Here is a 41,964-nt window from a genome sequence, read left to right as displayed (position 1 = left end):
GCCCCCCCCCCGGTGGGGCCGGGCCCGGGGGCCGGCCCGGGGGGCCGCCCCGGCGCCGCCGGGCCGGACCTCCGTACCGTGGGGGCGTGCCCGAGTACGTCCTGCTCCTGTCCTGCCCCGACCGGCCAGGCATCGTCGCGGCGGTGTCCTCGGTGCTCTTCGAGCACGGCGCCAACATCGAGGAGAGCCAGCAGTACGACGACGTCCGCACCGACCAGTTCTTCATGCGGATCCGGTTCTCCGCGACCGACGGAGGCCCGGGGCGCGACGGCTGGAGCGACCTCCTCGCCCCCGTCGCCGAGCGGTTCGGGATGCAGTGGTCACTGCGCGAGGCCGCGGAGCCGTTCCGAGCCCTCATGATGGTCAGCCGCTTCGGCCACTGCCTCAACGACCTCCTCTTCCGCTGGCGCAGCGGGCAGCTCAACCTCGAGATCCCCGCGGTCGTCTCGAACCACCGCGACCTGGAGCCGCTCGTCACCTCGTACGGCACCCGGTTCGTCCACCTGCCGGTGACGGCCGACACCAAGTCGGAGGCGGAGGCCCGGCTGCGCGAGGTCGTGGCCGAGCACGACGTCGACCTCGTCGTCCTCGCGCGCTACATGCAGGTGCTGTCGGACTCCCTGGCGCGCGACCTCGAGGGGCGCGTCATCAACATCCACCACTCGTTCCTGCCCTCGTTCAAGGGCGCGAAGCCCTACCACCAGGCGCACGAGCGCGGGGTCAAGCTCGTCGGGGCGACGGCCCACTACGCGACGCCCGACCTCGACGAGGGGCCGATCATCGAGCAGGACGTCGTGCGCGCCGACCACCGGATGACGCCCGAGGACCTCGTGCGGGCCGGCGAGGAGGTCGAGTCGCGGGTGCTCGCCCGGGCGGTCCGCTGGCACTGCGAGTCGCGGATCCTCCTCAACGGCACTCGGACCGTCGTCTTCGACTGAGGCTCAGGGGGTCCGGTGGCCCGACACCCGGACCCGGGGCGGCTGCGGCACCTCCGGAACCTGCGGCCGGGGGATGCGGGGCAGGTGGAGCTGCCGGGGGGTGTGCTCGCGGCGGGCGAGCTGCTCGGTGGTCCAGTCGGACGGCGTGACGGAGCGGGCCAGGCCGGGGGTCATCATCCTCATGCACCGGAGGAGGCCGGGTGCCGGCTCCTGATACGTGCTCGGCGTCGGCCTCGCGTCCGGTCCTGCCCGTCGGTACAACTGGCGCATGAGCTTCCGCGACGACTTCCCCGGGCCTGATCTCGACCGTTCGGTCTGGCTGCCGCACTACCTGCCCGCCTGGAGCACGCGCGGGGCGACGGCCGCGTCGTACCGCATCGGCCGAGACGGGCTCGTCCTCGACGTGCCGGTGGACCACCCGGTGTGGATGCCGGGTGAGCACGACCCGCCGCTTAGGGTGTCGGGCATCCAGTCGGGCAGCTGGTCGGGTCCGGCCGGCAGCACCCTCGGGCAGCAGCGCTTCCGCGACGGGCTCGTCGTGCGCTCCGAGGAGCCGCGTTTCGAGGGCTGGCTGCCGTCCTCGGGGCGCGTCGAGATCCGCTGCCGCATGGCGTTGTCCCCCAGGTCGATGGCGGCCCTCTGGCTCTCCGGGTTCGAGGACGACCCCGCCCAGGAGCGGTGCGGCGAGCTGTGCGTCGTCGAGATCTTCGGCGGGTCGGTGCGGGACGGGTCGTGCGAGGTCGGGGTCGGCATCAAGGCCTTTCGCGACCCCGCCCTCACCCAGGACTTCGACGCCCCTCGGCTGCCCGTCGACCCCGCCGACCCGCACACGTACGCGGTCGACTGGGACGCCGACGAGGCGGTGTTCACCGTCGACGGCCAGGTCGTGCGCCGGTGCCCGAACCCGCCGACCTATCCGATGCAGCTGATGGTCGCCGTGTTCGACTTCCCGCGGTGGTCGGTCGGCGGCGACGACGACCTCGTGCCCGAGCTCGTCGTCGAGCACGTCGCGGGCTAGCCGCGGGCGGAGTCCTCGGGGGTCGCGGCGTGGCCGGGGCGGCCCGCGGTGCGGCGGTCCTCCTTCATCTCCGCCTCGAAGACGTGCCGGCGGCCCTCCATCAGCTCCTCGCGGGCGCGCCGCTCGTGCTCGCGGAAGCTCGCGTAGTAGCCGTCGTCGTACTCCTCGACGACCTGGAAGGACCAGCGCCCGGCGAGGACGTTGCGCCCGACGAGGTCGGTCTCGAGGCGGTCGGCGAGGTCGCCGTGCCCGGCGTCGCGCAGGGCCTCGACCGCCTCGCCGAGGGTGAGGTCGGCCGTGCCGCAGCGACGGTGGAAGGCGTAGAGGTGGCCGCGGGCCTCCTCGACCACCTCGAGCGCCTCGGAGAGCTTGCCGAGCGCCGCGACGGTGGCGTCGCTCGTGCCGCGGGGGCGGGAGTGGGCGTCGTCGACGGAGTCCGTGGCCATGGGGCCGACGCTACGGGGGCGGGGCTGTGGAAAAGCCTGCGGCGGTCCGGCCGGTTTGCGCCACCCTCACGCCATGAGCTTCGAGGACCTGCCCCAGCCCTGGGACCACCTGCCCCTCACCGACCCGCTCCTCGCCGCGGACGTCGTCGACCTCTTCGTGTCGCACGCCGACCGGGTCGCCGGGTGTGCGGCCTTCCTCCTCCTCGACGAGGACCTGCGGCTCGCCCAGCCCTGCGTCATGGGGGAGGTCCTCCGGACGGCGACCCGTGGGAGCTGCGGCACTCCCTGGTCGAGGTGTTCGGGCAGCTGCCCTTCGCCGGGATGCTGTTCGCCCGCGGGCGCGACGGGTCGGTCCTCGTCACCGATGCCGACCGCCGGTGGCACGAGGTCGTGCTCGACGTCTGCCGGCGGGCGGAGCTGCGGCTCGTCGGCGCGTTCCTCGCGACGCCGGCCACCGTGCGCTCCTTCCCGCCACCGCTCACCGCGGTCGACGGTCTCGCGTCCTGAGCCGGTGGGCCGCCGCCTTGACCCGGTTCTGGCAGCGGGTCGAGCAGAACCGGCGGTGGGTGTTGCGGCTGCGGTCCACCCACACCCGGTCGCACCCCGGCGCCCCGCACACCCCGAGCCGGCTGCCGAGGTCCCCGCCGATGGCCATCGCGAGCCCGGCGGCGATGCCCGCGGCCCACCCGCGCGCGAACGTCGTGTCGGGCCCGTGGAAGTGGATGGCCCAGCGGCCGTCGTCGTCGCGGTCGAGCTCGGGGTGGGCGTCGGTCCGGCGCAGCATCGCGTTGACGAGCCCCGCGGCCGCGTCCTCGTCCTCGCGGTCGAGGGCCTCGAGCACGCGGCGGGCCTCGTGCACCTCGGCCACGAGGGCCGTCACCTCCGGCCCGGACGGGGTGGGCTCGTACCCGTCGTACCGCACGGCCCCCACGACCGCCGCCCGCAGGGCCGTCCCGGTGGGCGCGGGGTGGGGCCGGCCGCCGTCCGTGCCGGGCGTGACGGCGTTGACGAGCGCGACCGTGGCGTCGAGCACCGCGTCGACGTGACTGTTGAAACGCATGTCTGAGGTTACCTAGGCTCGGGAGAGTGTCACTGCTCACCAAGCCTACGTCAGTCACGGGTGTCCTCGTCGCCGCACGGGTCGTCAACCGCCTCGGGGGCGCCGGGATGGCCTTCCTCGGGGTGCGGATGACCCGCGACCTCGGGATGCCCCTCGAGGCGACCACCCTCGTCCTCGCCGCCTTCGGCCTGGCCACCATCCCCTCCCGAGTGCTCGGGGGAGTGCTCACGACGCGGTGGGGACCGCGGCCGGCGCTCGTCGCGGGCCTCGCCGCCGCCGGGGTGGCCCAGGCCGTCGTCGCGGCCGGGAGCACGGTGGCCGTCGTCGTCGCCGGGGTGGTCCTCCTCGGGCTCGCCTACGAGGTGATCGAGCCCGCGACCCAGACGGCGGTCGTGGCCGGCGTCGACCCGGCCCGCCGGGCGTCGCGGTTCTCGCTGCTCTGGGCGAGCCTCTCCGTGGCCGGGGTGCTCGCGGGCGTCCTCGCGGCCTTCGTCACGCAGTGGGGCGTCGGCGCGCTCTTCGCCGTCGACGCGGCGACCAGCCTCGCGGCGGCCGCCCTCGTCGCCCTGCTCCTGCCACGCCTCCCGGTCCACCGCGTGCACCGCGCCTGGCGGGCGGCCCTGCGGCCGCGGGTGCTCGGGTGGAGCGCCCTGTGCACCGTCTCGGCGACGGTCGTCATGGTCGTCGTCCTGCTGCTGCCCGTCGTCGTCGATCGGGCCGGGCACCCGCCGACGCTCACCGCGTGGCTGCTCGTCGCCGGGGCCGCGAGCGCGCTCGGCACCCAGCGACTGCTCGCCCGGGTCGAGGCGCGGGCCCCCACCCACCACGTCCTCGCCGCGGGGTTCCTCCTGTTCGCCGGGGCCCTCGCGCTCTGGTCGGTCGGTGGGGTGCGGGCGCTCGTCGCGGGCGCGGTGCTCGAGGGGGCGGCGGGCTGCCTCGTCGTCGGCCCCCAGATGGCGGTCGCCTCCCGCCTCGCGGTGCCGGGCTCGGAGGCCGCCGTCATGACCGTGCAGGGCCTGTCGTGGGGGGTCGCCTCGGTGCTGGCGCCGCTCGTCGGCGGCGCGCTCCTCGGCGAGGGCGAGCGCACCCTCTGGCTGGCCTGCGCCGCGGTGGCCGTCGTGCTGGCCACCGGGCACGCGTCGTGGCCGGCCCGCCCGGACCTCAGCCGCTCGTCGTCGGCTCGGCCATCCGCAGGAACTCGAGGTGTCGTTCGTAGTGGTCGAGGCAGTCGTGGATGACCTGCGCCGCCGACCAGCCCATGACGTCGTACCCCTGCCCGCCGTCCGCGAGGTGCACCTCGAGCCGGGCGTAGGTGTCGCGGCTCTGGATCATCCGGCCGCCGTAGGTCGGCACCGGGGCGATCTCGACCTCCACCCGGTAGACGAAGGGCGGCTCGGCGGCCGGGGTGCGGAGGGTCACCGAGGGCGCCTCGCCGTCGGCCCCGACCTCGCAGGTCGCCTCGACCTCGTGCCGGCAGAGCTCCTCGGCGACCTCGGCCAGGGCGGGGGCCACCGTGGTGTGCAGGTGCCCGACGGCGTCGTCGCGGTCGACGAAGTTCGTCGCGCGCGCCAGCCGGGCGCGCCACGAGGTGGCCCGGTCCTCCCGCCGAGCGGTCGCCGCCCGTGCCGACAGCAGGCCGTACATGCTCTGCGCCCGGCTGTCCGCGCGACGGCCCTCGACCCGCAGGGCCCGGACGAGCCCCACCATGACGAGGACGAGGACGGCGGCGAACGGCAGCCCGAAGATGATCGTCGCGTACTGCAGCGCCGTGATGCCGCCGACGAGGAGCATCGCGATGGTCAGCAGCCCGGTCGCCGCGGCCCAGGTGATGCGCAGCCAGCCGGCGGCGTCCTCGGTGAGGTCGCCGAGCCGGCTCGTGAGGTTGGCCATGACGAGCGCGCCGGAGTCGGCCGAGGTGACGTAGAAGAGCAGCCCGACGAAGAACGCGAGGCCGATGACGACCTTGCCGGCCGGGTACTGCGAGAGCAGGTCGTAGAACCCGATGCCCGTGAAGTCCTGCGCCGCCTCCGCGAAGCCGGTGTCGCCGCCGCGGATCCGTTCGATCGCGGCGTTCCCGAAGATCGAGATCCACATGACGATGTACGCGAACGGGATGACGAGGGTGCCGAGCACGAACTGCCGGATGGTCCGCCCGCGCGAGATGCGGGCGAGGAACAGCCCGACGAACGAGGCCCAGGCGACCCACCAGGCCCAGAAGAAGAGCGTCCACGTGCTCATCCACGTGGCGTTGTCGACGAACGGGAAGGTCTCCATCGTCTTGGCCGGGAAGGTGCGGAGGAAGTCGCCGACGTTGGCGACGGCCCCGTTGAGCAGCAGCGCGGTGTTGCCGGTGACGAGCACCCACGCCGCGAGCCCCAGCGCCAGGAGGACGTTGAGCTGGGACAGGAACCGGATGCCACGGTCGACGCCGGTGGTCGCGGAGACGGCCGCCATGACCACCGCGAGGGCGGCCAGCGCGATCTGGGCGCCGGTGCCGACGCCGACCCCGAAGAGCACGTTGAGCCCGACGTTGAGGAAGACGACGCCGATGCCGAGCGACGTCGCCACGCCGAAGATCGTCCCGAGCACGGCGGCGGTGTCGACGGCGTGCCCGAGCGGTCCGTCGATGCGTCGGCCGAGCACCGGGGCGAGGGCCGAGCGGACGGCGAGCGGCAGCCCCTTGCGGTAGCAGAAGTAGCCGAGCGCCAGGCCCATCAGCGCGTACATGCCCCAGCCGGTGACGCCGTAGTGGAAGAGCGTCCAGACCGTCGCGTCCCGGGCCGCCTCGATGCTCTCGGGGGCGGGGCCGCCCTCCGGCGGGGCCACGTACTGCGTGGCCGGCTCGACGACGGAGTAGAACATCACGTCCGTGCCGATGCCGGCGGCGAAGAGCATCGAGGCCCAGGCGAAAATCGAGAACTCCGGGCGCGAGTGGTCGGGGCCCAGACGGACGTCGCCGTAGCGGGACAGGCCGAGCCAGACGACGAAGCCGAGCACCGCCGTCGCGAGGAGCACGTAGAACCAGCCGAACCACTCGGTGGCCCACGTCGTCACGGCGCCGAGAGCACTCTCGGCCGACGACGGTGCGAGGAGCCCCCAGAGCGCCACCACGAGGACGCCGACGAGCGAGGCCGCGAACACCGGCATCCGCACCGGTGGCCCGCCGAGCACTCCCGTCGTCCCGGAGCCCACCGGCGGCGGCCCCTCCGGCGAGACGTCGGTCGGCGGGCTGTCGGTGGCGGCGCTCATCGGGTCCTCCTGGGTGGGGCGGTCAGGGCGTGGGCGGGTCGAGCGGGCTGCCGGCGCGCACGTCGTACCAGGGCGCGTCCGAGGGCGGCAGCGGGGTGGCGCCGCTGATGAGGTCGGCGGCCTTCTCGGCGAGCATGACGACCGGCGCGTAGATGTTGCCGTTCGTCACGTACGGCATCGCGCTGGCGTCGACGACGCGCAGGCCCTCGGTGCCGTGCACGCGCATCGACGTCGGGTCGAGCACCGAGAGGTCGTCGGTGCCCATCCGGGCCGTGCAGCTCGGGTGGAGGGCGGTCTCGGCGTCGGCGCGGACCCAGTCGAGGATCTCCTCGTCGGTCTCGACCGTCGCCCCGGGAGAGATCTCGCCGCCGTCGTAGGGCGCGAGGGCGGGCTGGGACAGGATGTCGCGCGAGACCCGGATCGCCTCGATCCACTCGCGCCGGTCCTGGTCGGTCGAGAGGTAGTTGAACTGCATCGCCGGCTTCATCCGGGGGTCGGTGCTGCGGATGCGCAGCCAGCCCCGGGCGTCGGAGTACATCGGCCCGATGTGCACCTGGTAGCCGTGGCCCTCGACCGGGCTCGAGCCGTCGTAGCGGATCGCGATCGGCAGGAAGTGGAACATGAGGTTCGGGTAGTCGACGTCGTCGTTGCTGCGGACGAAGCCGCCGCCCTCGAAGTGGTTGGTCGCCCCGAGGCCCTTGCGCAGGAACAGCCACTCCGCCGCCAGCTTCGGCCGGTTGCGGTAGGCGAGCCCGGGCGCGATCGACACCGGCTGCGTGCACGCGTGCTGGATGTAGACCTCGAGGTGGTCCTGGAGGTGCTCGCCGACGCCGCGCAGCCCGGAGACGACGTCGATGCCGAGCGGCCGGAGCAGCTCGGGGTCGCCGACGCCGGAGAGCTGGAGCAGCTGTGGGGTGTTGATCGCCCCGCCGGAGAGGATGACCTCGCCGGCCCGCACCGTGTGGCGCCGACCGAACGCGAGGTACTCGACACCGACCGCGCGGGTGCCCTCGAAGAGCACCTTCGTCGTCAGCGCGAGGGTGCGGACGTGGAGGTTCGGCCGGTCCATCACCGGGTGCAGGTAGGCGCGCGCGGCGGAGAGGCGCCGGCCGCGGTGGACGTTGCGGTCGAAGGGCGCGAAGCCCTCCTGCCGGTAGCCGTTGACGTCGGTGGTGCGCGGGTACCCGGCCTGGACGGTCGCCTCGAAGAAGGCGGTGAAGAGGGGGTTGGTGGCCGGGCCGCGCTCGAGGACGAGCGGCCCGTCGCCGCCGCGCCACTCGTCGGCGCCGGCGAGGCAGTTCTCCATCCGCTTGAAGTAGGGCAGGCAGTGGGCGTAGTCCCAGTCGGCCATCCCCGGGTCGGCGCCCCAGCGCTCGTAGTCCTTGGGGTTGCCGCGCTGGAAGATCATCCCGTTGATCGAGCTCGACCCGCCGAGCACCTTGCCGCGGGCGTGGTAGACCCGCCGCCCGTTCATGTGCGGCTCCGGCTCGGACTCGTACTTCCAGTCGTAGAACCGGCTGCCGATGGGGAAGGGCAGGGCCGCCGGCATGTGGATGAACGGGTCGAGCTTCAGGTCGTTGCGGCCGGCCTCGAGGACGAGGACGCTCGTGCCCGGATCGGCCGAGAGGCGGTTGGCGAGGACGCATCCGGCGCTGCCGCCCCCGACGACGACGTAGTCGACCCGGTCGGGGACCTCGGCCATCGTCGTCCGGTCGCGCAGCCGCCGGGCGGTGTCGGTGACGCGGTCGGTGATGCTCACGAGAACCACCCCGTCGGTGCCGGCTCGGTGTTCTCCCACACGTGCTTGGTCTCCTGGTACTCCTCGAGGCCGAGCTCACCGAGCTCGCGGCCGATGCCGGACTGCTTGTGCCCGCCCCACTCGGCGGGGGCGACGTAGGGGTGGTAGTCGTTGACCCACACCGTGCCGAGCCGCAGCGCCCGGGCCACGCGCCGGGCCCGCTCGGGGTCGCCGGTCCACACCGCACCGGCGAGGCCGTAGCGGGTCGCGTTGGCGAGGCGGACCGCCTCCTCCTCGGTGCGGAAGGTCTCGACGGTGAGGACCGGGCCGAAGGACTCCTCCTGGACGACGTGCATGTCGACGCTGCACCGGTCGAGGACGGTCGGCAGGTAGTAGTAGCCGCTCGCGAGTCGCTCGTCGTCGGGGCGGGCTCCGCCGCAGCGCAGCCGGGCGCCCTCGGCGAGCCCGGTCGCGACGTAGTCCTCGACCTTCTTCAGGTGCTCGGCGCTGGTCAGGGACCCGGTCTGGGCGTCCTCGTCGAACGGCGGGCCCATCCGGATGGCCCCGGCGCGCTCGACGATCGTGTCGACGACCTCCTCCGCGATGGACTCCTCGACGAGGAGGCGGGCGCCGGCCGAGCAGACCTGCCCGGAGTGCAGGAACACCGCCGTCATCGCGTTGTCGATCGCGGCCTCCCGGTCGGCGTCGGCGAAGACGATGTTCGGGTTCTTGCCGCCGAGCTCGAGGGCGACCCGCTTGACGGTGTCGGCGGACTGCTTCATGAGGTGCTTGCCGACGGCGAGGCTGCCGGTGAACGACACGAGGTCGACGCGTGGGTCGGTGGACAGCGGGCCGGCGCACCCGGGGCCGGTGCCGAGGACGAGGTTGGCGACGCCGGCCGGCACCCCGGCCTCCTCGATCGCGCGGACCATGAGGATGGTCGAGTGCGGCGTGATCTCGCTCGGCTTGAGGACGAACGTGCTGCCCGCGAGCAGGCACGGCGCGACCTTCCAGCTGGCCTGCAGCAGCGGGTAGTTCCACGGCGTGATGAGCGAGCAGACGCCGATCGGCTCGCGGACGACCCGGCTGCGCACGTGCGGCTGGCCGGGGTCGACCTCGCGGACGCGCTCGACCTCCTCGCCCTTGCCGGCGTAGAACCGGAAGACGCTGACGACGTCGGCGACGTCGAGCTTCGCCTCCTCGAAGCGCTTGCCGGTGTCGAGCGCCTCGGCCCGGGCGATCTCGTCGGTGTCGCGCTCGAGCAGGTCGGCGACCCGGCCGAGGAGGGCGGCCCGCTCGGTGGGCGGGGTGTCGCGCCAGCGGCCGTCGTCGGCGGCGCGGCGGGCGGCGTCGACGGCCCGCAGGGTGTCGGTCTCGTCGGCCTCGTCGACCTCGCCGACGGTGGTGCCGTCGGCGGGGCAGACGATGGTGCGACGACCTCCGGCAGCGGCGCCGACCCAGGCGCCGTCGAGGTACAGGTCGGCCATGGTCGTCCTGACTGTCGGGGTGGGGGACGGATGGACCAGCCTGTCGGAGAGCCGCTCCGGCCGTCAAGGAGCGCTGGTCGAGCGGCTGCTCCGGGGGGCCCGGTGCCCGGGCCGCAGCGCCCCTGTGACCCGCGTCGCGGATCCGGGTCCGGCTGTCCCGGAGGCGCGTAGCGTCGAGGGCGGGAGGTCGGTCATGGTCGCCACGAAGCCCTCGTCACGACGCTGCACACCATCGAGGGGGCGCGGCCGACGACGGGTGCAGTGGCCCCTCCGGGTGGCCGGGGCGGTGGTCGCCGGCGTCGTCCTGCTGCCCGTCGCCCACGTCCTCGCCTGGCGGGCGCGGTGGCAGCCGGGCCTCGACCTCCTGCGCCGCATCCACCGCCGGGTCCGCCCGCTGATGATGGGCAGTGCAGGCCGGCCGGGGAGGGAGCTGGCCGCCGTGCACCACACGGGCCGGCGGACGGGGCGGCCGTACGCCACGCCCGTGTGGGCGCACCGCGTCGGGGACGCGTTCTACGTCGGGCTGCCCTACGGCACGACGACCGACTGGGTGCGCAACGTCCGGGCCGCCGGCGGGTGCGTCGTCGAGCGCGACGGCGTGCGCCACGAGGTGGCGGCCCCGTCCTTCGTTGGGCTCGACGGCCTGCCGCCGGAGCTCGGTCCGCGCCGGGCGGGCTTCCGTCGCCTGGGGGTCACGACCTTCCTGCGGCTCGAGGTGCGCTCCCCGGCGACGGCGTCCTGACGCGGCCGGGGCGCGCTCGCCTACGTACGGCCGTCGCGCGGGACGTGAGCGAGGATCGCGTCGACGACCTCGGCCAGCGGGGCCGTCGCGTCGATCCGGATCCCGTCCGGGACGCCCTCCCCGGTGCGGTGCAGGCGCTCCACGAGCGCCCGCTCCTCGGGATCCGCGCCGAACTCGTCGGCCGGCCGCTCGTCGAGCCGGCGGCGCAGGGTCTCCTCGTCCACGGTCAGGACGAAGACGCCGTCGAGCAGGTCGACGAAGCCCGCGACGTTGCGCGACCCGCCGCAGAGGAAGGTCACCGGGTGCGCGGGGTCGGCCACCAGCCGCCGCACGGCCGAGACGTCCCAGAGGTGCGTCCAGTGCGTCGGCTCGCCCGTCCAGGGCTCGCCGGTGAGCGGGTCACCGACGTAGGCGAGGTCGGTGTCGCCGTTGACGGCGTGGTGCCCGCGGCGCCGCAGCTCGTGGCACACGCTCGTCTTGCCGCTCGTGGAGACGCCCTCGACGAGGTAGTTCCGGTGGCCCACGGCCGCCACGGTACGCGGCCCGGGACCCTTCCGGACCGGGGCCGCGCGGCGGTACCGTCCGAGGTCACAGGTGTGGGAGGTGGCGCCATGTCCACGATCGCCGACCGGGTCCGTGAGTCCGCCGCGCGCGAGTTCGTCGGGCGCCGCCGCGAGCTCGACCTCCTCGGCGACGCGGTCCGCGCCGACGAGCCGCCCTTCCTCGTCGCGTTCGTCCACGGTCCGGGGGCATCGGCAAGAGCAGCCTCGTGCGCCGCGTCGTCGACGGCCTGCCCGCCGCCGTCCGCTGCCTCCGGCTCGACGGCCGCGACGTCGAGCCGACCCCCGAGGGGTTCTGCCGGGCCGTCGGCCGGGCGCTCGGTCTGCCCGACGAGCACCCGACGCCGACCCGGCTCGCGCGGGCCCTCGACGACGGCCGCACCGTGCTCGTCGTCGACACCTACGAGGTCCTCGGCCTGCTCGACGCCTGGCTGCGCACCCGCTTCCTGCCCGCGCTGCCGGCGAGCACGCTGACCGTCCTCGCGGGCCGCGACCGCCCGGCCGCCGCGTGGTACTCGGCCCCCGGGTGGGGCGGTCTGGTCACCGAGCTGCCGCTCGGGCCCCTCACCCCGGACGAGGCCGCCGCGCTGCTGCGCTCGCGGGGGCTCGACGCGGCCGCTGCGGCGCGGGCGGCCGAGTTCGCGCGGGGCCATCCGCTCGCCCTCGAGCTCGCGGCGGCCGCCGTCCGAGCCGACCCCGGCGAGGTGCGCGACGCCCCGAGCGCGCCGGCCGGCCTCCTCGAGTCCTTCCTCGGTGGGCTGCCCGCCACCACGGTCGAGGCCGTCGAGGCAGCGGCCACCGTGCGCCGCGTGACCCTGCCCGTGCTCGCCGCCCTCCTCGACGACGACGGCGAGCGGTTCCACCGGCTCCGCGAGCTGCCGTTCGTCGAGACGACGGAGGAGGGCCTGCTCCTCCACGACGTCGTCCGCGACACCGTCGGCCAGGACCTCTCGGTGCGCGACCCCGCGCGTCGCCGCGACTACCGCCGACGGGCCCTCGAGCACCTCACGACCCGGGTGTCCGGCGGGGACCCGTGGCGGCACACCGCCGACCTCATGTTCCTCATCGAGAACCCGGTGGTGCGCGACGCCTGCTTCCCGAGCGCGCGCCCCGAGCACGCGGTCGAGCCCGCCGGCCCGGGCGAGCGTGCAGCCGTCCTCGACATCGCCGGCGCCCACGAGTCCGCGGGCTCGGCGCGCCTGCTCGCGCAGTGGTGGGACCGGCACCCCGGCTCGTTCTCGGTGGCGCGCAGGCCGGACGGGCAGGTCGAGGCCTTCGTCCAGATCATCGAGCTCGCCGACGTCGCGCCGGACCTGCTGGCCACCGACCCGGTGGCCGCGGCGTGGCGCGCGCACCTCGACGCCCACCCGCTCGGACCCGACGCCACCGTCCTCGCGATGCGGCGCTGGCTCGGGCGCGACTCCGGCGAGCTGCGCTCCCCGCCGGTCTCGGCCTGCTGGCTCGACGTCAAGCGCGTCTACATGCAGCTGCGCCCGCGGCTGCGGCGCATCTACTCCGTCGTCGTCGACCTCGGGCGGCTCGGGCCGATCTTCGTGCCGCTCGGCTTCGCCCCCGTCGGCGAGCCGGTCGAGCTCGACGGCGTGCGCGCCCAGCCGGTCTGCCTCGACTTCGGCCCCGGGAGCGTCGACGGGTGGCTGGCCCGGCTCGTCGGCGCCGAGACGACGCCGGCCCCGGACGCGCCCCCGCCCGGTCCGTTCCTCACCGGGCTGACCAGCCGCGAGCTCGAGGTGCTCCGCCTCGTCGCGGCGGGCCGCACCAACCGGGAGGTCGGCGAGCTGCTCTTCATCAGCGCGAAGACGGCCAGCCGCCACCTGTCGAACATCTTCGACAAGCTCGACGTGCGCACCCGGGCCGAGGCGGCGCGCATCGCCGCGGAGGGCGGGCTCACCGCACCGCCGTCCTGAGCAGCACCGACGTCGGCCCTACGACATCCGGGTCACGACGACGACGTGATCGCCCGATGCGGCCACCTGCGGCCCGTTCGTAGCGTCGTGGGGGTCAGCTCGTCGCACCCCCAGGAGGTTCCCGTGCACGCCGTCGTCATCACCTTCGACCTCGTCGACATGTCCCCGGAGCAGTACGCCCGGGTCGCCGCCGAGCTCGCACCGTCGTTCGAGGCGCTCCCGGGCCTGCTCACCAAGGTGTGGCTCGAGGACGTCGAGCACGCCCGGCGCGGCGGCTTCTACCTCTTCGCCGACGCGGCCTCGGCCGACGGCTTCCTCGGGTCGGCCCTGGCCCGCGGGGTCGCCGAGAACCCGCACTTCGCCGGTCTCGAGGCCCGGCGCTTCGCCGTCGACGAGACGACGACCGCGCTGACCCAGCCGCGGGTCGTCGTCGTGTCCACCCCGGTCGGCGCCTGAGCGCCGCGCCACCCACCACCACTCACACCGCAGGAGGTCGTCGTGCCGTTCATCGACGTCAAGGTCATCGCCGGGGTCTTCTCTCCGGAGCAGAAGCAGGAGGTCGTGCGCCGGGTCACCGACGCCATGGTCTCGGTCGCGGGCGAGAACCTGCGCCCGGTCACGTGGTGCGTCGTGCAGGAGGTGCCGAGCGGCGAGTGGGGCATCGGTGGTCAGCCGATGACCACGGCCGACGTGCGGGCCCTCGCGGCCGGGGCACCTCCCGGCTGAGCGCGGGGAGGGGAGGCCGTCAGCACTCGATGACGTTGACGGCCAGCCCGCCGCGCGCGGTCTCCTTGTACTTGACCTTCATGTCACGACCGGTGTCGCGCATCGTCTTGATGGCCTTGTCGAGCGAGACCACCGCGCTGCGGCCGTCGCCGCGCAGCGACAGGCGGGCGGCGGTGATCGCCTTGACCGAGGCGACGGCGTTGCGCTCGATGCAGGGGATCTGCACGAGGCCGCCGACCGGGTCGCAGGTCAGGCCGAGGTTGTGCTCGATGCCGATCTCGGCGGCGTTCTCGACCTGGCGCGGGGTGCCGCCGAGGACCTCGGCCAGCGCTCCGGCGGCCATCGAGCAGGCCGACCCGACCTCGCCCTGGCAGCCGACCTCGGCGCCGGAGATCGAGGCGTTCTCCTTGTAGAGCGTGCCGATGGCGGCCGCGGTGAGGAGGAAGCGCACGACGCCGTCGTCGTCGGCGCCGGGGACGAAGCGCGTGTAGTAGTGCAGGACCGCCGGGATGATGCCCGCCGCACCGTTCGTCGGTGCGGTGACGATGCGTCCGCCCGAGGCGTTCTCCTCGTTGACGGCGAGGGCGTAGAGCGTGACCCAGTCCATCGCGGCGAGCGGGTCGCCGGCGTGCTCGCGCCGCAGCTGGCGCACGAGCCGGGGGGCGCGGCGCTGCACGCGCAGCCCGCCGGGCAGGACGCCGTCGGTGCGGCACCCGTTGTCGACGCACTCCTGCATGACCTCCCAGAGGTGCAGCAGCCCGGAGCGGACCTCGGCCTCGGTGCGCCACGACAGCTCGTTGGCGAGCATGACGCCGCTGACCGGCAGGCCGCTCTCGTCGCACTGGGCCATCAGCTGCTCGCCGGTGGTGAACGGGTACCGGACGGGGGTGTGGTCGGGGACGATCTCGCCCTGACCCACCTCGTCCTGGTCGAGGACGAATCCGCCTCCGACGGAGTAGTACTCGCGCGTGCGCAGCGGCTGCTCGCCCTCGGTGGGCTCCGGGGAGACCCACGCCGTGAAGCGCATGCCGTTGGAGTGGAAGGGGAGGGTGGCGCGGCGGTGGAGGACGACGTCGGCGTCGGGGTCGCAGCGGACGTCGTGGGTGCCGCCGAGGTGGAGCACGCCGGCCGAGCGCACCTCGTCGACCCGGCCCTCGGCGGCGCGCGGGTCGGTGGTCTCGGGGGTCTCGCCCTCGAGACCGAGGAGCACCGCCTTGACCGACCCGTGCCCGTGGCCGGTGGCCCCGAGCGAGCCGAAGAGCTCGGCGCGCACCCGGCCCACGCGGTCGAGGAGGCCGGCCTCGCGCAGCCCGGTGACGAAGGTGTGCGCGGCGCGCATCGGGCCGACGGTGTGCGAGCTCGAGGGCCCGATGCCGACGGAGAACAGGTCGAAGGAGGAGATGGCCATGGCGGGCTCAGTGTGTCATCCGTCGGCGCGTCCTGGGGACGGCGCGGGAGGAGGGTCGGTGGCAGCGGCTACCGTCGGAGGGGTGAGCACGACGGGGGAGCAGGTGCGGCCGCAGCAGGCGGCCTTCCCGGGCATGCCCGAGCCGCTGTGGGGCGGCAGCCCGAGCAAGCTGCTCGCCTTCCTCGACTGCCCGCGCCGCTACCGGATGCAGTACCTCGACACCCCGCGCCCACCCGCACGGGCGCAGCGGGCGCACACCTCGCTCGGCAACTCCGTGCACAACGCGCTGCGCGACTGGTGGGACGCCCCGCAGCGCACGCCCGAGGCCGGTGGGCGGCTCGTCGAGAAGGCCTGGATCGACGTCGGCTTCCGCGACGCCGAGCAGTCCGGCCGCTGGCGGGCGCGGATGCGCGACGCCGTGGCGGCCTACCTCGAGTCCGCCGGCCCGCTGCCGCGTCCCGTGGGCATCGAGCGCACGGTGTCGTTCGTCAGCGACGACCTGCGCGTCCAGGGCCGCATCGACCGCCTCGACGACCGCGACGGCGAGCTCGTCGTCGTCGACTACAAGACCTCGCGCCAGGTGCCCACCGACGACGACGCGCGCACCTCGCTGCCGCTGGCGCTCTACGCGGCCGCGGTCTGGAAGATGTTCCGCCGCCCGGTGCGCCGCGTCGAGCTGCACCACGTCCCCTCGGGCACGGTCGCCGCGCACGAGCACACCGGCGAGTCCGTCGGCCGGCACGTCGAGCGGGCGCGCTCGATCATGCGCGACGCCCGGCGGGCCGACGCCGACTTCGCCCGGCACGGTGCGCAGTCCTCGATGTTCCCCGCCGTCACCGGGCCGCTCTGCGGCTGGTGCGACCTGCGCGCCCACTGCCCGGAGGGGCAGGCGGCGGCTCCCGAGAAGGCCGACTGGGCCGCGCTCGAGGACTGAGGGCGACCGGCGGGTCAGCCCAGCTCCTCGAGCACGGCGGGCAGCACCTCGTGCATGTCGCCGATGACGGCGTAGTCGGCCTTGGTGACCATCGGGGCGTCCGGGTCGGTGTTGACGGCGATGATCGTCCGGCTCGACGCGCAGCCCGCCCAGTGCTGGATCGACCCGGAGATGCCGCACGCGAGGTAGAGGTCGGGGGCGATCCGCGAGCCGGTCTGGCCGACCTGCTCGTGGTGCGGCCGCCAGCCGAGCGAGGTGACGACCCGCGAGACCCCGACGGCCCCGCCGAGCCGCGTGGCGAGGGCGTCGACGGCCGAGAAGCCGTCCGGCCCACCGGCGCCGCGGCCCGCCCCGACGACGACCCGCGCTCCCGTGAGCCCCGAGGTGTCGGCCTGCTCGCGCTTCTCGACCCGCGCCACCTGGGCCCGCAGGTCCCGGGGGTCGACGGCGACGGCGAGCCGGGAGACCGTCGCCTCGCCCGCGGCGTCGGCCGGCTTCGGGTCGACGGCGTGACCGGCCATCGTCATCAGCCGCACCCGGCTGTCGACGGTGGCCCGTTCGAGGGCGGCCCCACCGACCACCTGGCGCTGGACGACGAGCGGGTCCAGCGACTCGACGGCGACGACGTTGGCGGCCATCCGCAGGTTCCGGCGGGCCGCGACGTGGGCGAGCACCTCCATGCCCCGCCCGGTGCCGGGGGCGAGCACGACGTTCGCCCGGGCGGCCCGACCGGCGGCCTCGACGACCGCCGCCCAGGCCGCCGCGGCGTAGCGCTCGAGGGCGGGGTCGACGGCCTCGTGCACGACGACGACGCCCATCTCGCGGCAGTCGGCGACCACCGCCTCGCCGGCCTCCCCGACGACGACGGCGTGCAGGTCGCCGGCGCCGAGCGAGCGCGCGAAGGTGAGGGTCTCGCGGGAGACGAGGGAGGCGCGGCCCTCCTCGACCTCGACGAGGACGACGACGCTCATCCGTGCACCACCTTGAGCTCGCGCAGCACGGCCACGAGGGCCGGTGCGGCAGAGGGTCCTTCGCCGAGGACGGTCACCTCGCTGGGTGGCGGCTCGGGCACGGTCAGGGCGTCGCGGCCCGAGCCCGACGCGGTGCCCGACCAGGCGACGGTCTCGACCTCGGCCTTCTTGGCGCGCATCCGGCCCATGACGCTCGGGTACCTCGGCGCGACGCCGCCCTCGAGGACGGTGGCGACCGCCGGCAGGTCGACCTCGTAGACCTCGGTGCCCTCCGGCCCCTCCCCGCGCAGGGTCGCCCGGTCACCCTCGACCTCGACGGTCTGGATGCCGGCGACGACCGGCCGGTCGAGGAGGTAGGACAGCCGGATCCCGACCTGGAAGTCGCCGGTGTCGGCGGCGTCGTTGCCGAGCAGGACGAGGTCGTACCCCGTGCCGGCGGCCTCCCGGCCCTGCACCGCCTCCGCGATCGCGGACGCGACGTCGGCCGGACCGAGCAGGTCGGCGTCGGCCTCGACGAGGATGCCGTCGGTGGCGCCGACGGCGATGCCCGAGCGGATCTGCTCGATGCTGTCCTCGGACCCGACCGAGAGCACGGTGACGGTCCCGCCGGACGGCTCGGCGAGCTGTACGGCCAGCGCGACCGCAGCCTCCTCGTGCGCGCTCGTCGTGTACCCGGCGAACCGGCCGTCGACGCGCAGCCCGTCGGGCGTGAGCACCACCTCGCCGGTCGGGTCGGGGACCCGCTTGACGCAGACGAGGACGTTGGTCACGCCAGCCCCCGGATCCGGGCGTTCTCGGGGTCGAAGAGCGGCGTCGCGTCGACGGCGGCGACGGTGACCGGGTAGAGCTCCTCCATGTACGACACGGCGAGCTGGTTGCCGAGGGTCGCCTGGTCCGGCGGGAGGAAGGCCATGAGCACGTGCTTGCCGAGGCTGGGGGCGGACCCCGCCGTCGTGACGTAGGGGTGGTGGCCGTGGCCGTCGGTGAGCGTGCCGCCCTCGCGGGTGAGGATCGGCTCGCCGCCGAGCATGTAGCGCTTCACGCCGCTCGCCGACGTGTGGTCGTCGACGGTCAGGGAGCAGAGCACGGCCTTCGGCGCCTCGCCGGCCTGGGCCACGACGGCCTCCTTGCCGATGAAGTCCTGCTCCTTCCACTTCGCGCGCGACATGCCGGTCTCCATCAGGGTGCGCTCGGTGTCGAGCTCGTACCCGTACGCGCGGTAGCCCTTCTCGATGCGGCCGGTCGTGCCGTAGACACCGATGCCGACGGGGACCATCCCGAGCGGGGTCCCGGCCTCGAGGAGCCTCTGCCAGAGGGCCGCTCCCGACTCGATGGGTACGTACAGCTCCCAGCCGTACTCGCCGACGTACGAGATGCGGGAGGCGAGCACCGACAGCGTGCCGACCTCGACCTCGCGGCAGGTGCCGAACGGGAACCCGGTGTGCGACATGTCCGCCGAGGTGACCGACGAGACGATCTCGCGGGCCTTCGGGCCCCAGACGCCGATGGTCGTCCAGGCCGAGGTGAGGTCGACGACGACGGCGCCGCCGTCCTCGGGCATGCGGTCGGAGAACCACTTCTTGTCGGCCATGCCGTGCGCGCCACCGGTGACGACCCGGAACCGGTCGTGGGCCAGGCGCATCACCGTGAGGTCGGAGCGGAAGCCGCCGGTCTCGTCGAGCACGGGGGTGTAGACGACGCGGCCGATGCGGACGTCGGCCTGCGCGACGATGATCCGCTGCACGGCCTCGAGCGCCTTCGGCCCGACGACGTCGAAGATCGCGAACGCCGAGAGGTCGACGAGACCGGCCGTCTCGCGCATCTGGAGGTGCTCGGCGTTGATGATCGGGCTCCACCAGCGGGCGTCCCACTCGTGCTCGCGCGGCATCGTCTGCTCGGGGCCGAACTTCTCGACGAGCCCGGCGTTCGAGGTGTACCAGTGCGGGCGCTCCCAGCCGGCGGCCTCGTAGAACACCGCGCCGAGCTCCTTCTGGGACTCGTGCATCGGCGCGAGGCGCACGTTGCGGTTGCTCGTGTACTGCTCGCCCGGGTGCACGATGCCGTAGGTCTTGATGAACGACTCCGACGTGCGCGCCTTGACGTGCGCGCGGGTCTTCTGGTGCGGGTGGAAGCGCGCGATGTCGCTGTGCCCCAGGTCGATCTCGGGGTTGCCGTGGGTCATCCACTCGGCGACGGCCCGGGCGGTGCCGGGGCCCTCCTTGATCCACACGGCGGCCGCCGACCAGAGGCCCTTGACCTCCGGGGTCTCGCCGAGGATCGGGTAGCCGTCGGGGGTCAGCGAGAGCAGGCCGTTGATGGCGTAGCGGATCTCGGCGCGCTCGTCGCCGAGCAGCTCGGGCATCAGCTCGAGGGCCTGCTCGAGCTGGGGGTCGAAGTCGTCCTCGGTGAACGGCAGCTCGGTGGGGGAGAGCTTGCTCTGCTCGATGGACGGGATGTCCTCGGGGTCCCAGAGGATCGCGCGGTGGGCGTAGGAGCCGACCTCCATGTCGGAGCCGTGCTGGCGCTCGTAGCAGAAGGTGTCCATGTCGCGCACGATCGGGAAGCTGATCTCTCCCGGCCGCTCGGCGAGCACCTCGCACGGACCGACCGAGATCATCTGGTGCACGGCCGGGGTCAGCGGGATGTGGGCGCCGGCCATCCGCGCGATCTTCGGGCTCCACACACCGCAGGCGATGACGACGGTCTCGGCCTCGATGGTGCCCTGGTTGGTCTCGACGGCGCGGATCCGACCGCCCTCGACGACCATGCCGGTGACCTCGACGTTCGGCACCGTGGTGAGCGCGCCCTTCTCGACCGCGCGCTCGCGCATGATCGTGCCGGCCCGCAGGCTGTCGACGACGCCGACGGTCGGGAACCACGCGGCGCCGATGATGACGTCCTTGTCGAGGAAGGGCACCTTCTCGGCGACCTGCTCGGGGGTGACCAGCTCGGCGGGGATGCCCCAGGCCTTGGCGCTGCTCATCCGGCGGCGCAGCTCCTCCATCCGCTCCTCGGTGCGCGCGACCTCGAAGCCGCCGGACTCGGTGAAGACGTCGAGCTCCTTGTACTGGCGCATCGAGTCGAGGGTGATGTCGGCGAACTCGCGCGAGTGGTCGACCGGGAAGATGAAGTTGCTCGCGTGGCCGGTGGAGCCGCCGGGGTTGGGCAGCGGCCCCTTGTCGAGCTGGACGATGTCGGTCCAGCCGAGCTCGGCGAGGTGGTACGCGAGCGAGTTCCCGACGATCCCCGCGCCGATGACGACGCAGCGGGCGGAGGAGGGGAGAGCGGCCATCGAACGGTCCTTCCGGGCGTGCCAAGTGGTGCGTGATACGCAACAGGTCGCACATGGTGCAACACGAGGTCACAGTCTGGCAGACCCGCTGCCCGCTGCCAACCACCCGTCCACGACCGGGACGGGTGGTCGGCGGCGGGGGTGCCTCAACCCTCGGTGCGCGCCGGCTCGACGACCGGGCGCTCGCCCGGGTGCTCGCGCAGGTGGCGACGGATCGGGCCGCGCAGGGTGGACTCGAAGGTCTCCTCGCGCAGCGACTTCCACAGCGAGACGCACAGGCCGATGAGCACCATGAGGAAGGGGAACCCGATGATGATGACGCCGGTCTGCAACGCGCTCAGGCCGCCCGCGAAGAGCAGGACGACGGCGATCGCGCCGGTGGCCACGCCCCAGAAGACGACGAGGCCGCGGTTCGGCTCCTCGTCGCCGTTCTGGCTGAGCATCCCCATGACGATCGAGGCCGAGTCGGCGCCGGTGACGAAGAAGATCGCGATGAGGAAGACCGCGAGCACGACGGTCACCGTCGAGAGCGGGAACGAGCGCAGCGTGTCGAACAGGGTCGTCTCGAGCCCCGCGTCGACGAGCGCCTTCATGTCCTTGCCCTGGGTCAGCTGCAGGTCGAAGGCCGAGCCGCCGAGGATCGAGAACCACACGAAGGAGACGAGCGAGGGGATGGCGATGACGAAGACGACGAACTGGCGGATGGTGCGGCCCTTGGAGATGCGGGCGATGAACATCCCGACGAAGGGGGTCCACGAGACCCACCAGGCCCAGTAGAAGATCGTCCAGCCGTTGAGCCACTCGGCGCCGCCGAAGACGCCGGTGCGGAAGCTCATCGTCGGCAGGTGGGTGAGGTAGCCGCCGAGCGACTCGGTGAAGGTCGAGAGGATGAAGACCGTCGGGCCGACGACGAAGAGGAAGAACACGAGCAGGGCGGCCGCGACCGCGTTGGCGTTCGACAGCCACTTGATGCCCTTGTCGATGCCGCTGACCGCCGAGACGACGAAGCAGAGGGTGAGCACCGCGATGACGACGGCCGCGGCGGTCGTGCCGTAGCCGCTCTTGCCGAAGACGTTCGCCAGGCCGCCGGTGATCTGCAGGGCGCCGAGCCCGAGCGAGGTGGCCGAGCCGAAGAGCGTCGCGAGGATCGCGAGGATGTCGATGCCCTTGCCGGCCGGTCCGTCGGCGTGGCGGCCGATGAGCGGCCGGAAGGCGGCGCTGATGAGGTTGCCGCTGCCCTTGCGGTAGGCGAAGTAGGCGATGGTCAGGCCGATGACGGCGTACATCGCCCAGGGGTGGAAGCCCCAGTGGAAGAACGTGTACTCCATCGCGAGGTGGGCCGCCTCCTCGCTCCCCGGCTCGGCGAGCCCGAGGGGCGGGGTGTTGAGGTGGGTCAGCGGCTCGGCGACGCCGTAGAACATCAGACCGATGCCCATGCCGGTCGCGAACATCATCGAGACCCACGAGAACGTCGAGAACTCGGGTTCGGAGTCGTCGGGGCCGAGCTTGATGTTGCCGTACCGGGTCGCGGCGAGGAAGGCGCTGAAGAGCACGAAGCCGCCGCTGGTCAGGACGAAGAACCAGCCGAAGTTCTCGGTGATCCAGCCGAGGACGTTGCCCCCGGACTCGCCGAAGCCCTCGTTGTCGATCGCGCCGTACAGCAGGAAGACGAGGGCCAGTCCGGCCGCCGTGCCGAAGACGACGGTGTCGACGCGCCCGCGCGGGCGGTGGCCGTCGGGATGCTCCTGCTCGACTCTCTCGGGTGCGCTCGTGGCCATGGGTGGTCCCTTCGTCGTTGCGCTGGACGGAACGCTGTGCGCATCACACAACACAGGCAGTGTGATCCAGGTCACCCGACGCGTCAACGGCCGAGGCCGGACCGTCACCCGCGGGAGCGGGGACGATCCGGCCTAGAGGAGTCCGGCGGGGCGTCAGCCGAGCCAGGCGGCGACCTTGTCCGGGTTGGCCTCCACCCACTTCTTGGCGGCGTCGTCGGGGGTCATGTTCTGGTTGGCGATCATCTCGGACACGGCGTTCTGGTCGTCATTGGTCCATTGGAACTTCTTGATGAGGTCCACTGCGGGAGAACCCGACTCGGCGAACTTCGTGGCGATCAGCTTGTTGAGCGCGTACGGCGGGTAGTCGCAGGCGACCTTCTTGGCGTCGGCGTCGCACCCGTCGGTGTACTTCGGCAGGTCGACCTTGACGAGCTTCATCTCGGAGAAGAACCACTGCGGGTCGTAGAAGTAGGCCAGCAACGGGGTCTTGTTCTTCTCGGCCTGGCGGAAGCTCGTGATGAGCGCCGCCTCCGAGCCGCCGGTGACGACCTTGTAGTCGAGCTTGAGGTTGGCCACCAGCGCCTCGTCGTTCGTGACGTACGACGGGTCGCCGTCGAGCAGCTGGCCCTTGCCGCCGGACTCCGAGGTCTTGAACATGTCGGCGTACTTGTTGAGGTTCTCCCAGTTCGTGATGTCCGGGTACTTCTCGGCCATCCACGGCGGCACGTACCAGCCGATGATCCCCTGGTTGCCGGTGAGCCCGGCGTCCTGGACGGTCTTCTGCTCGGTGATGTACTTCTTCGTGAGGTCGGCGTGTCCCCAGTTCTCGACGATGGTGTCGATGGACCCCGAGGCCATGCCCTGCCAGCCGACCTCCTCCTTGACGTCGGGGTAGGTGACGTTGCAGCCGAGCTTGGTCTTCGCGACGTAGCCGATGACGTGGGCGTTGCTCACGTAGCCGGTCCACGGGTTGACCGCGATCCGCAGGTCGCCGCAGTCCTTCCCGCCGGCCGCGGTGTCCGACCCGCCGGACTGCTCGATGTTGCCCCCGCCGCAGGCCGCGAGGCCGAGGGCCACCGCGGCGAGGCCGGCGATCAGGGGGAGCCGGGTGGTTCCTCGTGGCATTGACTTCTCCCTCTTCTGTGTCCGCGTCCTGGCGCGGGGTCGTGGTGGTGGTGCATGGTGCGCGGGGTCCGGGGCGGTCCCGTCACCGTCCGTACCGCGCGGCGGCGTACCGCGCGATCCGGTCGAGCATGATCCCCAGGGCGGTGATGGCGATGCCGGCGGCCAGGCCCTTGCCGAAGAGCTGGCCCTGGACGAAGCCCTGGACGATGAGGTAGCCGAGGCTGCCGCCACCGACCATGCCGCCGATGACGACCATCGACAGCACGTAGAGCAGGCCCTGGTTGGTCGCGAGGACGAGCGCCTCGCGGGCCATCGGCAGCTGGACCTTGGAGATCATCTGCCAGCGGGTGATGCCGGTGGAGCGGGCCGCCTCGACCGAGGTCGGCGAGACGCCCCGCACGCCGTCGGCGACGAGCTTCGTGGCGATCGGCACGGCGTAGGCGACGGCGGCCATGATCGCCGTGAAGCGGGTCGCGGCGAAGAGGGCGAGCGCCGGCACGAGGTAGACGAAGGCGGGGATGGTCTGGAAGCCGTCGAGGAAGGGCCGGATGACGGTGTCGGTGCGCCGGCCGCGGCCCATCGCCACCCCGAGGACGACGGCGATGAGCATGACGAGGAGGGTCGCGACGATCGTCATCGTCAGGGTGACCATCGCGTCGTACCAGAGCCCGGTGCCGAGGATGACGGCCTCGCAGACGGCGGTGACGACGGTGGGCCGCCAGCCGCCGAGGAGGTACGCGACGGCGAGGAGCACCAGCGCCATGACCCACCACGGCAGGTCGGACATCACCGACTGGAGCGGGTTGAGCATGCCGAGCGTCACGAGGTCCTTGAACCCGTTGGTCAGGCCGGACAGCGCGTCGACGACGGCGGTCGTCAGGTCGTTGATGTGCGTGCTCAGCGGCCCGGAGGTCAGCTCGCCGAGCAGCGGGACGGCCGAGACGTCCGGGAACTGCGAGAGCTGGAGGTAGAGGGTGGAGTAGTACGCGGCGACGAGCGCCGGCACGAGGAGCAGGCCGAGGACCAGGCGCCGGCCGCCGGGGGTGAGCCGCTTGGCCGGCTCGCCGTGCCCGCCCTCCTCGGTGGCCCAGCGGGGCAGCTTCTCCATGACGACGGTCGGTCCGCGGAAGAACCCGGGCGAGCTGACGGCCGTCACGCGCTGGCCGGCCGGTGCGGAGCGCTCGCTCGCCGCGGTCGTCGTGCGGTCGAGCATGATCGCGATGAGGACGATGCCGAGGCCGGCGACCGAGGCGGCTCCGACGTTGAGGCTCTGGAGCGCCGCGACGACCGGCTTGCCGAGGCCCGGGCCGTTGACGAGCGCGGCGATCGTCGCCATCGACAGCGCGGCCATCGTGCTCTGGTTGATGCCGACGACGATGGTGCGCTTGGCCATCGGCAGCTGGACCTGGCGCAGCAGCTGGCCCTTCGTCACCCCGAGCGAGCGGCCGGCCTCGACGGTGTTCGCCGCGACCGAGCGCAGGCCGTGCTCGGTGATGCGCACGAGCGGGGGCAGGGCGTAGATGAGGGTGAGGACGATCGCGCAGGCCGGGCCGATGCCGAAGAACAGCGCGATGGGGGTGAGGTAGGCGAACGACGGCATCGTCTGCATGACGTCGAGGACGGGGGTCATGAGGGCGGACGTGCGGTGGCTGCGGGACATCGCGATCCCCAGCGGCAGCCCGATGACGATGCAGATGAGCACCGAGACGACGGTGATGATCAGCGTGTCGACGCCGTCGGTCCACAGCCCGGCCACGCCGAGGAAGAGGAGGACGGCCGTCACGAGGAGGGTCGAGCGGAGGCCGGCGAGCGTGTAGGTCACCCACGCGGCGAGGGCGAGGACGCCCAGCCAGCCGAGGTAGGCCCCCGGCGTCACCGAGCTGAGGTGGGACTGGAGGAACCCGACGAAGGAGTCGAGCACGCTCGCGATGCTGCCGAGCACCCCGTGGAAGAACCAGTTGTCCTGCCCGAGCAGCTGCACGCGGTCGCGGACCTCGTTGAGCCACTCGTGCAGGCCCGTGGTGTCGGCGTTGGCCAGGGCGAGGGTCTGCTTGCCGCGCAACGTCGCCCACGCGACCAGCCAGAGGACGAGGACGACGAGCAGCTTGCGTCCCGTGTGCCGTGAGGGCATGACGACGGTGTGCGGCTGCTCCTCCTTGGTGGCCCGCGGGGCGGGCGCCGGTGCCGGTTCGAGCGTCGTCGTCACGACGCGCCGGACCCGGGACGGTCGCCGTGCTGCTCGACGACGACGACACGGAGGATGTCCTCGTCGTCGACGACCCCGACGACGGTGCCCGAGGAGTCGACGACCCGCACCGGGCCGTCGGCCGCGAGCACCGCCCGCGCGGCCTCGCGGACGACCGTGGTGTCGGGCAGCGCCGGGGCGCCGGCACCCTCGTCGGCCGAGCCGGGCTCGCGCATCACCCACTTGAGCGTCAGGACGTGCGACTTCGGCACCTCGGCGGTGAAGTCGCGCACGTACTCGTCGGCCGGGGCGCCGATGATCTCGTCCGGTGCGCCGACCTGGACGATCGCGCCGTCGCGCATGATGAGGATGCGGTCGCCGAGCTTGAGCGCCTCGTCGAGGTCGTGGGTGATGAAGACCATCGTCTTGCCGACCTCGTGGTGCAGCCGGATGACCTCCTTCTGCATGTCGCGGCGGATCAGCGGGTCGAGGGCGCTGAACGGCTCGTCGAACATCAGGACGGCGGGGTCGCCGGCGAGCGCGCGGGCCAGGCCGACCCGCTGCTGCATCCCGCCGGACAGCTGGTCGGGGTAGTTCTGCTCGTACCCCGAGAGCCCGACGAGGTCGACCATCTCCTGGGCCCGGTGGCGTCGCGGGCCCTTGTCCTCCCCGCGCACCTCGAGGCCGAAGGCGATGTTGTCGATGACCTTGCGGTGGGGGAGCAGGCCGAAGTGCTGGAAGACCATCGAGACCTTGCGGCGGCGGATCTCGCGCAGCTGCTCCTCGCCCATCGCGGTGAGGTCGTCACCCCCGAGGAGGACGGTGCCCGCCGTCGGCTCGATGAGGCGGGTGACGAGCCGGACGAGCGTGGACTTGCCGGAGCCCGACAGGCCCATGACGACGAACACCTCTCCGGGCGCGACGTCGAACGAGACGTCGCGCACGCCGATGACGTGCCCGCTCTTGGCCTGCAGCTCCTGACGGCTCAGCTCGAGGTCGGGGGTGCCGACGAGCTTCTCGGCGTTCGGTCCGAAGACCTTCCACAGCCCGCGCACCGACAGCGCGCTCGAGGATGCCTCCGACTGGGGCGTCCTCGCCCGGTCCACGGCCAGGTCGGTCACCGTCCACCTCCGCAGTGGTTGCGCCATGTGCAACACCATGTGTTCTGCGCAACAGGATGGACCCCGGCCTCCCGGGGGTCAAGGGTGTGGACGCCCTGTGGTCACAGCGTTTCCGCGGTGGCGCGGGGTCAGCGCTCCCCGGGGCCGTGGGCCAGCCGGCCCGAGATCTCGGCCGTCGCCGCCCGCACGAGGGGGACCAGCTCCTCGACCCGGCCGCCGGCGAACCGGAAGGTCGGCCCGGAGACCGAGACGGAGGCCACGACGTCGCCGTGCGCGTCGCGGACGGGCGCGGCGACGGCGGTGAGGCCGACGTCGAGCTCGTCGACGGCCACGGCCCAGCCGCGCTCGCGCACCTCGGCGAGCTGGTGGTCGAGCGTCGCGCGGTCGGTGATCGTCGCCGGGGTGTAGCGGACCAGGTCGCCGAGCAGCCGGCCGAGCTCGCCCTCGGGGAGCTCGCTGACGAGGACCTTGCCGTTGCTCGTCGCGTGGAGCGGGATGTGCTGGCCGACCCAGTTGTACGAGGTGAGGTTCGTGCTGCCGGAGACCTGGTCGACGTAGAGCGCCGCGCCACCGGAGAGCACCGCGAGGTTGACCGTCTCGCCGGTCTCGGAGGCCAGCCGCCGCACGACCGGCCGCGCCTCCTGGACGAGGTCGAGGCGGGCGTTGGTCGCGCCGGCGAGCTTGAGCACCCCGACCCCGAGGCGGTAGCGCCCGCGTTCCTCCACCTGCTCGACGAGCCGCCGGCGCTCCAGGGCCGAGACGAGCCGGCTGGCGGTGGACTTGTGGACGCCGAGCTCGCGGGCCAGCTGGGTGATGCCGGCGGCGCCGTGCAGGGCGAGCAGCTCGAGGATCGTCACGGCCCGGTCGACGGACTGGACGGTGCTGGCTCCGTCCCGCGTGGTGGTGCGCATGGCGCAACGGTAGCGAATGGCGCAACCCCCGGCGTCGAGCCCCGGCGGCGGGGCTGGTCAGGCGCCCCCGGGGTTGGGAGGATCGCGGGGTCCCGAGCACCGCACCCCCCGGAGGTCCGCCGTGACCCGCCAGATCGTCGGCACCCCTGATGCCCCGTCGTCGCCGCTGTTCGCCCAGGGGGTGCGCGTCGGGTCCCACCTCCACGTCTCCGGGATGACCGCGGTCGACCCGGCCACCGGCGAGATGGCCGGCCCGACCATCCGGCAGCAGCTGCGGCAGGCGCTCGCGAACTGCGAGGCGGTGGTCGCCGCGGGCGGCGGGGCCCCCGAGGACGTCGTCGAGGTGGGGGTGCTCCTCGCCCACCCCGAAGACTTCGCCGGTCTCAACGAGGCCTGGGCCGAGTACTTCGGCGACTCCCCGCCGGCGCGTCACGTCGCCCGGCTCGGTCCCGAGCTGCCCGGGGTGCTCGTCTCGGTGCGGATGACCGCGATCCTCGGGTAGGCCGCCGGGCCCCGGCTCACTCGTGGTCGCGCTGCTCCAGGGTGTCGTCGAGGCGGTGGTAGTCGGAGGCGTCGGCCACGTACCAGGCGCTCGTCGTCCGCAGGCCGGTGGGCGGGTCGAGGGTGCCCGCGGCCAGCGAGGTCCGCCCGGAGCCGTCGACCCGCCAGAACAGCGTGGACCCGCACGTCGCGCAGAACCCGTAGCGCACGCCCGGCGCCGCCTCCCACCACCGGAGGGCCTCGTCGCCGCTGACGGCGAGGTCGTCGTCGGCGGTGGAGGTCGCGGCCAGGAAGTGTCCGGTGACGCGGCGACAGCGGTCGCAGTGGCAGTCCACGACGTCGCGCAGCGCACCGGTCGCCTCGTACCGCACGGCCCCGCAGGCGCAGCCGCCGGCGTGCACCGGGGTCAGTCGCCGAGCTCGCGGCGCCGGCGCACGACGTACTCCTCGAGCTCGGCCCGCACGGCCTCGTCGAGGGCCGGTTGCTCGTACTCCTCGAGCCGCTTGCGCCAGATGGCCGCCGCGCGGGTCGCGGTGTCCTGGGCCCCGTTCCGCATCCACCGCTCGTAGTTCTCGGAGGAGTTGAGGAACGGGCGGTAGAAGCAGGTGCGGAAGCGCTCCATCGTGTGCATCGACCCGAGGAAGTGCCCGCCGTGCCCGACCTCCTGGTGCGCGTCGAACCCGAGCGACCCCTCGTCGATCTCGAGCGGCGTGAACTCGTGCTGGAGCATCTCGACGATCTGGCAGTCGACGACGAACTTCTCGAAGCCGGCGACGAGGCCGCCCTCGAGCCAGCCGGCGCTGTGCATCACCCAGTTGGTGCCCGCGAGGAAGGTCGGCAGCAGGGTCATCAGCGCCTCGTAGCCGGCCTGCGCGTCGGGGACCTGCGAGGAGGTCAGCCCGCCGCCGGTGCGGAAGGGCAGCCCGAAGTGGCGGGCGATCTGGCCGGTGCAGAGGAGGCCGATGCCCGACTCCGGCGTGCCGAACGTCGGTGAGCCGGACTGCATGTCGATGTTCGAGAGGAACGACCCGAAGATCACCGGGCAGCCCGGCCGGATGAGCTGGGCGAGCGCGATGCCCGACAGCGCCTCGGCGATCTGCTGGACGAGGGCCGCCGGGATGGTGACCGGCGACATCGCGCCCATGAGGATGAACGGCGTGAGCACGCACGGCTGGCCGGCGGCGGCGTACTCGAAGAGCGCGTCGAGCATCCGGTCGTCCCAGCGCAGCGGGCTGTTGCAGTTGACGAGGCTGATCGAGGTGGGGGTGCGCTCGATGGCCTCGCGCCCGCCGAAGAGGATCTCGGACATCGCGATGACGTCGCGCGCGTTCTCGCCGGAGACGACGTTGCCCATGAACACCTTGTCGGTGAGCGTCATCAGCGCGTAGGTCATGTCGAGGTGGCGCGAGTCGAGGGGGGTGTCGTTCGGCTCGCAGACGACGCCGCCCGCCGAGTCGAGGACCGAGAAGGACTGCGAGAGACGGGCGAAGTTGCGGTAGTCCTCCATCGTCCCGTCGCGGCGCGTCTCGCCCTCGCGGACGAACGGCGGTCCGTACACGGCGCCGAAGGCCATCGAGTCGCCGCCGATGTGGATGTTCCGCTCCGCGTTGCGGGCCTGCACGTCGAACTCGCGCGGGGCCTTGGCCACCTGCTCGAGGACGAACTCGGGGTCGAGGAAGACCGTGTTCTCCTCCACCTTCTGGCCGGCCTGCCGGAACAGCTCGAGGGCCCGCTCGCTCATGAACTCGACGCCGATCTCGGTGACGAGGCGGCGCCAGCCGGCGTCGAGCTGGGACATCGCGTCGGCCGAGAGGATCTCGTAGCGCGGCATCCGGTTCGTGAACATGCGCGGCCTCCGGGGGCGGGACGACGTTGACGGTGAGCGGGGTCACATCCTAGCCTCATGATGTGGACCGGCAAGGCCCACATCATGAGCACCTCTCGCCCACACCCTGACCACCCCAGGAGGACCCGGCCGTGACGCCGTCCAGCCCGAGCACCGGGACCCAGTCGATCGACCGGGCCGCCGACCTCGTGGGACGCGTCGTGCGGGCCGACGGACCGGTCACCGCGACCGCGCTCGCCGAGGCGACCGGCCTGGCCCGCTCCACGGCCCAGCGCCTGCTCGGCGCCCTCGAGCGCTCCGAGCTGCTCGCCCGCGACGAGGCGGGCGGCTGGGCCCCGGGACCGCTCTTCGACCTCTACGCCACCCGCCGCGCCGACGACGAGGTGCTCGTCGAGGCCGCCGGTCCGTCGATGCGCGCGCTCGGCGAGCTGACGGGCGAGACCGTCAACCTCGGGGTGCCCCGACGCGGCACCGTCGTCCAGGTGGCGCAGGTCGACGCGGCGTACTTCCTCGGCTCGCGCGACTGGGTGGGCACCGACGTGCCGGCGCACTGCTCGGCGCTCGGCAAGGTCCTCTACGCGCACGGCGCCCTGCCCGTCCCCTCCGGCCGGCTCGACGCGCCGTCACCGGCCTCGGTCACCTCCGGCGCCCAGCTCGCCGAGCAGCTGCCGGGCATCCGGCGCGCCGGCTGGGCCGCCACCGTCGACGAGCTCGAGCCCGGCCTCACCGGCATCGCCGCGCCCGTCCGCGCACGCGGCGTTGTCGTCGCCGCGCTCGGCATCTCCGGGCCGACCTCGCGTCTGTCCGACCAGATCCCGTCGACGGGTGCGCTGGTCGCCGGCCACGCCGCGGCGCTCTCCGCACGGCTCGAGAACCACCCACAGGAAGGTGCGGCATGACCCCCGACGACATCCTCAAGGGCCTGTACGACGAGACGCTCGTCGGCAACGGCCCGGCCGTCCTCGACCTGACCCATCAGGCCCTCGGGATGGACATGGCCCCCGGCAGCCTGCTCTTCGACGCGCTCATCCCGGCGCTCGAGGAGGTCGGTGCGCGCTTCGAGCGCGGCGACTTCTTCGTCCCCGAAATGCTCATCGCCGGGCGCGCGATGGCCGGTTCGATGGAGGTGCTGCGACCGCTGCTCGCCGACACCGGCGTCGAGACCATCGGCAAGTTCCTCATGGGCACCGTCAAGGGCGACGTGCACGACATCGGGAAGAACCTCGTGAACATCATGCTCGAGGGTGCCGGCTTCGAGGTCATCGACCTCGGGGTGCAGGTCGCCCCGGAGAAGTTCGTCGCCGCCATCGACGAGCACCAGCCCGACATCGTCGGCTTCTCGGCCTTCCTCACGACGACGATGCCGATGTTCAAGGCCAACATCAACGCCCTCGAGAAGGCCGGCATGCGCGACTCGGTCATCGTCATGGTCGGTGGTGCGCCGGTCACCCAGGAGTACGCGGACGCGGTCGGCGCCGACGGGTACGCGGCGGATGCGTCGGCGACCGTCAAGCGCGCCAAGGCCCTTCTCCAGGAGCGCCGTTCGAAGGTGCTCGCATGAGCGCCCCGCTGCGGCACACGGTGCTCCGGTCGGCGACCAAGGAGGTCGTCATCGGGGCCGACAAGCCGTTCTGCGTCATCGGCGAGCGGATCAACCCCACCGGCCGGCCGGTCCTCCAGGCCGCGCTTCGCGAGGGCGACCTCTCGATCATCGCCAAGGACGTCGCGGCGCAGGTCGCCGGCGGCGCCGACGTGCTCGACATCAACATGGGGGTCCCGCTCACCGACGAGGCCGAGCTGCTCGTCACGGCGATCCGGATGGTCCAGGGGCTCACCGACCTGCCGGTGTGCATCGACTCCTCGGTCGTCGAGGCGCTCGAGGCCGGGCTCGAGGCGTACGAGGGCCGGGCCCTGGTCAACTCGTGCACCGCCGAGGACGACCGGCTCGCCGCCATCCTCCCGCTCGTCAAGAAGTACGACGCGGCGATCGTGGCCCTGCCCAACGACGAGGACGAGATCCCGATGGAGGCCGAGAAGCGCCTCGCCCTCACCGAGAAGATCGTCCGGGTCGCCACCGAGGAGTACGGCATCGCGATCGACGACATCGTCATCGACCCGCTCGCCATGCCCATCGGCGCCGACTCCACGGTCGGTCGCACGACGCTCGAGGTGATCCGCGGCATCCGCGAGCGGTGGGGCCTCAACACGACGTGCGGTGCGTCCAACGTCAGCTTCGGGATGCCCGGGCGGCACGCGCTCAACGCCGCGTGGCTGCCGCTCGCGATGTCCGCCGGCATGACGAGCGCGATCATGGACGCCCGCACCCCGCAGATCGTCGACGCGGTGCGCGCCTCGGACCTGATGCTCGGCAACGACGAGTGGGGGATGTCGTGGATCGCGGCGCACCGGGCCCGACAGGCGGCGGAGGCCGCGGCCAGCCCCGCGTGAGCCACGACCGGGGGCCGGACCAGCCGTTCGAGGACGTCGTCGAGGGCCTGCGCCGCGAGGGCCTGCTCGAACCGCCGCCGTCCGCCGGCGAGACCGACGAGGTGCCCGAGGGCACGGGACGGGTCACGTTGTCGTTCAGCCCTGCCGAACGGTCCGTGCGCGTGCCGCCGGGGGTGTCGGTGTTCGACGCCGCGTCGTGGAACGGCATCGCCGTCGACTCGACGTGCGGCGGTCACGGCACCTGCCGCAAGTGCCTCGTCCGGCTGACCCGCGGCACCTCGCCGGTCACCCGGCACGACCGCCGCACCTTCACCGACGACCAGCTCGGCGAGGGATGGCGGCTGGCCTGCCTCGTGCGGGCCACGCACGACCTCGCGGTCGAGGTGCCCCCGCTCGTCACCCGCCCCAAGGCCTCGACGGTCGGGGTCGGCCGGCAGGTCATCCTCCGGCCGTCGGTGCAGAAGCGGTACGTCGAGCTCACCGAGCCGACCCTCGCCGACCAGCGGACCGACCTCCAGCGGCTGCGTGACGCGGTCGACGACCTCACCCTCGAGCCCGATCTCCACGCGCTGCGACGCCTGCCGAAGGTGTTGCGCGAGAGCGACTTCAAGGTGACGGCGGTCGTCGTCGACGAGGTGCTGATCGACGTCGAGCCCGGCGACACCTCGGGGCACCGACACGCCATCGCTTACGACCTCGGCACGACGACGGTCGTCGCCACGCTGCTCGACCTCGAGACCGGGACGCCGGTCGCCGTGGCGAGCATCCTCAACAAGCAGCAGCCCTTCGGCGGCGACGTCATCACGCGGATCAGCGCGACGATGATGGACCCCGAGGCGCTGCCGCGGCTCACGGCGCTGGCCCGCGACACCCTCGCCGAGCTGGCCGCCGAGGTGTGCGAGGAGGGCGGCGTCGACCCGGCCGGGGTGTACGAGGTGGCCCTCGCCGGCAACGCGACGATGACCGCGCTGCTGCTCGGTGTCGACCCCGAGCCGCTCGGGGTGGCGCCGTTCATCCAGGTGGCCGCCGACTGGCCGGTGCTGCGGGCGAGCGACCTCGGGCTCGACCTGCACCCGGGGGCGCGGGCCGTCGTCTTCCCCGCGCTCGGCGCGTACGTCGGCGGCGACATCGTCGCGGGGATGCTCGCGAGCGGCCTCGACCGCGACAAGCGGGTGCGGCTGTTCGTCGACGTGGGCACCAACTGCGAGATCGCGCTCACCGACGGGGAGCGCATCGTGACGACCGCCGCCCCGGCCGGGCCGGCGTTCGAGGGGGGTGCCATCCGGTGCGGGATGCGCGCGGCCGACGGCGCGATCGAGGTCATCCGCCTCGACCCGACGGCCGAGGACCCCTCCGCCGCAGTGATGTTGGGGGTCATCGGCGACGTCGAGCCGCGCGGGCTGTGCGGCTCCGGGCTCGTCGACGCGGTCGCCGAGCTCGCGCGCGTCGGGCTGCTCGACGCCTCCGGCCGCTTCGTCCCGGAGGAGGTGGCCGCCACCACTGCGCCGGCCCTCGCGGACCGGCTGACGACCGTGCGCGACGGCGAGCGGGTCTTCGTCCTGCACCGGACGGCTCCGGACGCGCCGGCCGCCCAGTCGGTCTACCTCTCGCAACGCGACGTCCGCGAGCTGCAGTTCGCCAAGGCCGCGATCTCCACGGGGTGGACCCTGCTGCTCGAGGAGCTCGGGCTCGAGGCCTCCGAGGTCCAGCAGGTGCTGCTCGCGGGCTCGTTCGGCTCCTACCTGTCGCCGGCGTCGGCGGTCCGCATCGGTCTCGTGCCGAAGCTGTCGGTGCTGCGCATCGTCTCGGCCGGCAACGTCGCGGGGGAGGGCGCGAAGATGGTCCTGCTGTCGGCCCGCGAGCGGGCCGGCGCCGACGCGCTGCTCGAGGAGGTGGCCTATGTCGAGCTCTCGGACCGTCCCGACTTCAACGACCGCTTCGTCGACCAGCTCGCCTTCCCCGTCTGAGCGCGGGGCGCCGGGCCGGGTGGCCCTCGTCGCGTGCGGGGCGATCGCCCAGCCGGCCGCCGCGGCCGCCGAGCGCCACGGGTGGCCGGTGGACGTCCACCCGCTGAACCCGTTGCTGCACAACCGCCCCGAGCGAATCGCCGCCGCCGTCGAGGAGCTGGTCGTCGAGCTCCGCAACCGGTACGACCGGGTGGCCGTGGGCTACGCGGACTGCGGCACCTACGGTGAGCTCGACGAGGTCTGCGACCGGCTCGGGGTCGAGCGGCTGCCGGGGCTGCACTGCTACGACCTCTTCGCCGGGCAGCGCGAGGTCGAGTCCCTCACCGACGACGAGCCGGGCACCTACCTGCTCACCGACTTCCTCGTGCGGTCCTTCTCGCGCACCGTGGTCCACGAGCTCGGGCTGGACCGACACCCCGAGCTGCGCGACGACTACTTCCGGCACTACACGCGCGTCGTGTGGCTCGTGCAGACCACCGACCCGGGGGAGCGGGCCGAGCTGTGCACCCTCGCACAGGACGCCGCCGACCGCATCGGGCTCCCGCTCGTGGTGCGGCACACCGGCACCGGCGGCCTCGAGCGCGCCCTCGACGGGCTGCTCAGCACTCGCTGAGCGGACTTTCGTCGACCGGCTCGAGGTCCATGCCGGCGGCCCGCGCGACCTTGCGGGCGGCGACGCCGAGGGCGCGCAGCTCCTCCGCGCTCAGCACGTCGACGACGAGCCGGCGGGCCTCGCGCACGTGGCCCGGAGCGCTCTCGCGCAGCTTGTCCCAACCGGCCTCGGTGAGCCGCGCCTCCACCCGGCGAGGCCCGGCGCCGGTGCACGTGGACCGGGTGATCCAGCCGTCGGCCTCGAGCCGGCCGGCGGCGTGGGAAAGCCGCGAGAGCGACCCCCGGGAGAGCATCGCGAGCTCGGAGAGCTGGAGGGTGGCGTGGGGGGCCGCGGACAGGGCCACGAGGACGTGGTACTCGAAGGAGTTGAGGCCGGAGTCCCGCTTGAGCTGCACGTCGAGGGCGCTCGGGAGGGCGGCGACCAGCGACATGAGCGACTTCCAGTCGCGGAGCTGGTCGTCGTCGAGCCACGGGACGGGGTCGGCGGTGGCCGTCGGCTCGGGGGTCATGACAACATCGTACCGCTGACTTGAACATTCAAGTCATCCATGCCTAGGGTGGAGTTGAACATTCAACCCACCCTCCGAGGAGACCCCCATGACCGTCCTCCGCGTCGACGCCAGCATCCAGGGCGACCGGTCCGCGAGCAGCGCGCTCGCCGACCTCGTGCTGGAGCACTTCACCGCCGCCCGCCCGGACGAGCAGGTGGTCCGCCGCCATCTCGGCGCGGAGCCGCTGCCGTCGACCGCGTGGCCGCTGGCCGTCGCCGGGAACTTCACTCCGGAGGAGCAGCGCACCGAGGAGCAGCGCGCTGCCGTCGGGCTGGCCCGCACCCTCGCCGACGAGCTGCGCGGTGCGGACGCCGCCGTCCTCGCCCTGCCGCTCTACAACTGGGGGGTCTCGCAGCACGTCAAGGCGTGGTTCGACCTGGCGATCGCCGGCGCCGAGCACGGCGCCCGCCTCCTCGACGGCACGCCGGTCGTCGCCCTCGTGACGCGGGGTGGCTCCTACGCTCCCGGGACGCCCAAGGAGGGCTGGGACCACAGCACCGACTACCTGCGCCGCGTGCTCGTCGACGTGTGGGGTGCCGACCTGACGCTCGTCGAGCGCGAGCTGACCCTCGCGGGGGTCAACCCGGCCATGGACGAGCTGGTCGAGCTCGGGACGCTGATGCGCAAGACGGCCGAGGAGGCTGCGGTCGACGCCGGTGCCGCCCTGGCCCGCCGGGCCGCCTGAGCCGTAGCGAGGCCGACCGGCCCTCGCCGCCTACCCGGTGGCGAGGGCCGCGGCCATCGCCCGGGTGTGCTCGGGGGAGGAGCCGCAGCAGGCGCCGATGACGTCGATGCCGAGGTCCCGCAGCTCGAGGGCGTGCTCGGCCATCGCCTCCGGACCGACCGTGTAGACGAACCGGTCGCCGTCGAGCTCGGGGAGACCCGCGTTGGACTGGGCCACGAGCAGCAGCCCCTGCGGACGACCGGCCACGAGCTGCCCCGCGATGGAGAGCATCTCGTCGGGGCCGCGCCCGCAGTTCGCGCCGACGGCGTCGACGCCGTCGCCGGCGAGGGCGGCCAGCGCGGAGGCGGGGTCGACGCCCATCATCGTCCGCAGGTTGGTGTCGAAGGACAGGGTGACCACCACCGGGAGGTCGGGCGCCACCTCGCGCGCGGCGGCCACGGCGGCCCGGGCCTCGCCGAGGTCGCTCATCGTCTCGACGAGGAGCAGGTCGGCCCCGCCGTCACGCAGCCCGCGGACCTGCTCGGCGAAGAGCGCGGTCGCCGCCTCCGGCGTGAGGGTCCCGAGCGGCTCGAGCAGCTCTCCGGTGGGCCCGATGTCGCCGGCCACCAGTGCACCGTGACGGTCGGCCACGGTGCGGGCGACGGTGGCGCCGGCCTTGTTGACCTCCTCGGCCCGGCCGGCGAGCCCGTGCTGGGCGAGCCGGGGCTCGGTGGCGCCGAAGGTGTTGGTCGTGATGAAGACGGCTCCGGCGGAGGCGTACTCGTCGTGGAGGGCGTCCACGGCCGCGGGGTTGGTGAGGTTCCAGGACTCGGCGCAGTCACCCATCGGGAGGCCCCGCTCCTGGAGCAGCCAGCCGTAGCCGCCGTCGAACACGGCGGGCCGACCGGCGAGGAGGGTGCTCAGGCGGTTCGTCACCGTTCCACGGTACGAGCCGGGGCGCACGCCGGCCACGGCGTCCCGCGCCCCGGACGCCCGGCTCAGCGCGGGGGGCGGACCCGGGCCGTCGCGGCCTCCTCGAGCATCCGCTGCCGCCACGTCTCGACGACCTCGACCTGGTTGAACGTGAAGAGGTGCAGGCCCTCGATGGCCAGCGCCGGGTTGGCCGACAGCGCGGCGACCCGGCTGACGAACCGGTCGGTGGAGAACCCCGGTGCGGCGATGCGGGCGAAGACCGACTTCTGCTTGCGCAGGAACCGGAGTGACTCCCCGACACCGATCTTCGTCGCCATCCCGAGCAGCTTGGTCCGCTCGACCGGGCCGGGCACGCCGACGAGCAGCGGGAGGGTCACCCCGCGGCGGCGGATGCGCTCGCACCACGTGCCGAGGTGCTCGGCGTCGAAGGTCATGTTGGAGACGACGTGGGTGGCGTACCGGCGCTTGTCCCACATCGACTGGACGGTGACGTCGTCGTCGATCGTCGGGTGCGACTCGGGGTAGCCGGTGATGCCGACCTGCGTGAACGGGTGGTCGATCGTCGCGAGGTCCTGGAGCAGGTCGAGGGCGGCGGTGTAGTCGCCGGCCGGCGGATCGGCGTCGCCCCCGGGGACGAACACCGCGGAGATGCCGGCCTCGGCCAGCCGCGCCACGACGTCCTCGAGCTCGGAACGACCGGTGACCATCCGGGCCGCCAGGTGGGGCACGACCTGGTAGCCGCGCCCGGCGAGCAGCGTCGCGAGGTCGAGGGTGGCTCCCAGCCCCTTGCCCGGGGCGGCGGTGACCGTGACGGCCACCGAGCGGGGTACGTGGGTTGTCACGGCGTCGGCGATGGATGCCGTGGGCATCACCTCGTAGCGCGCACCCTCGAGGAGGCGGGCCGTGGCGACGGTGGGCAACTCGTTGCTCATGGGGCAACCTGTCTCGCGATACGCACCGAACGCCGCCCAGCGTAGGGGTCGGACCCGGGCCGGCGCCAGAGCGCGTCCACGTCCGCGCAGCCGCCCGTCGGCGGGTCGTGCGAGGCTGCCCCGATGGACCAGCGGATCTCGTTCGTCACCCTCGCCGTCGTCGACCTCGAGGCGTCGCGGCGGTTCTACGTCGACGGGCTGGGGTGGGTCCCCGAGCTCGACGTCCCCGGCGAGGTCGTGATGTTCGACGTCGGCGACCGGCTCGTGCTCTCGCTGTGGGACCGCGCGGCCTTCGAGGCCGAGGTCGGTGAGCGGGCGGTGCAGGGCCCGGGCGTGCTGCCGTTCACCCTCGCCCACAACGTCGAGACCCCCGCGCGCGTCGACGAGGTGCTCGACCTCGCCGCCGCCGCGGGGGCCGACGTGGGTCCGGCGACCGACCGCGAGTGGGGCGGCTACACCGGGTACTTCGCGGACCCGGACGGGGTCCGCTGGGAGGTGGCCTGGAACCCGGGGCCGATCGGCCTCCGGGTGGTGCCGGCCACCGACACCTCGGCGCGCGGCTGAGGCGCGCGCCCGCGGGGTCGGTTCAGAGGCCGGCGGCGCGACGCAGCGTCGTGTGCTGGCCGTGGTAGCGCTGGAGGTTCTCGTGGAGGATGGCGCGGATGACCGGCGCCTCGGCGGCGCCCTCGCCGCTCGCCTCCTGCGCGTCGACCGCGACGAGGAGGTCCTCGATCTCGGCCGGGGTGCGGTAGTGCGAGAGGTCCTCACGCAGGGTGCGGACCGCGGCGCGACGCTCGCGGCGCTCGCGCAGCTCGTCCTTGACGGTGGTCCAGAGGGTGGTGGTGTTCGTCATGCCTCCAGTGTCCGGAGTCACCATCCATGCGTCCAATGAAAACGGCACATACGACACATGCGGTATCGTCATGGGATGGAGACCGACGCCCTGCGCTGGTTCCAGCTCGTCGCCGACGGCTACACGGTCACCGAGGTCAGCGACGTCTTCGGCGTCAGCCAGCCGGGCGTTTCTCGCGCGCTGGCCCGGCTCGAGGACGAGGTCGGCACCCCGCTGCTGCACCGCCAGGGCCGGGTGCTGCGGATGACCCACGCGGGCGCGGCCTTCAAGCGCCACGTCGACGCCCTCGTCAACAACCTCGACGACGGCCTCGCCGCGGTCGGTGAGCTCGTCGACCCCGAGAGCGGGGTCGTCACCCTCGCCTTCCCGCTGAGCCTCGGCAGCTGGCTCGTCCCCAACCTCGTCGGCGCCTTCCGCCGCGATCACCCCCGGGTGCGGGTCGCCCTCGAGCGCACGGCGGTGGGGGAGGACGGCCGGATCTCGGCGCAGCTGGCGACCCGGCGCGCCGACCTCGAGCTGACGGCGGCCCGCGTCGCCGGCCAGGGCGTGGTGTGGCAGCGGGTGCTCGTCGAGCCGCTGGTGCTCGCCGTCGCCCTCGGGCACCCGCTCGCCGGGCGGGACGACGTGGCGCTCGCCGAGGTCGCGGACGAGCCGTTCGTCCTGCGCGGGGCACCGTCCGGCATGCGCCAGCAGACCCTCGACCTGTGCCGCGCCGCGGGCTTCGAGCCCGAGATCGCCACCGAGGCCGACGACTTGCCGACCATCCGCGGCTTCGTCGCGGCCGGCCTCGGGGTCGCCGTCGTCCCCGCCCAGGGCCTGCGCTGCCCGACGACCTTCGCCCGCACGCGGCTCCTGCCGCTCACCGACGCCGGCGCCCAGCGCGAGGTCGGCCTGGCCTGGGTCGACGGGCGCCCGCTGCTGCCGTCGGCGGAGGCCTTCCGGCGCTTCGTCCTTGCGTCGGGCGCCGGTTGAGCGGATGAGAGAATCGCCGCGACCCGACCCACACCACGGAAGGCCCCGCTCGATGGCGCGTACGCCCAAGGCCCCCATCCTCGCCCTGGCCAACCAGAAGGGCGGCGTCGCGAAGACCACGTCGGTCGCCTCGCTCGGGGCGGCCTTCGCCGAGGCCGGGAAGCGCGTGCTCCTCGTCGACCTCGACCCCCAGGCCTGCCTCACCTTCAGCCTCGGCATCGACCCCGACACCGTCGAGGCCTCGGTGCACGACGTGCTCGTCGGCGGCACCCCCCTCGCCGACGTGGTCCACGAGTGCGACGACGGTGTGCACCTCGTCCCCAGCTCCATCGAGCTCGCCGGCGCCGAGGCGGTGCTGCTCGGCCGCCCGGCCCGCGAGTACGTGCTGCAGTCGGCCCTCGACCCCGTGCGGCGCGACTACGACGTCATCGTCCTCGACTGCTCGCCGAGCCTCGGCGTGCTCACCCTCAACGCCCTGACCGCGGCGACGGGGGTCATCGTGCCGATGCCCTGCGAGATGCTCAGCCACCGCGGCGTCGGCCAGCTGCTCGACACCGTCGCCGACGTGAAGAAGATCCTCAACAAGAAGCTGCGGGTCGTCGGCATCCTCCCGACCCTCTACGACGGGCGCAGCACCCACGCCCGGGAGGTGCTCGAGGACGTCGGGTCGCGCTACGACCTGCCGGTGCTCTCGCCGCCGATCCCCAAGACGGTGCGCTTCGCCGAGGCACCGGCCGTGGGGCGCTCGATCCTCGCGACGGCCCGCTCCTCCAAGGGCGCGAAGGCCTACCGCGAGGTGGCGGCGGGCCTGCTCGAGCAGCTCTGAGGCGTATTCCGCCGTCGGGGGTGAGAATCCTCGTCGTCGAATGTCTGTCGAGAGTTTGACCGCGCCCCGGGGTGCGGTCCTAGCGTGGGGTGCATGACGACCACGACCCCCGCACTCATCGCCGACTCGGCGACCTCCGGCTTCCACCAGGGCACGATCGAGCGGCGCGACCTGCGCCCCGACGACATCCGCATCGCCATCGCCTACGCGGGCATCTGCCACTCCGACATCCACACCGTCCGCGAGGAGTGGGGTCCGGCGCACTTCCCGCTGACCGTCGGCCACGAGATCGCCGGCACTGTCGTCGAGGTCGGTGACGAGGTGACGCGGCACGCCGTCGGCGACCGGGTCGGCGTCGGCTGCCTCGTCGACTCGTGCGGGCAGTGCGAGCCGTGCAAGGACGGCATGGAGCAGTTCTGCACCAAGCCCTCCGTCGGCACGTACAACGCCCAGGGCTACGACGGCGAGTGGACGATGGGCGGCTACTCCCAGGAGGTCGTCGTCAGCGAGCGCTTCGTCCTGCGCATCCCGGACGGCATGGAGCTCGACGTCGCCGCGCCGCTGCTGTGCGCCGGCATCACGACGTACTCGCCGCTGCACCGCTGGGGCGCGGGCACCGGCAAGCAGGTGGCGATCGTCGGCGTCGGCGGGCTCGGCCACATGGGGGTCAAGATCGCCGCGGCGATGGGCGCGACGGTGACGACCATCTCGCGCAGCGACGCCAAGGCCGAGGACGCGAAGTCGCTCGGCTCGAGCGCCCACATCGCCTCGTCCGACGAGGAGGCGATGAAGGCCGCGAAGGGCACCTTCGACATCGTCCTCAACACGGTGAGCGCCGACATCCCGATCGCCGACTACGTCGCTCTGCTCAAGCCGGCCGGCGTCGTCGTCAACGTCGGCCTCCCGCCGGCCCCGTACGAGATCCCGCCGGGCTCGCTCATCGGCGGCAACAAGGCGGTCGCGGGCTCGCAGATCGGCGGCATCGCCGAGACCCAGGAGATGCTCGACTTCTGCGCCGAGCACGGCATCGCCGCGACCATCGAGGTCGTCGACGCCGCCGACGTCGACGCGGTCTGGGACCGGGTCGTCGACGGTGACGTGCGCTACCGCGCAGTCATCGACACGAGCACCCTGACCGGCGGCTGAGCAGCCGACCGGCACGCGAGAGGGGCCGCATCCCACCCGGGATGCGGCCCCTCTCGCGGAGTGCCGGGCGCGGGCGTCAGCCCTGGGCGCCCGACCCCG

At 73.2% G+C, this 41,964-nt stretch carries 42 protein-coding genes; 20 read left to right on the top strand and 22 right to left on the bottom strand.

Features of this window, described 5'->3' with window-relative positions; translation table 11 throughout:
• The first annotated feature begins 86 nt into the window (after positions 1 to 86).
• Complete coding sequence (gene purU / locus JQN70_RS10320) at positions 87 to 938, top strand: formyltetrahydrofolate deformylase (protein ID WP_204131258.1); 852 nt, start codon at positions 87 to 89, stop codon at positions 936 to 938.
• 3 nt (positions 939 to 941) lie between these two features.
• Here purU and JQN70_RS10315 read toward each other — a convergent pair whose 3' ends face one another.
• Positions 942 to 1,121, bottom strand: a complete 180-nt coding sequence (locus JQN70_RS10315; protein ID WP_204131257.1) for a hypothetical protein — start codon at positions 1,119 to 1,121, stop codon at positions 942 to 944.
• A gap of 85 nt (positions 1,122 to 1,206) precedes the next feature.
• Between JQN70_RS10315 and JQN70_RS10310 the strand changes: the two genes are divergently transcribed.
• Positions 1,207 to 1,956: a glycoside hydrolase family 16 protein gene (locus JQN70_RS10310; protein WP_204131256.1), complete on the top strand. Its 750-nt coding sequence runs from the start codon at positions 1,207 to 1,209 to the stop codon at positions 1,954 to 1,956.
• On the opposite strand, the gene JQN70_RS10305 is transcribed toward JQN70_RS10310, so the two are convergent.
• Positions 1,953 to 2,402: a hypothetical protein gene (locus tag JQN70_RS10305; protein ID WP_204131255.1), complete on the bottom strand. Its 450-nt coding sequence runs from the start codon at positions 2,400 to 2,402 to the stop codon at positions 1,953 to 1,955. The two genes, JQN70_RS10310 and JQN70_RS10305, sit on opposite strands and share 4 nt — an antisense overlap.
• Before the next feature lie 294 nt (positions 2,403 to 2,696).
• On the opposite strand from JQN70_RS10305, the gene JQN70_RS10300 reads away from it, so the two are divergent.
• Positions 2,697 to 2,909: a hypothetical protein gene (locus tag JQN70_RS10300; RefSeq protein WP_204131254.1), complete on the top strand. Its 213-nt coding sequence runs from the start codon at positions 2,697 to 2,699 to the stop codon at positions 2,907 to 2,909.
• Here the strand turns inward: JQN70_RS10300 and JQN70_RS10295 are convergent.
• Positions 2,881 to 3,462, bottom strand: a complete 582-nt coding sequence (locus JQN70_RS10295; protein WP_204131253.1) for a CGNR zinc finger domain-containing protein — start codon at positions 3,460 to 3,462, stop codon at positions 2,881 to 2,883. The genes JQN70_RS10300 and JQN70_RS10295 overlap by 29 nt on opposite strands.
• A gap of 26 nt (positions 3,463 to 3,488) precedes the next feature.
• Here JQN70_RS10295 and JQN70_RS10290 point away from each other — a divergent pair, with 26 nt between their 5' ends.
• Positions 3,489 to 4,700 carry an MFS transporter gene (locus JQN70_RS10290; protein ID WP_204131252.1) on the top strand — a complete coding sequence of 404 codons (1,212 nt, stop codon included), beginning with the start codon at positions 3,489 to 3,491 and terminating at the stop codon, positions 4,698 to 4,700.
• Here the strand turns inward: JQN70_RS10290 and betT are convergent.
• The 3 genes from betT to JQN70_RS10275 are packed head-to-tail and all read right to left on the bottom strand — an operon-like array spanning position 4,624 to position 9,936.
• A complete protein-coding gene (betT, locus tag JQN70_RS10285) occupies positions 4,624 to 6,711 on the bottom strand; it encodes a choline BCCT transporter BetT (RefSeq protein WP_204131251.1) in 2,088 nt (695 codons plus the stop codon). The genes JQN70_RS10290 and betT overlap by 77 nt on opposite strands.
• 22 nt (positions 6,712 to 6,733) lie before the next feature.
• Positions 6,734 to 8,413, bottom strand: coding sequence for a choline dehydrogenase (betA, locus tag JQN70_RS10280; RefSeq protein WP_204131261.1), 1,680 nt, complete (start codon positions 8,411 to 8,413; stop codon positions 6,734 to 6,736).
• 53 nt (positions 8,414 to 8,466) lie between these two features.
• Entirely contained in the window at positions 8,467 to 9,936 is a 1,470-nt protein-coding gene (locus tag JQN70_RS10275; protein ID WP_204131250.1) for an aldehyde dehydrogenase family protein, read from the bottom strand.
• 256 nt (positions 9,937 to 10,192) lie between these two features.
• Here JQN70_RS10275 and JQN70_RS10270 point away from each other — a divergent pair, with 256 nt between their 5' ends.
• On the top strand, positions 10,193 to 10,678 hold the full coding sequence (locus JQN70_RS10270) for a nitroreductase/quinone reductase family protein (RefSeq protein WP_204131249.1): 486 nt from the start codon (positions 10,193 to 10,195) through the stop codon (positions 10,676 to 10,678).
• Between the two features lie 20 nt (positions 10,679 to 10,698).
• Here the strand turns inward: JQN70_RS10270 and JQN70_RS10265 are convergent, their stop codons facing one another.
• The gene (locus JQN70_RS10265) at positions 10,699 to 11,202 is read right to left on the bottom strand and encodes an AAA family ATPase (RefSeq protein WP_204131248.1); all 504 of its coding nucleotides are present in this window, start codon (positions 11,200 to 11,202) and stop codon (positions 10,699 to 10,701) included.
• Positions 11,203 to 11,447: 245 nt separating this feature from the next.
• Here JQN70_RS10265 and JQN70_RS20905 point away from each other — a divergent pair, with 245 nt between their 5' ends.
• The 3 genes from JQN70_RS20905 (at position 11,448) to JQN70_RS10250 (ending at position 13,889) form a co-directional block, all read left to right on the top strand.
• Positions 11,448 to 13,163, top strand: a complete 1,716-nt coding sequence (locus JQN70_RS20905) for a helix-turn-helix transcriptional regulator (RefSeq protein WP_307835913.1) — start codon at positions 11,448 to 11,450, stop codon at positions 13,161 to 13,163.
• Between the two features lie 123 nt (positions 13,164 to 13,286).
• The gene (locus JQN70_RS10255; protein WP_204131247.1) at positions 13,287 to 13,619 is read left to right on the top strand and encodes a YdhR family protein; all 333 of its coding nucleotides are present in this window, start codon (positions 13,287 to 13,289) and stop codon (positions 13,617 to 13,619) included.
• Between the two features lie 42 nt (positions 13,620 to 13,661).
• Positions 13,662 to 13,889 carry a tautomerase family protein gene (locus JQN70_RS10250; protein WP_204131246.1) on the top strand — a complete coding sequence of 76 codons (228 nt, stop codon included), beginning with the start codon at positions 13,662 to 13,664 and terminating at the stop codon, positions 13,887 to 13,889.
• A gap of 19 nt (positions 13,890 to 13,908) precedes the next feature.
• Here JQN70_RS10250 and JQN70_RS10245 read toward each other — a convergent pair whose 3' ends face one another.
• On the bottom strand, positions 13,909 to 15,297 hold the full coding sequence (locus JQN70_RS10245; RefSeq protein WP_204131245.1) for an L-serine ammonia-lyase: 1,389 nt from the start codon (positions 15,295 to 15,297) through the stop codon (positions 13,909 to 13,911).
• A gap of 82 nt (positions 15,298 to 15,379) precedes the next feature.
• Here JQN70_RS10245 and JQN70_RS10240 point away from each other — a divergent pair, with 82 nt between their 5' ends.
• Entirely contained in the window at positions 15,380 to 16,231 is an 852-nt protein-coding gene (locus JQN70_RS10240) for a RecB family exonuclease (RefSeq protein ID WP_307835912.1), read from the top strand.
• Between the two features lie 14 nt (positions 16,232 to 16,245).
• Here JQN70_RS10240 and JQN70_RS10235 read toward each other — a convergent pair whose 3' ends face one another.
• The 8 genes from JQN70_RS10235 to JQN70_RS10200 form a co-directional block, all read right to left on the bottom strand.
• Positions 16,246 to 17,202, bottom strand: a complete 957-nt coding sequence (locus tag JQN70_RS10235; RefSeq protein WP_204131244.1) for an electron transfer flavoprotein subunit alpha/FixB family protein — start codon at positions 17,200 to 17,202, stop codon at positions 16,246 to 16,248.
• The gene (locus JQN70_RS10230; protein WP_204131243.1) at positions 17,199 to 17,972 is read right to left on the bottom strand and encodes an electron transfer flavoprotein subunit beta/FixA family protein; all 774 of its coding nucleotides are present in this window, start codon (positions 17,970 to 17,972) and stop codon (positions 17,199 to 17,201) included. Before JQN70_RS10230 ends, JQN70_RS10235 begins: the two co-directional genes overlap by 4 nt.
• Positions 17,969 to 20,494, bottom strand: a complete 2,526-nt coding sequence (locus JQN70_RS10225; protein WP_204131242.1) for a GcvT family protein — start codon at positions 20,492 to 20,494, stop codon at positions 17,969 to 17,971. The genes JQN70_RS10230 and JQN70_RS10225 overlap by 4 nt, the downstream gene beginning before the upstream one ends.
• A 146-nt stretch (positions 20,495 to 20,640) precedes the next feature.
• A complete protein-coding gene (locus JQN70_RS10220; RefSeq protein ID WP_204131241.1) occupies positions 20,641 to 22,272 on the bottom strand; it encodes a BCCT family transporter in 1,632 nt (543 codons plus the stop codon).
• Between the two features lie 153 nt (positions 22,273 to 22,425).
• A complete protein-coding gene (locus tag JQN70_RS10215; protein ID WP_204131240.1) occupies positions 22,426 to 23,397 on the bottom strand; it encodes an ABC transporter substrate-binding protein in 972 nt (323 codons plus the stop codon).
• An 82-nt stretch (positions 23,398 to 23,479) separates the two neighbouring features.
• The gene (locus tag JQN70_RS10210) at positions 23,480 to 25,603 is read right to left on the bottom strand and encodes an ABC transporter permease (protein WP_204131239.1); all 2,124 of its coding nucleotides are present in this window, start codon (positions 25,601 to 25,603) and stop codon (positions 23,480 to 23,482) included.
• Positions 25,600 to 26,703: a quaternary amine ABC transporter ATP-binding protein gene (locus JQN70_RS10205; RefSeq protein ID WP_307835911.1), complete on the bottom strand. Its 1,104-nt coding sequence runs from the start codon at positions 26,701 to 26,703 to the stop codon at positions 25,600 to 25,602. The genes JQN70_RS10210 and JQN70_RS10205 overlap by 4 nt, the downstream gene beginning before the upstream one ends.
• Before the next feature lie 128 nt (positions 26,704 to 26,831).
• On the bottom strand, positions 26,832 to 27,614 hold the full coding sequence (locus JQN70_RS10200) for an IclR family transcriptional regulator (protein WP_204131237.1): 783 nt from the start codon (positions 27,612 to 27,614) through the stop codon (positions 26,832 to 26,834).
• A gap of 121 nt (positions 27,615 to 27,735) precedes the next feature.
• On the opposite strand from JQN70_RS10200, the gene JQN70_RS10195 reads away from it, so the two are divergent.
• Positions 27,736 to 28,116, top strand: coding sequence for a RidA family protein (locus JQN70_RS10195; RefSeq protein ID WP_307835910.1), 381 nt, complete (start codon positions 27,736 to 27,738; stop codon positions 28,114 to 28,116).
• A gap of 16 nt (positions 28,117 to 28,132) precedes the next feature.
• Here JQN70_RS10195 and JQN70_RS10190 read toward each other — a convergent pair whose 3' ends face one another.
• Positions 28,133 to 28,516 carry a GFA family protein gene (locus JQN70_RS10190; RefSeq protein ID WP_204131235.1) on the bottom strand — a complete coding sequence of 128 codons (384 nt, stop codon included), beginning with the start codon at positions 28,514 to 28,516 and terminating at the stop codon, positions 28,133 to 28,135.
• 5 nt (positions 28,517 to 28,521) lie between these two features.
• The gene (locus JQN70_RS10185) at positions 28,522 to 29,961 is read right to left on the bottom strand and encodes a trimethylamine methyltransferase family protein (RefSeq protein WP_204131234.1); all 1,440 of its coding nucleotides are present in this window, start codon (positions 29,959 to 29,961) and stop codon (positions 28,522 to 28,524) included.
• A gap of 131 nt (positions 29,962 to 30,092) precedes the next feature.
• Here JQN70_RS10185 and JQN70_RS20900 point away from each other — a divergent pair, with 131 nt between their 5' ends.
• Genes JQN70_RS20900 through JQN70_RS10160 form a run of 5 tightly spaced genes read left to right on the top strand, consistent with a single transcriptional unit; the run spans position 30,093 to position 34,989 of the window.
• Positions 30,093 to 30,860, top strand: a complete 768-nt coding sequence (locus JQN70_RS20900) for an IclR family transcriptional regulator (protein WP_204131233.1) — start codon at positions 30,093 to 30,095, stop codon at positions 30,858 to 30,860.
• A complete protein-coding gene (locus JQN70_RS10175) occupies positions 30,857 to 31,522 on the top strand; it encodes a corrinoid protein (protein WP_204131232.1) in 666 nt (221 codons plus the stop codon). Before JQN70_RS20900 ends, JQN70_RS10175 begins: the two co-directional genes overlap by 4 nt.
• A complete protein-coding gene (locus JQN70_RS10170) occupies positions 31,519 to 32,409 on the top strand; it encodes a dihydropteroate synthase (protein ID WP_204131231.1) in 891 nt (296 codons plus the stop codon). Before JQN70_RS10175 ends, JQN70_RS10170 begins: the two co-directional genes overlap by 4 nt.
• Positions 32,406 to 34,376, top strand: a complete 1,971-nt coding sequence (locus JQN70_RS10165) for an ASKHA domain-containing protein (RefSeq protein WP_204131230.1) — start codon at positions 32,406 to 32,408, stop codon at positions 34,374 to 34,376. Before JQN70_RS10170 ends, JQN70_RS10165 begins: the two co-directional genes overlap by 4 nt.
• 19 nt (positions 34,377 to 34,395) lie before the next feature.
• Positions 34,396 to 34,989: a DUF1638 domain-containing protein gene (locus tag JQN70_RS10160; RefSeq protein WP_307835909.1), complete on the top strand. Its 594-nt coding sequence runs from the start codon at positions 34,396 to 34,398 to the stop codon at positions 34,987 to 34,989.
• Here the strand turns inward: JQN70_RS10160 and JQN70_RS10155 are convergent.
• Complete coding sequence (locus JQN70_RS10155; protein ID WP_204131228.1) at positions 34,976 to 35,497, bottom strand: MarR family winged helix-turn-helix transcriptional regulator; 522 nt, start codon at positions 35,495 to 35,497, stop codon at positions 34,976 to 34,978. The genes JQN70_RS10160 and JQN70_RS10155 overlap by 14 nt on opposite strands.
• An 88-nt stretch (positions 35,498 to 35,585) precedes the next feature.
• On the opposite strand from JQN70_RS10155, the gene JQN70_RS10150 reads away from it, so the two are divergent.
• Positions 35,586 to 36,224 carry an FMN-dependent NADH-azoreductase gene (locus JQN70_RS10150; RefSeq protein WP_204131227.1) on the top strand — a complete coding sequence of 213 codons (639 nt, stop codon included), beginning with the start codon at positions 35,586 to 35,588 and terminating at the stop codon, positions 36,222 to 36,224.
• A 30-nt stretch (positions 36,225 to 36,254) separates the two neighbouring features.
• Here JQN70_RS10150 and JQN70_RS10145 read toward each other — a convergent pair whose 3' ends face one another.
• Both JQN70_RS10145 and JQN70_RS10140 read right to left on the bottom strand, forming a co-directional pair.
• Positions 36,255 to 37,139 (bottom strand): homocysteine S-methyltransferase family protein, encoded by an 885-nt coding sequence (locus JQN70_RS10145; RefSeq protein ID WP_204131226.1) that lies wholly within the window; start codon positions 37,137 to 37,139, stop codon positions 36,255 to 36,257.
• A 62-nt stretch (positions 37,140 to 37,201) separates the two neighbouring features.
• Positions 37,202 to 38,068 (bottom strand): methylenetetrahydrofolate reductase, encoded by an 867-nt coding sequence (locus tag JQN70_RS10140; protein ID WP_204131225.1) that lies wholly within the window; start codon positions 38,066 to 38,068, stop codon positions 37,202 to 37,204.
• Between the two features lie 123 nt (positions 38,069 to 38,191).
• Between JQN70_RS10140 and JQN70_RS10135 the strand changes: the two genes are divergently transcribed.
• Positions 38,192 to 38,632 carry a VOC family protein gene (locus JQN70_RS10135; protein ID WP_204131224.1) on the top strand — a complete coding sequence of 147 codons (441 nt, stop codon included), beginning with the start codon at positions 38,192 to 38,194 and terminating at the stop codon, positions 38,630 to 38,632.
• 22 nt (positions 38,633 to 38,654) lie between these two features.
• Here the strand turns inward: JQN70_RS10135 and JQN70_RS10130 are convergent, their stop codons facing one another.
• Positions 38,655 to 38,921 carry a hypothetical protein gene (locus JQN70_RS10130; RefSeq protein ID WP_204131223.1) on the bottom strand — a complete coding sequence of 89 codons (267 nt, stop codon included), beginning with the start codon at positions 38,919 to 38,921 and terminating at the stop codon, positions 38,655 to 38,657.
• Positions 38,922 to 38,996: 75 nt separating this feature from the next.
• On the opposite strand from JQN70_RS10130, the gene JQN70_RS10125 reads away from it, so the two are divergent.
• The 3 genes from JQN70_RS10125 (at position 38,997) to JQN70_RS10115 (ending at position 41,865) form a co-directional block, all read left to right on the top strand.
• A complete protein-coding gene (locus JQN70_RS10125; protein ID WP_204131222.1) occupies positions 38,997 to 39,893 on the top strand; it encodes a LysR family transcriptional regulator in 897 nt (298 codons plus the stop codon).
• 52 nt (positions 39,894 to 39,945) lie between these two features.
• Complete coding sequence (locus JQN70_RS10120) at positions 39,946 to 40,719, top strand: ParA family protein (protein WP_204131221.1); 774 nt, start codon at positions 39,946 to 39,948, stop codon at positions 40,717 to 40,719.
• 93 nt (positions 40,720 to 40,812) lie between these two features.
• Entirely contained in the window at positions 40,813 to 41,865 is a 1,053-nt protein-coding gene (locus JQN70_RS10115) for an NAD(P)-dependent alcohol dehydrogenase (protein WP_204131220.1), read from the top strand.
• Positions 41,866 to 41,964 lie beyond the last annotated feature (99 nt).

This window comes from Phycicoccus sonneratiae (assembly GCF_016887965.1).
Classification (GTDB): Bacteria; Actinomycetota; Actinomycetes; order Actinomycetales; family Dermatophilaceae; genus Phycicoccus; species Phycicoccus sonneratiae.
This window is presented reverse-complemented; position numbering and strand designations above follow the sequence as displayed.

Bases quoted from the DNA above. Each gene is read 5' to 3' on its own strand.
- JQN70_RS10315 (WP_204131257.1), bottom strand. From the start codon at position 1,121: ATGAGGATGATGACCCCCGGCCTGGCCCGCTCCGTCACGCCGTCCGAC.
- JQN70_RS10310 (WP_204131256.1), top strand. From the start codon at position 1,207: ATGAGCTTCCGCGACGACTTCCCCGGGCCTGATCTCGACCGTTCGGTC.
- JQN70_RS10305 (WP_204131255.1), bottom strand. From the start codon at position 2,402: ATGGCCACGGACTCCGTCGACGACGCCCACTCCCGCCCCCGCGGCACG.
- JQN70_RS10295 (WP_204131253.1), bottom strand. From the start codon at position 3,462: ATGCGTTTCAACAGTCACGTCGACGCGGTGCTCGACGCCACGGTCGCG.
- betT (WP_204131251.1), bottom strand. From the start codon at position 6,711: ATGAGCGCCGCCACCGACAGCCCGCCGACCGACGTCTCGCCGGAGGGG.
- betA (WP_204131261.1), bottom strand. From the start codon at position 8,413: ATGGCCGAGGTCCCCGACCGGGTCGACTACGTCGTCGTCGGGGGCGGC.
- JQN70_RS10275 (WP_204131250.1), bottom strand. From the start codon at position 9,936: ATGGCCGACCTGTACCTCGACGGCGCCTGGGTCGGCGCCGCTGCCGGA.
- JQN70_RS10245 (WP_204131245.1), bottom strand. From the start codon at position 15,297: ATGGCCATCTCCTCCTTCGACCTGTTCTCCGTCGGCATCGGGCCCTCG.
- JQN70_RS10235 (WP_204131244.1), bottom strand. From the start codon at position 17,202: ATGAGCGTCGTCGTCCTCGTCGAGGTCGAGGAGGGCCGCGCCTCCCTC.
- JQN70_RS10225 (WP_204131242.1), bottom strand. From the start codon at position 20,494: ATGGCCGCTCTCCCCTCCTCCGCCCGCTGCGTCGTCATCGGCGCGGGG.
- JQN70_RS10220 (WP_204131241.1), bottom strand. From the start codon at position 22,272: ATGGCCACGAGCGCACCCGAGAGAGTCGAGCAGGAGCATCCCGACGGC.
- JQN70_RS10215 (WP_204131240.1), bottom strand. From the start codon at position 23,397: ATGCCACGAGGAACCACCCGGCTCCCCCTGATCGCCGGCCTCGCCGCG.
- JQN70_RS10200 (WP_204131237.1), bottom strand. From the start codon at position 27,614: ATGCGCACCACCACGCGGGACGGAGCCAGCACCGTCCAGTCCGTCGAC.
- JQN70_RS10185 (WP_204131234.1), bottom strand. From the start codon at position 29,961: ATGTTCACGAACCGGATGCCGCGCTACGAGATCCTCTCGGCCGACGCG.
- JQN70_RS10175 (WP_204131232.1), top strand. From the start codon at position 30,857: ATGACCCCCGACGACATCCTCAAGGGCCTGTACGACGAGACGCTCGTC.
- JQN70_RS10170 (WP_204131231.1), top strand. From the start codon at position 31,519: ATGAGCGCCCCGCTGCGGCACACGGTGCTCCGGTCGGCGACCAAGGAG.
- JQN70_RS10155 (WP_204131228.1), bottom strand. From the start codon at position 35,497: ATGACCCCCGAGCCGACGGCCACCGCCGACCCCGTCCCGTGGCTCGAC.
- JQN70_RS10150 (WP_204131227.1), top strand. From the start codon at position 35,586: ATGACCGTCCTCCGCGTCGACGCCAGCATCCAGGGCGACCGGTCCGCG.
- JQN70_RS10140 (WP_204131225.1), bottom strand. From the start codon at position 38,068: ATGAGCAACGAGTTGCCCACCGTCGCCACGGCCCGCCTCCTCGAGGGT.
- JQN70_RS10135 (WP_204131224.1), top strand. From the start codon at position 38,192: ATGGACCAGCGGATCTCGTTCGTCACCCTCGCCGTCGTCGACCTCGAG.
- JQN70_RS10130 (WP_204131223.1), bottom strand. From the start codon at position 38,921: ATGACGAACACCACCACCCTCTGGACCACCGTCAAGGACGAGCTGCGC.
- JQN70_RS10125 (WP_204131222.1), top strand. From the start codon at position 38,997: ATGGAGACCGACGCCCTGCGCTGGTTCCAGCTCGTCGCCGACGGCTAC.
- JQN70_RS10120 (WP_204131221.1), top strand. From the start codon at position 39,946: ATGGCGCGTACGCCCAAGGCCCCCATCCTCGCCCTGGCCAACCAGAAG.
- JQN70_RS10115 (WP_204131220.1), top strand. From the start codon at position 40,813: ATGACGACCACGACCCCCGCACTCATCGCCGACTCGGCGACCTCCGGC.